This window comes from Desulfovibrio sp., from assembly GCF_041907885.1.
In the GTDB taxonomy this organism is placed as follows: Bacteria; Desulfobacterota; Desulfovibrionia; order Desulfovibrionales; family Desulfovibrionaceae; genus Desulfovibrio.
Genome location: NZ_JAYRGM010000003.1, coordinates 56,360 through 112,437, shown reverse-complemented (window position 1 = coordinate 112,437; position 56,078 = coordinate 56,360). Strand labels below are relative to the sequence as shown.

The window sequence follows — 56,078 nt, the reverse complement described above, 5'->3', positions numbered from 1 at the left end:
AAGAAACAGATTCCCGCGAGTTCATGCATTCGCTCAAGATGGATCTGTTCAAGGACGAGGTGTATATCTACACCCCCGCTGGCGATGTAAAGGAACTGCCAGAGGGCGCAACCCCGCTGGATTTTGCCTTTGTCATCCACACCAAGGTGGGCCAGCATTGCAGCGGCGCAAAAATCAACGGCCGCCTCATGCCCCTTGGCACAGAGCTGAAAAACGGCGACGTGGTCGAAATTCTTACCGATCCTGCGCGCAATCCCAACCGCGACTGGCTTAAGATTGTTAAAACAGCCAAGGCGCGCAGCCGTATCCAGCACTATCTGCGTACCGAAGAACGCGCCCATGCCGTGGCCCTGGGCCGCGACCTGCTTGAAAAGGAAGGCCGCAAGGTCAGCCTTAACGTGGGCAGGGCCACCAAGGATGGCCACCTGGCCATTGTGGCTCAGGATATGAATTTTGACAGCGTGGATGACCTTGTGGCTGCCGTGGGCTATGCCCACACCACGCCGCGCAAGGTGCTCAACAAGCTGTACGCCGTGCTGCATCCAGAGGCCGCCACCGCTGCCGAACCGGCTACGCCCACGGTAAAGGAGAGCAAGGAGGCCGCATCGCGCAAGGGCGAAGGCGTGGGCATCTCTGGCGTGGACGGTGTGCTCATGCGCTTTGCCAAGTGCTGTAACCCTGTGCCGGGTGATCCCATCATCGGCTACATCAGCCGTGGCCTTGGTATCAGCGTACACCGTGCAGACTGCCCCAATGTTGCCAACATGGAGCCCGAGCGGCTTATTTCTGTACACTGGGACGGCATGGAAGAAAAACCCTACGCCGCAGGCATATTCATTATTGCCAAAAACGAGCAGGGCGTGCTGGCCAAGGTTTCTGAGATCGTGGCCCGCAACGGGGTGAATATCATTGGTCTGAACATGGATACTCAGGTGGACGGCCGCGCCAAACTGCGAATTATTGTTGAAGTACGCGATGCCACCCAGCTGTATCAGCTTATCGAAGCCATACGCGTGCTGCCTTCCATTTTTGAGGTTGTGCGCGATACCGAGGCCGACGCCTCGTAGATATGTTGTTGCCACCCACTGCGGCGTAAATGCCGCAACCCGAAAACATTTGGTACAAACCGGCTTGCCTTCAGGGGCGGCCGGTTTTTTTGCGAAATGGCGGATGATTGTTCTGTAAAATCTGGCGGTTATTTTTTTGTGGTGCATGCAGGCATTGGTATACTTGTATTTTAGAAGAGAGTGCATAAGGGAGGCTAAAACTTATTTGTGATATTTTACACAGAACGGGCAGATATAGCAGTAACAGGGGGCAATCTGTAAATTCTAGTATATGTATAACAAAGATAGTTTTATTCGTGATTACTTTGATGAATATCTGTATACAAGGAATATTGTGTATTCTGGATTTATGCAAATATCGCTGTCATTGACAGTAATATTATCTTATAACAAAAGTAAAATGCATTGATTATCAAAAAACTATGTAAGTATCGTGAAGAAAAATAATCAAAATACCCTAAACAAATTTACATCATGTACGTATTATGCAATATGAAGGTTGCAAAAAACGTGCGCATTAACGCATTTTTCCCTTACTAATCCTGAAAGAGGATGAAGTTATGTTGAAAATTTCAACGATGCAGAAGTTGTCTGGCCTGAGTTTGCTTTTGTGCCTTTTTACCGTGATTATCGGAATGTTTGGCGTAAGCAGGCTGAGCAGGCTTGCGGTTGACGTTGAAGACTTGAATGCCATGCACATGAAAGGGCTGAATATTGTTCGAGTTGTCAATATAGAAATTTTGCGGGTTATTCGCGAAGAAAAAAATCTGATTATCAGCACAACTGAAGAAGGTAACCGTATTGCTGTAAACAATTTGCAAAAAGAGTACGTGGCGCTGGACAAGCTTTTAAACGAACTACCGCGCTATTTTATCACAGAGGCTGCGCGGCAGTTGCTCGCCCAGCTCAATAGCCAGCTTGGCGAATGGCGCACCGTACACAACAAGATTGTGGAGCTGGGCAGCTCAACCGACCCGGCAATGAATGAAAAAGCACAGGCCTTGTCATCCACCACAGGGCGGGATTCGGCCAAAAGGCTGGCTGACCTGTTGCAGGAAATTGGCGAGAGAAAAATGGCCTTTGCGCAGGATCTGAGTGATAAAAGTGCAAAGGATTATGATACCGCCAGAATGATCACCATTGCGGGCGTGGTTTTGTCTGTTCTTGTGGGGCTCGGCCTGGGCTTTGTCATTTCGCGCAACATGCTGCGTCAGCTTGGCGACGAACCTTCCGAGCTGGCCGATCTGGCCTTGCGGATAGCTGGTGGAGATCTGGATGCAAGGTTTAACCCTGCGCGGCCAGAGATAGGTGTTTTTGGCGCCATGAAGCAGATGGTGGCAACGCTCAAAGGCAAGATTGCAGAGGCTGACCAAAAAAGCAGCGAGGCCAGGGAAGAATCGGCCCGTGCCCAAAAGGCCACCGCCGAGGCAGAAGAAGCCCGCCGCCAGGCCGAACGCGCCAAGGCCGAGGGCATGCTTCAGGCTGCGCACCAGCTTGAAGGCGTGGTGCAAATTGTCAGCTCTGCATCAGAAGAACTCTCGGCCCAGATAGAACAATCAAGCCGTGGCGCAGATGAGCAGTCTGGCCGGGTGCGCGAAACCGCAACTGCCATGGAGCAAATGAACGCCACCGTGCTTGAGGTGGCCAAAAACGCCCAACAGGCGGCGGATGTTTCAAACAATGCCCGAAAGCAGGCCATTGAAGGTGCGCAGATAGTGAACGATGCCGTAAAAGGCATAACAACGGTACACTCGCAGTCGCTGGCCCTCAAGCAGGATATGGACGCACTTGGCAAACAGGCGGAGAGCATCGGGCAGGTGATGGGTGTTATTGCCGACATTGCCGACCAGACCAACCTGCTTGCGCTCAATGCCGCCATTGAGGCTGCCCGTGCGGGCGATGCTGGCCGTGGTTTTGCCGTGGTGGCCGACGAAGTGCGCAAGCTGGCAGAAAAAACCATGACCGCAACACAGGAAGTGGGCCGCGCAATCAAGGAAATTCAGGAAGGCACACGCAAGAACATTCAAAGCGTCGAGCACACGGGCGAATCCATTGAGGCGGCCACCAGGCTTTCGGTGCAGTCGGGCGAGTCGTTGAAAAATATTCTTGAGTGTGTGCAGCTGGTGAATGATCAGGTGCAGTCCATTGCCACCGCCAGCGAAGAGCAGTCTGCCGCCAGCGAAGAGCAGTCTGCCGCCAGCGAAGAAATCAACCGCTCTGTGGAGCAGGTGGCCACAATTTCGGCCGAAACGGCACAGGCCATGGAGCAGGCCGCCAGAGCCGTTGCTGATCTGGCCGAACAATCGCAGGCGCTTCAGCACCTCATTGGTGACATGAAGAACCAGAGCTGACACAAGCAAGTATGTTCTCTGACAGACAGGCCACCCCTTGGGGTGGCCTTTTTTATTATTCACTTACTATTCAGCCTGTTGCTTGTAGCTTTGCGCGCAAATTCAAATTTGGAGTTGACAATGTTATGATTATAGCTAAAAAAGTTATATGAGTAACAAAAAATGGTTCTTCTTCTCGTTTTCTGTCCCGGCCCGGCTTCAGGGGTTTCGCGTTAAAATTTGGCGCAAACTCAATGCCATGGGCGCTGTGCAAATTAAAAATTCTGTCTATGTGCTGCCCGTCAACGAGCAAATACAAGAGCAGCTTGTGTGGATGGGCAAGGAAACAGACGAGCAGGGTGGGGAATCGCTGGTCATTGCCAACGGTGCTCTGCTGAACATGACAGATTCGCAGATTGCGGCCAGCTTTACCAAGGCGCGTGATGAAGATTTTAGGGATCTCGGCGAGGAGATTCGCGCTGTGCTTGCAGGGGCCGATTCGCAGGAGCGGGTAATAACACTGCGCAAGCTTGAAAAACGCCTGGATACCCTGCGTGCCATCGACTTTTTCCCCAGTGGCAAGGGGGCAAGCCTGCAAAAAATGCTGGATGAAGCGCAACAAGCACCGGTTGAGGGGCATGCTGTTGTGCCGCAGGCAGATGCCGCGCTTTACTGTCAAAAAAACTGGGTAACCCGCGCAAATCCATATGTAGACAGGCTTGCTTCATTCTGGCTGGTAAAGCGGTTTATTGATCCGGCCCCGCGTATTGTGTTTTTGCAAGAGTCGGCGCCTGTTCCTGCCGGGCCGGATATAGTGAGTTTTGATATGGCCAAGGCTGATTTTACGCATGTGGGCGGGCTTATCACCTTTGAGGTGCTTGTCGTTGCCTTTGGACTTGCTGCACAGGTTCCGCAAAGAATGTGCGAGGTCATCAAGGCCATTGACCTTGAAGAGCTGGATGCCGCCCCGGTTGAAACCCACGGCGTCAAACGCATGCTCGACGGGCTGGTTGCAGCCAATACAGATGATTATGCGCGCACAGAGCAGGCTCTTGCGTTTTTTGACACCCTGCTTGCCTCGTACACCCCAACCGCACTTACAGGAGCATAGAATGAAAGACACGGCAATCCATGTTGCGCAGCTTATGGCCGCCTCTGCCCGCACCGCCCCCAAGGCGGGCGGCAAGGATTTTTTGGAAATCGGCGTGATCCACATGGCAGAGGATTTGAAAAATATTGCTCAGACCATGAAGGACTATGCGCCCAGGAGCACCAACGAGGCTTTTTGGCTGCGCGATGCTGCCAATATAGAAAAGTGTCAGGCTTTGGTTCTGGTGGGGTTGAAAAACAGCGCTTGTGGCGGCTATGACTGCGGCGCTTGTGGTTACCCCACCTGCACGGAATTTATGAAAAAACGGCAGCTGGATGAAAAAGAGATGGGCTACTCTGGCCCCTATTGCGCCCTGCGCATGATGGACGTGGGCGCGGCCTTGGTTGCTGCTGCCAAAACTGCCAGCCTGCTCAATCTCGATAACCGCATTCAGCAGCGGGTTGGCGCAGCGGCAAAACATCTGGGCCTTATTGATGCAGAGGTTGTCATGGGCATCCCCGTGGGCTTTTACGGCAAATCCATTTTCTTCGACCGGGCAGCGCCCAAGCATTAGACAATATCAGGGTGTGCCCCTTGCGCCACCCAGCGAGGCATAGATGCGGGATTTCAACAACCTGTGTGCCGTGGGCTTTTTTGCCCGGTTTTCGTATGCCCTGGCCAGAAACCCGGTGCTGCCACTCTTTGCTCTCTTCTTGGGGGCAGGGCCGGAGGCCGTGGGGCTGGCTGTGGGTATTTCCACCGTTACGGGCATATTGTTCAAGCTGCCAGCAGGCGCGCTTTCAGACGTGGTGGGCAGAAGGCGTACCATGCTGGCCGGGCTGGTTGTGTTTGGGCTCATGCCCTTTGCCTACTTTTTCATCGACTCATACCGGGCGCTGATTGTTGTGCGCTTTATGCACGGGCTGGCTACGGCCATCTACGGCCCGGTGGCCATGGCCGTGGTGGCCGAGGTTGCTGGTTCGCGCCGTGGTGAGCTGCTCTCGTGGTTTTCGTCGGTGGGCATCATTGGAACCCTGCTGGGCGCGCCCATTGGCGGGCTGGTGCTCGATGTGAGCGCCAGCGGCGGGCCGGTGCTGTGGCAGTTTCGCATGGTTTTTGCCCTCAGTGCTGTTACGGGCATGGCGGCCCTGCTGTTGGGCCTCAAAACATTGGGGCGTGATGCCCCGCAAGAGATGGAACAGGCGGCGGGCTCTGGCTTGCGGCGTTTTCGTCAGGGTATTGCCGAGGTGCTCTCTGACAGGCGGCTGGTTACAGCCTCTGCCGTTGAGGGCGTGCAGAACATGGGCATGGGCGCGCTGGAGGCATTTTTGCCCATCTATGCAGTGACAGTGGTGGGTTTGTCGGAATTTCAGGCCGGTTTGCTGTGGGGTGTGCAGATTTTTGTGACCATGCTCAGCAAACCCCTGCTGGGCAGGATGTCTGATTCGCGTGGCAGGCGCGGCTTGATTGTGGCCGGGTTGCTGCTGTGCGGCGGGGCGCTCGCCGCAATGCCCTTCATGCACGGATTTTTTGCATTGCTGGCTGCCTGCCTTGTGTTTGGCATGGGCGAGGCACTTGTAACGTCTTCTTCTGCCGCGCTGGTGGCAGATATGTGCCGTGACCGGCGGTTTGGCTCTGCCATGGGCGCGTTTGGAACCATCTTTGATATCGGGCATGCCTCAGGCCCCATTTGCGCTGGTCTGCTCATTGGCTGGGGCGGGTATCAGGTATGCTTCCCCCTGTTGGCAGGCATGGTATTTCTGGCAATTCCCGTATTTTTGCGCAATGTGGCAGAACCCGATTGATCTGCAATCATGAGGATAGTAGGATTTAACAGAGCTCTCTGGTCAATTGCCGTACGGTGGATATCTGGCAGAATTTATCCTGTAACATGCTGATGCAAAGGGAAAATATATGGACGAGAGCGAGGCAAGGCCACAAGTTTCTTTGCGGGAAGCATTCCTTTACTGGTTCAAGCTGGGCTTCATCAATTTTGGCGGCCCGGCAGGGCAGATCGCCATGATGCACAAAAACCTGGTGGATGGCCGGGAATGGATCAGCGAAAAGGTTTTTTTGCGGGCGCTCAACTTTTGCATGCTTTTGCCGGGGCCAGAGGCGCACCAGCTGGCGGTGTACATAGGTTGGCGGCTCAACGGCTATTGGGGCGGAACAATAGCGGGCATCTGCTTTTTGCTGCCCTCGGTGTTTCTGATGCTTTTTCTTTCGTGGCTGGCGGCAGCCAAGGGGCAGGTTCCCCTTGTGGCCGGAATTTTCCACGGCATTGCCGCCGCAGTGGTTGCCATTGTGGTTGAGGCGCTCATACGGCTTTCAAAAAAATCGCTGCGCCATCCGGCCCTGTATGCATTTGCCGGTTGTTCGTTTGTGCTTGGGCAGTTTTGGGGGGTGTCCTTTCCTGTCATTGTTCTGCTGGCTGGGCTGGCCGGGGTGCTTCTTGGCAGGCTGCGTCCAGACATCTTTTGCCAGAAAAAACCGGGAACAAACGAATGCATGCTTGAAGCACCAGAATCATTTAACAACCTGCCGCCGCTGTCGCATCTGTTCAAGGTAGTGGCCATCTTTTTGGTGATCTGGCTGTCTGTTATTGTGCCCGTATTCGCCACGAGGGGCATGGGTGACATGCTATCGCAGATTCCCGTTTTTTTTACCAAGGCCACCTTTGTAACCTTTGGCGGCGCGTATGCCGTTATTGCCTATATTGTTGAGCATGCCGTCAATCTGGGCTGGCTGACAGAAAAAGATATGCTGCTGGGCCTTGGCCTGGCAGAAACAACCCCCGGCCCGCTGATCATGGTGACGCAGTTTGTGGGCTTTATCGCCGCCTGGAACCAGCCGGGAAACCTCACTCCGCTTGCGGCGGGCATAGCGGGCGGGCTGCTCACCACCTTTACCACTTTTTTGCCCAGCTTCATGTTCATATTCGCGGGTGCGCCGTATATTGAGGCCATTACCGCCAACAAAAAGCTCAATGCCGCGCTTACGGGCATATCGGGCGCGGTTGTTGGGGTTATTCTCAAGATCGGTGTGTTCTTTGCCTTGAACACGTTTTTTCCCGCAACGGGGTTTGACGGTTTTGCCGTGGTGGTTGCGCTGGCCTCGCTTGTGGCCTTGGTGCGCTTCAAGCTCTCCATGCATGCTCTGGTGGGCCTGAGCGGGCTGGCCGGTTTGCTGTGGCAAAGGATCTGGTAGAATAACCGTAAGCAGCAAGGGGGATGACATGGGTGCGACAGTAACGGTGCAGGAATTTGTGGCGCTGTTGGCCAACAAATCCGCAACGGTGTGCGATGTGCGCCGCGAGGCAGATTTTCAGGCTGATCCGCGTACCATTGGCGGGGCAGAGTGGCGTAATCCTGAAAATGTCGATGCCTGGGCAGCGCAACTGCCCGGCGACAAGCCCGTGGCCATCTACTGCGTGCGCGGCGGCTCGGTGAGCAAGTCGGTGCAGGCCGCGCTTACAGCCAGGGGTTTTGACGTGCAGTATCTTGAGGGCGGGCTTGCCGCGTGGGATGCCGCCCACAGCTAGCAGAGCCCCGCAATCTCGCACAACGCAAAACGCCGCTTCCGGCTGGCGGAAGCGGCGAAACGCACGCGCCGGGAAGGGAACGGCGCGTATAACGGTATGGAGGGTTAGAAGGTGTACTGGAAGACGACCTGGGCTTTCCAGGCATCCTGCTTTTCAAAGCTGCCGTTGCCCGCGCCGTTGTTGTAACCGGCTTTCTTCCAGGTGCCCTTGTCCATCATGTTGGCAACATAGCCAAGTTCCAGATTCACGCCCAGATTTTCGTAGGCCTGCCAGGTATTCACAATGTTGAATTCCAGCAGACCGTCGTTGGTGGTCAGGTAGGGGCCGTCGCCGCCATAGCCCTGCTGCCACGCAGAGGCAGACGACATGTATTTGACCATGGAGGGAGCATTGGTACCGCCCCAGTAGGCCAGGCGGAAGGTGTGAGTGATGTTTTCCATGAAGCTCATGTCTTTGAGCTGTGCGCCGATGCCCCACGTACCCGCGTAGCTCATGTTCCAGTCGCAACCGTTGGCAACCGGGCTCCACGAGAGATTGCCGTCGCCAATAAACGAGGTAAAGTTGCCCGCACCGGCAATGGAGGGCATACGTTCCGAACCGTTTTTGACATTGCCGTCGTCACCGCTGGCGTACCAGCCAAAGATGCCGGGGGTGGCCCAGTCCAGCTTGTATTCCACAAGGGCCTTGGCCAGCCAGCCCTGACGGCCCGTGCTGGCGCGCACAATTTCTTCACCGCGTTTGAGCACGTCAAAGCGGCCCATAGCTTCGGAATAGCCGTAGTTGATATCAAACTCGATGTTCAGGGGGTCGAAGGCCGTGATGGCCACCGGCAGGCCAGCCCAGAACAGCGAGCCATACTGTTTGCTGGTGGAGGAGTTGGTGAGCGGCGTAATGTTGGCGTTGGCGTAGTTGAACCCGGGGGTAAGGCCGGGCAGGGTAAGGCCCAGTTTGCCGTCGTTGGTTTCCCACGGAGAATTGTTGACCGGGTCTTCAAGACCGCGCAGGGCGTTTTTGCCGCGCATGCCGTACATGGCCCAGGGGGTTGCTTCCACGCCGTCAAAGTGCAGGGGCATGGACAGCATGAACAGGTCAAGGTTATCGAGGTAGTTGGCCTTTTCCGTGCTGGATTTGTTGTTGGCCAAGTCAAAGTAGCCGTTGCCAAAGTTGTCGTTGACCGGGCGCGCCCACATAAAGGAGAGGCCCACGGTATCGTTGAACTTGTAGTTGGCGGTGAGGGCTGCGGCGTCCGCATCCAGCACGGCAGAGCCGCCCGCCACGTTGGGCAGGGTGGTGGTCTGTATGCCCATGCGCAGACGCGCGTCGGTCTGGGGAATCAGCCAGTCGATGTAGGCGTTTTTGACTTCCACAACACGGCCATCGGCACCAAGCGCACCGCCCTCGTCGGCCTTGCCCCATTTCTGGTCGCCAATTTCAAAATATACCGTGCCGGAAAGGGCCTCGGAGGCCACGGCATCCAACTGCAAGCGCACGCGCTGCGAAGCGCCGAACTGGTCGTCGCTGTTGGTTTTGGTCTTGTTGCCGTTGTTGTCCTTGCTGTTTTTGGTGAGGTTGCCGTCGCCCACGCCAAAGCCTACCAGCCATTCGCCCTTGGCCTTGAATTCGATGGCCTTGGCCCCCCCGGCCACACCCATCAGCATGCCCGCTGCCAGCAGAGTGACCATGCACAGTTTTTTAAAGCGGTTCAGGCCATTCCTTTCTTTTGCACTCATTCCTTGCTCCTCCGTAAATGGTTGCGCGCAGGCCGTGGCGGCCACAGCCGACCACGGCGCGCATTATGCGTGTTGCAGATCATGCCGCGCTGGCATCCTGCCGATGCCATGCGGCCACCGTTATGGCGGCTGATCAGTTTTCCGTATGGTGGTGTTTGTTGTGCCCGCACTTGCAGTTGGCGCAGTTGCCCTTGCACACGTGCTTCTTTTTTTGCTCGATGAGCACGCGGTTGCCGGTAACGGCCATGTCAAAGCCGCTCTTGCCCTTGAAGACAATGCGCTCTGTACTGAGCCCGCCCAGCAGCAGTGAAGTTTTAAGCGTGTCGATGGCAGAGGGGTGGGGGTCGGCTACGTGCCGCACATCGATGAAAATTCGTTTGCAGTTGGCCTGATTGCACTGAAGCAGTGCAACAAGAGCATTGGCCTGGGGCGGATCAAAGCGGGATGAAACGGATATGTGCAGGTTGTCGTGGCTGAAACGGTGGGAAAGCCCAGCATGGTCGATAACTACCGGATGTTGATCCATATTTTTTTCTCCGCTTGGCTGAATGTGCATGGCGCACTCTGGCACAGGCAGAGGTATGTGTCAATAAAAATGAAATTACTTTTCAAATTCAATTCTTAACAATTTGAAATTACAACCGAAAAATTTAGAATAGTAGCAATCTACAAGCTCTATCGTAAAACAAAAACAAACAGTGTGGAAAACGGGATGGCGCGCCGTAAAAAAGGCGCGGCGGACGCTTGAGAAAAGCGCCCGCCGCAGTGTGCAGAAGGTATATGGTTTGGCTCTATGCGGCCTTGATGCTGCCGTCTTTGACGTGGAACAGCGCAGCCTGCGGCTCTGCCTTGCGCAGCAGTTCAGCCATGTGGGGCTGGCAGGTAAAGTAGAGCAGCTGGTGAGCCTTGCCCTGGCCGCCGCCGGTCAGTTCCACAAAGGCCCGCGCCGTGCGCTCTGCCCGTTGCGGGTCAAAGTTGACCAGCACTTCATCCATGATGACGGGCAGCGGGGCTGCATGCAGGGCGTGGTTTTTGATGTAGGCAAGGCGCAGGGCCAGATAGGCCTGCTCGCGCGCGCCACGGCTGAGGTTTTCTGGTTGCAGGGGTTCGCCCTGCGCGGGCAGGATGGCAAGGCTGGCATCCTCAAGCGAGGCCGTAATGCCACGCCAGCGCTGGCCTGTAATGCGCGTAAAAATGCTTGAAGCAAGGCGTATGACTTCTGGCTGGCGCTCCTGCTCAAAGGTGCGCTTGGCTGTTTCGAGAATGCTTCGGGCAAGGGATATGCGGCTCCAGGCAAAGGCCATGCGCTCCATGTCTTCCACCAGCGCGGCCTCCTCCTGCAATATCTGCGAGAGCTCATCCGTGCGGGAGAGGGCATCCACCTTGTTGCCCAGATCGGCCACCTTTTTGACGAGGTTTTCTTCCTGCTCCTGTATGGCGGTGAGTTCTTCGCCAATGGCGGCGCTGCGCCGTTCCTGGCTTTCCTGATCCTCGTGCCCAAAGGAATCGATAAATTCCTGCAAGGGGGTTTTGTCTGCCGCCAGCCGCAGGGCGTCCTCCAGATCCTGCCGCCGCAGGGTGAGGGCGCGCAGTTCTTCGTGCAGGGCAGCCTGACGCAAAAATTCCTCCGCATCCTGCGCCCCGGCCATGGCAAGCAGCGAACGCTCGGCCCCGCGTGCGCTTTCAAGGGCTGCCTCTGCGGCGCGGGCTTCGTCCTCCAGTTCCGTTACCTCGTGGTCGAGGCTGCGGCGGCGGCTGTGGGCCTGGGCCATGGCCTCTGCCGCTTCCAGAGCGGCATCGAGGCTGAGCAGCCAGTCGGGCTGGTTGTCTGCATCGAGCAGGGGCGAAAAACCAAGTTCGGCAAGCAGGGTCTGCAAGGGTTCGCGCAGGGCTTCCAGCTCTGCGCGGCTCTGGTTGAGCTGCGACTGGGCGCGTTGCACGGCGGCCTCGGCTGCCAGGCAGTTTTCCATGTATTTGAGGGCTTCGCGTACCGTTTCCGGGGCAAGGTCGCTGCCAAGGCCGAGGCCTTGCAGGCAGGCGGCCCACTGGCTGCGGGCCTCGTTGAATCTTTCCTGCGCCACGCGCAGTTCGGCGCTTGCCTCGGCCTGACGGGTGCGGGCACGGTGCAGCTCGCTCTGCGAATTTTGCAAGGCGGCCTCTGCCTTGATGCGCAGCTCGCGGGCGGCATCGGCCTCGCGGCACGATTCAAGCACCTGACGCACGGCCTCGGCCAGGGTATCGGAATCGGCATTGGCGGGCAGGCGTTCGGCAACGGCAGGCACAAGGCGCATGCGTTCTTCTGTCTGGTGCAGGTCGTCATCAAGGGCGCGCAGCTCCGCTTCCGCAGCGGCAACAGCGCCAAAGGCAAGGCGGGCGGCTTCTGCACGGGCAAAAAAGGCCGAAGCGCCTTCGGGCGAGGGAACGTTGGCCACATGCAGGGCCAGCATGAATTCGTGCCAGCGGCGCCGGGTCTGCTGCACAACGCCTTCTACCTCGGAGCGCACGGCCTGACGCTTGCTCACCTCTGTGCGGGCCAGATCCATGGCGTGCTTGAGCTCGTCCATGTCCTTGCGGGCGCGTTCCTCTTCAAAGCACTGCTCGCGCTCAAGCTCCAGCAGCACTTCCCTGGCCTCAAGGGTCACCATGTCCATGGTCTGCACGCCTGCCGCAGCGCAAAGCTGGCTGGCCTGTACGTCCAGCTCCGCCACATGGGCGGCGCAGGCATCGCGCCTGCCGAGCAGCTGCATCTGTTCCTGCTTGCGGCGCTTGGCCTCCGGGCCGTTGTGCGGCACGCCGCCCGCCAGAAAGCCCACGCCGCAGAGCAGCAGCAGATAGCCGGACCACAGGCTCACGGGCAGCTCAAACCCCGGCGAGAGGGCAATGCTTGTGATGCCCATGCGCCAGTAGGCCAGCAGCATGCCAGCCCCGCCAAGAAAAAACGCAATACCCAGCACCAGCAGGGGAATGTTTTTTACCCGCGAAACAGGGGGCTCGCTGGCGATGCGGGTGTTGAGCTCCTCCAGCCGTTGGCGCTCTGTGTCCAGGGTGGTCGAAAGGGCGCGCAGCTTGCGCAGGGCGAGGGTTTGCCCGTCCAGGTCTTCGCGGCTGGGGCCGCTGGCATGGCGCTGCTCTTCGCGCAGAGCCTCTGTGCGGGCCTTGACCGCAGCCACCTGTTCCTCTGCCTGGCGCACCTCTTGCGCGGCATCGTCGGACTGGTGCATTTTTTCCTGCACCTCTGCGGCGAGGGCCAGGGCTTCCTCCTGCCGGGCAAGCAGGGTGTCGAGCAGCGATTCGGCCTGGGTTGTATCGACCGCGCCGTTGACAACCAGCCGCAGCGGGTTGAAAGCGCGGGAAAATGTTGTTTTTGCCTCCTGCACGGCACGCTGGCGCAGGGGCCGTTGCCGGCGGGCTTCCTCCTGCCGGGCAAGGGCCTGGCGCAGGCTGTCGCGGGCGTCGTCATCGAGAGCGGCGGGCGGGGCGGGCAGCAGATCAAGGGCAGCCGTATTGCTGGACACCTCGCGTTCTGCGCTTTCAACCTCGCGGTTGCTCTGGGTAAGGCTGTCTACGGCGGCCTGATGGGCCGAGGCAGCGGTGCGCATTTCCGTACCCTGATGGTCAAGGCCATGGCAGGTAAAGAGCGAGCGGTCTGTGGCGCGGATGCGGTCACACGTCCAGTCTGGCCCCAGACGCGAAAGCTCAAGGCTCAGGCCTTCCTGGGCGCGCAGCAGGGTTTCCTCCTGCGTGGGCAAGAGTCCAAGCGCCTGACGGAAACCGCTTTTGCGCTCGGACATGCGGCGCAGGGCGGGCAGGGCTTCAAGCATGGGCTGGCTGATTTCAATGGCATCGCGGCGCTGGCGCAGGCGTGTGAGCTTTTCCATGTGCGCCGCCCACTGGCGTTCGCAGCCTTCGCGGGCCTCTTGCGCGCGGGCCAGCCTTTCCTTGCCGTTTTCGGGAAAGGAAGCGCTGACAGGAGTGAGGCGCTCAAGGCGCGTACCGGCCATGCGCCATTCGTTCCACTGCAACCATACGCCAAGGCGGCGCTCAAGCACGCGGCGTTCTTCTTCGAGCTGTACCTTGCGGTGGCGCAGGCTTGTGAGGGCCTGGCGCTTTTCGGCCAGATCCATGGCCATGCTGTCGTAGCCCGCGCATTCCTGTTCAAGCAGGGCCTTGCGCTGGCGCAGATCGGTGAGCTGGCGCAAGGCAGCGTTGAGGGCGGGCTTGCTGCCCCCATTTTTGAAAATCTCTGCGGCTTCCTTGTCCAGCTGCTTGAGCGCCTCGCCGGGAGAGCGCAGCCCCGGCCCAAAGCTTGCGCCGTACAGGGCATTGCGAACGCCCTCGTCGGTGAGGCTGTTGAGGTCTTCAAGTTCTGTGAGGCTGAAGCCGAAAACATTGCGGTACACATCGCGGCTCACGCCAGAGAGCATTTGGCGCAGCATGTCGGGCTCAAGCGGTTTGCCCCCGGCATCCGTGAGGGTGAGCACGCCGCCGTTGCTGCCGGGCCGCCGGGTGAGGCGCAGCGTGCCGGGCCCCTCGGCAAACAGATCCATGCTGCCGCCGGGCTGGCCGCCGCGCAGGGGGCCGGGAATACGTTTGTATTCCTTGTTGCGCGGGTCGGGATAGCCAATGAGCATGGTGCGCAGAAATTCCAGGCAGGTGGATTTGCCCGCTTCGTTTTCACCCAGAAAAATGGAAAGCCCCGGCGAAAGATTTTCAACGCTCACGTCCGAAAAAATGCCAAAACCGTCCATGTGGAAGGACTGGATATACATCAGCGGGCCTCCAGAAGATCGGTACACAGACGTTCGGCCTCTTCCAGCAGGGCCCGCATGCGCTCATCGTCGGGTTGGGTAAGAATATGGCGCAGCTGCCCGTGGTCATAAAGCTGTTTGAGGGCGGGGGCGGCCACCTCGTGCAGGGCTTCGCCGCTTTGCGTCATGCGGTCGGCCAGGCGCAGGGCCTCGCCCAGCAGATCCTCGCGTTGCAGATACTGCGCGCGGTCGATGGCGGGGCTGGTTTCGGCCTGCATGTCCTTGAGCCACACGCTGGGCGTGGCGGTTTGCAGATGGGCCAGCCTTTCGGCCAGGTCTTCCTGATTGACGGTGTCGCGCAGGGCGGCATCAAGGGGGGTGCGCCCGCGCAGAACCACGCGGGTGATCAGGGCATCGCAGCCGGGATCGGTGGATTCGGCGGCCTGCTCCAGCGCGCGGGTGGTGCGGGCTTCCACCTCGTTGAGGTCGGCCACGTTGTCCAGATCAATCTGCACCCTGGCCCACTGCACGGGCCCAAGGCGTATAAATTCCTCGCGGCAGGCAAACGTGCCGTCAGCTTGCGGGCTGGCCGTAACACGCAGGCAGCCACGCGGCCCAGGTTCGTTGATGTGCAGGCCCTGGGCGTTGCCGCTGTAGGCGACAAAGGGGGCTGCGCTCAGCGTTGCGCGTTCGTGAACATGGCCCAGAGCCCAGGCATCGAGCCCGCTGTTTTTGAGGTCGTCCAGCGAGCAGGGGGCGTAGCGGTCGGCCTTGCTCTGCCCTTCAACCGTGCAGTGCAGCACGCCCAGCTGAAAACACTGGTGTTGCTGGCTGCGCCGGAACATGCGGGCAAGATTGCGGCCTTCCTTTATTTTGGCATGGCTGATGCCGTGTACCACCGCCACAACCTGACCGTCTTTTTCAACCGTGTGGCTTTCGGCTTCGGGCCCGAAAATGGTCACATTGTCTGGCCACTGCACTGCCGCAAGGCGCGAGGAGAGCGGGTCGTGGTTGCCGTGGGCCAGAAAAACCCGCACCCCGGCATCGCGCAGGCGCTTGCAGCCGTCGCACAGTTTGAGCTGGGCTTTTACGCTGTGATTTTCTTCGTTGTATACATCGCCCGCAAGAATGAGAAAATCCGGCTTGTCTGATTCACACAGCCGGAAAAGGCGATCCATGGCTTTAAATGTGGCCTCTTGCAGCAGGCGCGCCAGATGTGCCCCCTGTGACGCCGTGCGGGTAAGCCCCTGAAACGGCGTGTCCAGATGCAGATCGGCGGCGTGAATATAGCGGATGCCGTCCATGCGAAAGCCTCGGTTATGGATTGGAGAGAAAATATTGCTTAAATCTAGACTTTTTCAAAATAAATGACAAGCGCAGCGCCCAATTATGGTGTCTTAACTGGATCAGGCCGACCCGTGCTGCAAAGCACAAGGGGCTGACCAGCGTGCGTGTTGGTCAGCCCCTTGTAGTGCAATGGCAGATATATTGGGATGTTGCGCCTATTCCTGTACGGCGGGGTTGCCGTGTACGGGCAGCGAACCGTTGCGGATAAAGTGGTCCACAAGGCCAAAAACCGTTTCGTTGCCGCAGAATTTGCCTGCGGCGATGGCTGCCTTGTAGGCTGGCAGATTGGCCTCGAACCTGTGCAGCAGCTCTGGCTCAAGGGTGTGCATGTCGGCCTGCATGCCGTAGTTCAGGCGTTCGATGTACAGGGCGTTGAAGCGCTGCTCGACCATGGCCGTAAGGGGCAGGGTAAGAATGGGCTTGCCCAGATGCAGGGCCTCGCCCATGAGAGTGTGCCCGCCGCCCTGAACAACGTAGGAGCAGCCTTCGAGCAGGCGCAAAAAGCCTTCTTCGCTCTTGCGCATGAAGACCACGTTGTCTTCCTGCCCTTCGGTGTGGTCGTAGCCAAAAACATAGCAGGTCTTGCGGGTGGCTGCGCGCAAAAAGTCTACCAGTTTGCGGTGGGTGGAATTGCTCTGGTACACAAGCACATGCCCGTCGTCGCGCGGGTTGAGGGCCAGCACGCTGTCGCGCAGAATGGGCGGTGCCACGCGCGCCTTGTACTGGGGCAGTACCGGGGGCGCGTAAAAGGAAATGATGAGGTTCTCGGCCGTGGGGCGAAAAAGATAACGCGGCGTAAGCCCCTGCACAAAGGTATCCCACCACATGTTGGGCGGCAGATTGTGCTGGCAACAGGTGATGATGTGCTGGTGGTCGAGGGTAAGGCAGGGGATATTTGCTTTTTCCGCCGCGCGCGGCACAAAGTATTCGAGGTCTGTCATGCAGACATCGGGCTTGAATTCGTCGATCAGGCGCGAAACCTGGTCGATATAGCGCTGCCTGTGCCACAGCAGGGGCAGTGCGCGGCCAATGGTCGCCGCCATGTCCACCTTGTAGTTTTTGAATACCGTGCCCAGATTGGGCAACCGGCGCACGGGAAATTCCGGCTCAAGAATTTTGGGCGCGTCGTCGTCTGCCACAAAAAGAAATTCGTGCCGTGAAAGGCGACGGGCAATGGTCAGGCCGCGCATGGCGTGCCCGTGGCCTGTGCCGTGAATGCCGTATAGTACGCGCGCCATGGTGCTCCTTTGCGCCTGCCGCAGAATAGGCGGCGGCTTTGCGGCGGCAAGCCTACCAACGCCAGGCGGGAGCGTCAATTACCTGTCTTGACGGCTGCGGGCCTGTTCTCTACCATCGAAGTACATTGTTGGCTGCCAAGGCTGGCGGTGGGCGCAGCTGCGCCAGTGGAGCACACATGCACGAGCCCAGCACTGGGGCGAGCCCGGCGGGGCCGCTCTGCAACGTGACCATTCCTGTTTTTAACCGGCCCGCAGCCACCGAAAGCGCCCTTCGCGCGCTGGCCAGCACCTCGCGCGAGGTTCCTTTTGACATTACTGTGGTGGATAACGGCAGCGAGCCGGAACTGGTGAAAACCCTGCTGCGCCTGCGCGGCGAGGGTCTCATAGACAATCTTTTTCTGCTGCCGCGCAACATGGGCGTGGCCTGCGCTGCCAATGTGGGCTGGGAACTTGTGCCCGCGCCGCTGTACATGAAGCTGGACAACGATACCGCCATGGTGCGGCGGCACTGGCTGCGCGATCTGCTGGCCCTGTGGAGCCACGGGCAGCCGCTCTCAAACCTTGGGGGCGCGTTTAACCGCGAAATGCTCCATAAAACCCCCGGTTGCCAGCAGACACCGCACGGCGAACTGGGTCTGTGTGTGGGTAATCTGCCGGGGCAGGCCGTGCTTGTGCCGCAGGCTGTTTCTGAAAAGCTGGGCTTCTGGAACGAAGAATACGGCCTCTATGGCGGAGAAGACGGCGATTACGGCCTGCGCATGCAGGCTGCGGGCCTGCCGCAGTATTACTACCTGGGGCCGGAATATTTTGAAAATATCAGGGAAGACGACGATGCCCGCCAGACCTACACGGCGCGCGGCATAGACAAACGCAGGCTGCACAGGGAGCTGGTCATCAGGGACAACCTGTGCATGGGCAAGCTGTTCATGAACAAGATTCTTTATCTTTCGGGCCTGCGCTCGCTGGCCCCCATGCGTCGCTATGCCGTGGATGATGTGGACAGCCAGGGCCGTGTGCGGCTGGTGGAGAGGCGGGAATACAAGGAATTTCAGCGCGACCTCGCCCGAGTGGCGGCGGGGCTGAACAATCGCTTCAGGGATTATGTCATGTCCTATCAACTGGATGGGGACACGGCAGAAGCCATGCGGCAGATGCTTGCACGGCATGCCCAGGCGGCAAAAATCAATCAGGGGCTATGATGAACGCACGCAAGATCAGGGAAGACCTGGGCCGGGCCAAGGCCTGCTGCTCGCGTCACGATACGGAAAGAGCGCTTTTTTTGACCATTTCTGCGCTCAAGGAACTGGGCGGCCAGAGCGCTCCGCTGGATCTGCGCGGGGATTTTCGTGCGGCTTTTACCGAGCTTGCCGCCGACCCGGATCTGAAGGCGGCGGGGATGCCGGCTCTGGCCTATGCGCCCGGCGCGGAAAAAGACGTGTTGCAGATGCTTTCGCAGGTGTACCGCTCGCTTAAGGGGCAGGAAAAGGAAGAAGAATATCAGTCTGCCCTGCAACGCAAGCTCAATCTCGACAGATGCTTTAACGACGGAAAAAAGTTCCTGGCCGAGGGCAAGGCCACAGAGGCAGATGCCTGTTTTGTGGAAGCGCTCAAGCACTACAAGGACGAAAAGGCCATTTTTGGCATGATGGCCAGGGCCATGATGGATGCGGGCGAATACGTGCGCGCCATGGGGCACGCCCGCACCGGGCTCAAGGAGCTGCCCGACGATGAGGAGCTTGGGCGCATTCTTGAGGAGTGTGCCCGCCTGCGTCAGTAGGCATTCAGGCGCGTTTTTTGCATCAAATGACGAAAACTTGGCGGCGGCAAAAGCTGCCGCAAGGAGTCGTCATGATCAGGCAGAATCGTGGTAAATCGGTTCCCTATATGGCGCTGAGCGCCGCATTGCTGGGTTGTGCCCTGTTTTTTGCTGTCACGCTTTGGCGGGGTGAAAGCCTTGGTGAAAGCGGAGAGCTTGCCTACACCCCCGGTTTTGATGTACGTGCAGATGTCGTAAGCGCGGTGCGGGTTGTTCCCCTGGCAGGAGCAGCGCTGCGCAGCCCTAGTGTGAATATGGATAAAAATGCAGCAGTTTCACTGGCTTATTAGTAGTTTGGGGCCGCAGATGTTGGCGCGGCCCCTGCTGCAAACTGCTTTTTTTTCTTCACTTATTTCTCCACAAGCGTGATTTGTGTGCTCGTGGATTTTTTTTGTTGGAGAGAAAAATGATCTGCACGCTTTTTAGTCAGCCCTTGAGATGATCCCTACATGCAGGGAGCGTGACTGCCCTGATGCGTAAATTACAACTGTCTGTAATTTATGTAATAACGATTTTAAAACATACCAATTACCATGTTGTATTGACTTTGTTCATTTTTGTGTCTATATATTACAAGCTGCCCGTTCAGAGTGGGCAAAAAAGTCTTGTTGTTCTCACCGCAGTAGTGCCATGCTTAGCTCTTCTTATCTTCAATAATTTCTCAGTGGTGACTTGACCGATCCTGCGTGACCGGCCACAGTGCCACACATTTTTTAAAGGACATGTTTGCATTATGAATTGGGACTGGGACAAACTACAGGAAAAAAGGCAGAAGCAAGGATCTAATCCTCCACCTCGCCCGCCTCAGGACTTTGATTCTGACGATATGGAGCAGGAGGACGAAGCCCCCCGCGCCAAGCGCACCCCGTTCAACAACGGGCGCGGCCCCGGTGGCGGCGGCGAAAATCCTTTTGCCAGGATAGCCCGTATGCGGTTTCCCAATGGCAGGGCCATTTTTGTGGTCATTTTTGCCATTGTGGGCCTGTGGCTTCTCTCTGGCATATATATTGTCAACCCCGACGAGCAGGGCGTTGTGCTGCGTTTTGGCAAGTATGACCGCACAGAAGGCCCCGGCCCCCACTATGCGTGGCCAGCCCCTGTGGAATCGGTGTACAAGCCGCAGGTGACACAGGTTTTGCGTGGCGAGGTGGGCTTCCGCTCTGTGGGGCAGACAGCCACTTTTCAGCAGGGCCAGGTACGCACGGTTCCGGAAGAAGCCTCCATGCTCACGGGTGATGAAAACATCGTCAACGTGCAGTTCAGCGTGCAGTATAAAATCAGTGATCCTGTGGATTACCTGTTTAACGTCACCTCACCGGCCGCCCTTGTGCGCAATGCGGCCGAGGCTGCCATGCGCGAGGTTATCGGCAACAGTCTGATAGATTCGGCCATTACCGACGGCAAGCTGAAAATTCAGGGCGATGCCACCCATCTGCTGCAAACAGTGCTTGACCGCTACGGCGCGGGCATACAGGTACTGGCCGTGCAGTTGCAGGATGTGCATCCGCCGCAGGAAGTGATTGACGCCTTCAAGGATGTGGCCAGCGCCCGTGAGGACAAGAGCCGCATCATCAACGAGGCCGAGGCCTACCGCAACGAGCTGCTGCCCAAGGCCAGGGGCCAGGCTGCCGCCATGGTAAACGAGGCAGAGGCCTACAGTGCCACGCGCATGCGCACGGCCGAGGGTGATGCCTCGCGCTTTGATGCCCTGCGCATAGAACACGACAAGGCCCCCAAGGTGACCGAACAGCGGCTTTATTACGAAGCTGTTGAAGAAATTCTTTCCAACGCGGGCGAGAAGGTGCTTATGGACAATCCGGCAGCCGGACGTGCCTTGCCCTATCTTACCCTGCCTGGTCTCGGCGCTCCCGCATCGCCCAAGACGCTGGAGAAAAAATAATGAGCAGAAATCCATTGTTGCTGACACTGGTGGTTCTTGTGCTCTTGGTTGTTGGTACTCAGGGCTTTTTTACTGTGTATCAAACGCAGAAGGCCCTTGTATTACAGCTGGGCGAACCTCTACCACAGGTTTATGGCCCTGGTTTGCACTTTAAAATCCCATTTATCCAGAACGTGGTCTACTTTGATGCCCGCGTGCTGGACTATGAAGCGCGCTCGCGCGAGGCCTTTACTGTCGACAAAAAGGCCATTGTGCTCGACAACTACGCGCGCTGGAAGATCATTGATCCCTTGCAGTTTTACCGCACCATGCGCTCTATCCCCGGGGCGCAGGCACGACTGGATGACGTTGTCTATTCGCAGCTGCGGGCCCTGGTGGGGGCGTACACCCTTACAGAGGTAGTGTCGTCGCACAGGGCAGCCATTATGAAGGAAGTGACCAACAAGGTTTCCGACCTTATGCATGGCTACGGGGTAGAGGTGTTGGATGTGCGCATCAAGCGCACCGACCTGCCGCCAGAAAACCAGCGCGCGATTTTTGGTCGCATGCGGGCAGAACGCGAGCGGCAGGCCAAACAGTACCGTTCGGAAGGCGAAGAGGAATCGACGCGTATTCGATCTGATGCCGACCGTCAGCGCGCAGTTATCTTGGCAGAGGCGGCGCGCGCTGCGCAGATTGAACGGGGTCAGGGCGATGCCAAGGCGGCAGCGGCGTACGCCCAGGCATACAACAAGGCCCCCCAGTTCTACGCGTACCAGCGCTGGCTCGATGCCATGCGCAAATCTCTAAAAGAAAACAGTCGGATGGTGCTTTCAAACGAAACACCATTGCTTAATCAGCAACGTTGATGCGTGGGTCACATCCACGCTAGGAGTCAAAGACTTATGCCCGGTTTCACAGAGATATACGAACGCATCAAACTGGCCACCAACAGCCGCACTCAAGTTGAGCTGGCCGAAGTGCTGGACATCCGTCAGTCCAGTATCTCTGATGCGAAAAGGCGCAATTCCGTGCCTGGTGACTGGTTCATGAAATTGTTTGAGAAGTTCGGGCTCAACCCCGACTGGCTCAAGCAGGGCGTTGGCCCCATGTACCTTCGCACCGAGCAGGGATACGTGCCCGAAGACGCCCCCGCTGCGCTTGCCGAAACCGCTGCCCACTATGGCGATGCCATGGCCCGTGGCGGCATCCATTCGGTATACGATGCAAAGTGCGTCTACAGCGATGACACTCCTCGGCCCGCACTCGCCCTGGCGGGAAAAATATCACTGCCCCTGTCGCTTACGCGCGATGGCCTTCAGGTTTTGCGCGTGCGCGGTGCCAACATGGCTCCCCTTATTTCTGAGGGTGCGCATGTGGGTGTAGATACAATGGATACCGATGTGGTTTCTGGCCGCGTGTACGCCATCTTTGCCCCCAACGAGGGCGTGGTGCTGCGCAGGGTCTTTTTGAACAGCACCCAGGACGGCTATGTGCTGCGCTCTGAAGCAGCGGCCTTTCCCGAAACCCAGCTGGCGGCAAGCCTGCTGACCAAGCGCATGCTTGGCCGCGTGGCGTGGGTGCTACAGGAAGTATAGGCAATGATGCAACAGTCGGCTTTGGCCGCTCATGCTTTGTGTAAAAAAGTCTGGTCGGTCTGTAGTATCGCGGGGTGTCTGCTGCTGTGCGCCTGTGGCGGCGCACAAACGGCTTCTTCACCCGCACGCGGCGGCGACGGCATTACGTCATACGATTTGCCGTCTTCTCCCGCTGCTGGCGCCCCGTCGTACTCTGCGCCGTACACTGCTCAGCCTGTTTCGCCTCAGGGCTCTCAGGGTTCCGCTACTCCCGGCTATGCCGGGGGTAGCGCTGCCCCTGCTTACGGCCAGCCACAGGCGCAACCGTATGGTTATAGCGCGCCCGCGCAAAATGCCGCGCCCGCTTACGCCCCCCAGTCTGCTCCCGCACAGCCGCAGGCGGCGGGGGTGATTGCGCCCGCATGGCGGCCTCTGGCTGCAAGGCTGGCGGCAGACGGTCTTTCTGGCCCCCGTGTGGACGCACTGCTGGCAACGCTCAATGCAACGCCCACGCAGTCGCCCATGGGCAGAAAAATGCGTGAGCTTTACAACCGCAAGTTTTTCCCCAAGCCTCCTTCAACCACTCCGGCAGCACAGTACTACAAGGGCGTGCTGACCGAGGCCAACGCGCAGTTGTGCCGCGATTTTGTGGCGCAGAACAAGCGCGCCTTTGATCAGGCCAGCGCGCGTTTTGGTGTGCCTTCGTCCATTGCTGTTTCGCTGCTATTTGTGGAAACGCGGCTGGGCAAGGTGTTGGCCGATGTGCCGGAAAACGCTTTTTACACCCTCGCCAGCATGGCGGTGACGCGTCAGCCCTCGGATATCCCCGAATGGTTGCCGCGCATGCCCGGTTATGAGGAACATCTCGACTGGTTTGCCGAAATCATGCCCAAGCGGGCCGACTGGGCCTACAAGGAAGTGAAGGCCCTGATGGAGCACATGCTGCGCGACAATATTGATCCGCACCGTTTGCCCAGCTCCATTTACGGCGCAGTGGGCCTGTGCCAGTTCATGCCTTCCAATATCGCCACCTACGGCGCAGACGGTGACGGCGACGGCAAGGTTGACCTGTTCACCATAGCCGATGCCGTGGCCAGCCTTTCCAACTATCTGGCAAAGCACGGCTGGAAGCCCGGCCAGCCCCGCACGCGCCAGCACGAGCTGCTGATGGCCTATAACCATGCGGCCATTTATGCCAATACCATTCTGGCCCTGTCAGACATGGTAAACGGCGCGCCTTCGCCAGAGGCGGCCAGCAAGCCCGCCACAGCCAAGCCAGCCCCCGCCAAACCCGCCGCCAAGGCAGTGCCGGGCAAGGCAGCCAAGCCTGTTCCCGCAAAAACGGCTCCGGCCAAGGCAGCCAAACCGGCAACCAGCAAAGTTCCCGGCCAATAAGGCGACCAGCACGGCCAGCACCCATTTTTTTGAACAGCTCTTCAAGCCATCCCCTTGCCTCAGGTAGCGGGATGGCTTTGTTTTTGGGCAGCGGGGCATGTTCCTGCCACGGGCTGGCGGGCTATTCTTGCCATCCTGGTATTGCAGTGGCATACTTTGACGATGAACACCACTTCCGCCGCACAGTCTTCCCTGACAGAAGGCAATCGTCCTCTGGCCGATCTGCCCCCATTGCCATCGCTCTGCCGTGCGGGTGCGCAGCGGCCCGTTCCGGGAGATGCCGCCTGCTTTGCCCTGTGGGACAAATACGCCATGCTTCCCAACATACGGCGGCATTCGCTGCTGGTGGCGCATGTGGCTACGGTTCTGGCCCAGCGTGCGGCCGACATGGGCTTTGCCGTGCGCGTGCCAGAGGTGCGGGCAGGCGGGCTGCTGCACGACATAGCCAAAACCTACTGCGTCAAACACGGCGGCAGCCATGCGCAGGTTGGGGCTGCCTGGACAGTGGCCGAAACCGGAAACTATGCCATTGCCCAAGGGGTGATGATGCACGTGTGGTGGCCGTGGGCATTGCCCCAAGGGCCGGATATCTGTTCCCTGCCATTTTTTGTCATCTATGCCGACAAGCGCATACGGCACGACAGCTGCGTTACGCTTGAAGAAAGATACGATGATCTGCTTGAGCGCTATGGCCGCACTGCGGTATCGCGCGAGGGCATTGGCGTGGCCTACAGGCAGGGAAAAAATATTGAAAGCGCCCTTGAGGCGCAGCTGGGATGGACCCTACATGAAAATTCTTTTGATTGCGGGCGGGTGGTCGACTGAGCGCGAAGTTTCGCTCAACGGCGCGCGCGCCATGCAGCAGGCCCTGATTGAACGCGGCCACAGCGTAACTTTTTTTGATCTGCTCTCCGGCTTTGATTGTCTGCTTGAAACCGCAGCCGCGCACGAATTTGCGCTTATAAATCTGCACGGTGCGCCCGGCGAGGATGGCCTGGTGCAGGCCATGCTGGAGCGCGTGGGCTGTCCCTATCAGGGTTCTGGCCCCGCTGGTTCTTTTTTGGCGCTCAACAAAAGCGCTGCCAAGCAGATTTTTCGCCATGCGGGTCTGCCCACGGCAGACTGGGAATTTCTGCCCTGCGCCCCCAAGGCAGACTGGCAGCCCTCCTTGCCGTATCCGCTTTTTGTCAAAAGCAATACGGGCGGTTCCTCACTGCGCATGGGCCGCGCCGCCAACCGTGCGGAACTTGATGCCGTGTTGCAGGGCATTTTTGACGCGGGCGATGAGGTTATCATCGAACCTGTGCTGGCTGGCCGCGAGGTGACATGCGGCATATTGGGCGATACGGCCCTGCCGCCCATTTTGATCGAACCGGTGGCCGGTGACTTTTTTGACTACGAAAGCAAGTACGCCAAGGACGGCGCGCGCGAAATCTGCCCCGCGCCCATCAGCCCGGCCCTCACGGCGCGGGTGCAGGAACTCGCCCTTGCCGCACACCGGGCCCTTGGCCTGCGCGGATACAGCCGGGCCGACTTTATTCTTGGGGCCGATGACAGCCTTGCCATACTTGAGGTCAACACCCTGCCGGGCATGACCGCCACAAGCCTTGTGCCGCGCGAGGCCCGTACCGTGGGCATGGATTTTGGCCAGCTGCTTGAAAAACTCATGGAGCTTGGGCTGGCCGACTCCCGCCGCTGCTGATATCTGCGCTGGCTGTCTGTTTGCCCCGTCGCACACCAGGCAGCCAGCGCGCTTTTTTTTGCCCCAGGGAGCCCCAAACTGCGGCACTCTGGCCGCTTCCATTCCTGTCTGTGCAGCTCGTCCGCAAGGGTAAACGCGCACTCTGGTGATCAATGACACACAGCAAGGCTTTTGCGGGGCATCTGGCGGCCCTGTTCTGTATTCTTGTGTGGGGAACCACATTTATTTCCACAAAGGTGCTGCTGCGGGCATTTTCGCCTGTGGAGATTCTGTTTATCCGTTTTTTGCTGGGCTATATTGCCCTGTGGCTTGCCTGCCCGCGCCTTCTGCGTCTGACAGACCGGCGGCAGGAACTTTTGTTTGCCTGCGCGGGGCTGTGCGGTGTGACACTGTATTTTTTGCTTGAAAACATCGCGCTTACCTACACCTTTGCTTCAAACGTGGGCGTGATTGTGGCGATTTCGCCATTTTTTGCGGGCCTGCTGGCCTTTTGGCTGCTGCGGGCCGAGCGGCCCGGAGTGAACTTTTTTCTGGGTTTTGTGGCGGCCATGCTGGGTATTGGCCTTATCAGCTTCAGCGGCAGCACACAGCTGCGGCTCAACCCTGTGGGCGACGTGCTGGCCATATTGGCGGGCCTTTCGTGGGCAGGGTACTCCATCCTTACCCGCAAGCTTATGGCCTTTGGCTACAACAGCCTGCTGGTTACGCGGCGCTGCTTTTTTTACGGATTGCTGTTTATGCTGCCCGCATTGCCCTTTATGGATGTTGCGTGGAAACCAGAGCGGCTGGCTGATTTTTCCAACGCCGCCAATCTGCTGTTTTTGGGGCTTGGGGCTTCGGCCCTGTGCTTTGTGGCCTGGACATTCGCCATTCAGCGGCTGGGTGCGGTAAAAAGTTGCGTGTATATCTATCTTGTGCCCGTGGTAACGGTAATCACCGCCGTAGTTGTGTTGCACGAGCGCATAACCCTGATGGCTGCCGGAGGCACGGCCCTGACACTGCTGGGACTGGCCATTTCAGAAATGCGCAGCTTCAGCGTGCTTAAAAAGGCAGAGCCCTTGCGCCGGTAAAGCCGCGCACAAGCTGGCCCCGTGATTGTCGGCCAGAATGTTATTTTACGAGTGGGATGCGGTCAGCCGTATTCCACTTTTTTTGTTTCATGCGGGCAAAATATGCGCCAAGTACACCGTGGCTGTGAAAAAAAGACACATTTTCCTTCTTCGAAACGCTGATTTCAGACAGATCAATGCTGAAATTTTTGCTGAATACAGCTGCACAACGTGGGCATGATCGTTGCGAAAGATTAACTGGGGTGTTGCGTAATGGCAAAAACTCGCATATCACCACAGGCCAACGTTTTTTTCAAAGCGATATAGTGCATTGCTGCGATGGCAACGTGTCAGCCTCAAGGCTGGCACGGCCTTGCCGCACTGTTTGTCATCTGGCGTTAGAAGTACTCAACATTCATTCAGCAAAACCAGGGTTCTCATGGAAAGTTTTATTGGCGTTCTGCAACAGATTCAGGAGATTGTCTGGGGTCCCCCAACCATGATCCTTCTTTTGGCTACCGGGCTCTACTATACCTTGCGGCTGGGATTTCTTCAGTTTGTCCACCTTCCCAAGGCCATCCGTTATATCTTTGAAAAAGAAGAAGGTGCGGGAGCAGGGGATGTTTCCGCCTTTGCCTCGCTGTGTACCGCCCTGGCCGCAACCATAGGAACCGGCAGTATTGTTGGGGTGGCAACAGCCCTGCGCGTGGGCGGGCCTGGGGCACTCTTCTGGATGTGGGTTTCGGCTGTGCTTGGCATGGCCACAAAGTATGCGGAAGGCGTGCTGGCCATCAAATACCGTTCTGTGGACGAGAACGGTGAAGTGGCTGGCGGCCCCATGTATTACATTGAGCAGGGCATGGGCATAAAGTGGAAATGGCTTGCCAAGATGTTTGCCTTTTTTGGTGCTGTGACAGCCCTGATGGGCTGCGGCACGTTTCCGCAGGTCAACGCCATTACAGAATCTGTCAGCAATGCCTTTAATGTGCCAATTCCGCTGGTGGGCGCTGTGGTGACAATTGCCACAGCCGCTGTTGTCATTGGCGGCATCAAGTCCATTTCGAGCGTGGCAGAATATATTGTTCCGTTAATGGCGGCGTTTTATGTGGCCGCCTCTGCATATGTGCTGTGCAACCAGTCTGCGGCGCTTCCCGCTGCTCTTGCACTGGTGGTCAAATCTGCCTTTGAGCCCTCGGCAGTGGCTGGCGGTGCAACCGGCGCAGTGATCGTTTCTGTCATGACCGCCATGCGCACCGGCATAGCCAGGGGCGTGTACACCAACGAGGCCGGTCTTGGCAGCGCCCCCATTGTGGTGGCCGCAGCCAAATCTGATTCTGGCGTGCGGCAGGGCCTCATTGCCATGACAGGTGTGTTTTTCACCACCATTGTCATCTGCACCATGACAGGGCTGGTTATCATCACGTCGGGCCTGCTGGAAACGTCTGCACTTGACGGCGGCATCCTCTCCAATGCCGCTTTCAACGCGGGCATGTCTGGCGATATGGGAATGTACGTGGTTTCCATCGGCCTGGTGTTTTTTTCTTTCACCACGATTATCGGCTGGAATTACTACGGCGAGCGTTGTGTTGTGTATCTGACAAACAGCGTTAAACACGTAATGAGCTACAAAATTCTGTATATACTGTGTGTAGCCGTTGCCCCGTACCTGACGATCAGGCCGATCTGGTATATGGCCGATATCACCAATGCTCTCATGGCTTTTCCAAATCTTGTGGCATTGCTTGTGCTGAGCCCCATTGTGGTGGCGGAAACGAAAAAATATTTTCAATAATACAGGCTTACCAGCGATAGCATAAGCGGCAAATATGGCCGGAGAAATCCGGCTGAGCGCTTTATACGTAAAAAGGGGCATTCCTGATCAGGAATGCCCCTTTATCTTTGCTCATACCATGCCGCGCGGCGAGGATACGATCAGATCGCCGCAGCGCCTTATTCGCCTCCTTCACTCCACTGGTAGGGAATGGAAGGGTCGTTGAAGGGCAGTCGTTGCCCTTCGGTGGGGTCGTGGGGAATGTCGGCGCAGTTGCAGATGAGCGCCGGGGCATCACCCATGGCCGTAAAGCCGTACCACACGTTTACAGGAATGCGCAGCAGGCCGTAGTGTTCCGGTCGGCCCAGGGCCAGTTCGCACAGCACGCCGCGCGTTTCTGATTCGGGCCGGTCATCGTACAGGACTATCTTCAGCAGGCCGGAGGGCACGGCAAAGTGCTGTGTCTGCCGGGTGTGGCGCTTCCAGGCCTTGACGTGGCCGGGCAGTACCTCAGAAAAATAGATTTCGCCAAAACCCTTGCTGAAGTCTGGCAACAGGGGCGAACCGGGCCGCAACATGTGCAGCACCGGCCCACCCTCTGTGGGAATGACCTTCAGGGGGTGCAGCAGAGCGCCAACAATACCCACATCCTGTGCAGTCATCTCTGCCGTATTCATTACTTTACCCACACCTGATTGCGCTGTTCGGCGGCGTTGACGTAGGCCGCGATCTGCCCAAGGGTGAAATCGAGCATGTTCTGGGGCTGTTTGCCGCTGTGGCCTTTGTAGAAGCAGTGGTACCACTCTGCGGTGTAGCGGATGGTTTCATCAAAGGTGAGCGTGGCCTTCCAGTTGAGGTGGGCCAGGGCCTTGTCGCAGCAAAGCTTGAGCAGGGTGCATTCCTTCATGCCGGCCTGCCCGTTTTTGTCCATCTCGCTGGTAAAGCCGGGCCAGTGCAGGGCCAGGGCTTCCACCACTTCGGCCACGGTATTGTTCACGTCTGCTGCGGGGCCAAAGTTGTAGGCCTGACTGCGCAGGTTGAAAGGCTCGTTGAGGCCCAGCAAGAGGCGCGCGCCCAGCCACAGATAGCCAGAGAGCGGCTCCAGCACCAGCTGCCAGGGGCGCGTGGCCCACGGGCTGCGTATCTGCACCGGCTGCCCGGCGGCCCACGAGCGCGCGCAGTCGGGCACAATGCGGTCGAGCGCCCAGTCGCCGCCGCCAATCACGTTGCCCGCACGCACAGTGGCGCAGGCAGGGCCTTCTTTGAAAAAGCTTTCAAAGTAGGAATGGGCAATTATTTCTGCGCAGCCCTTGGAGGCAGAGTAGGGATCGTGCCCGCCAAGGTGGTCTGTTTCGCGGTAGCCCCAGACAAGTTCGTCGTTGCGGTAGCACTTGTCAGAGGTGATCATGACCACGGCCTGCACATCGGGGCAGGCGCGCACCGCCTCAAGAACATTGAGGGTTCCCATCATGTTGGCTTCAAAGGTCAGGGCGGGGTCTTCGTAAGACTTGCGCACCAGGGCCTGCGCCGCAAGATGAAAGACCACATCGGGCCGGAACTGGCGCATGGCCTTGACCATGGCCTCGCGGTCGCGGATGTCGCCGCGCACGTCGGCTTCGAGGTGCGCGCCCAGATTCATGGCGTCGTAGTGCGAGGGATTGGTGGGTACGCAGTCTGAAAAACCGCCGACCACAGCGCCCATCTGGGTGAGCCATGCCGCAAGCCATGAGCCCTTGAATCCCGTGTGACCGGTTACAAAGACCCGGCGTCCTTTATATGCGTTGGCAAACATGTTGATTCCTCATTGGGTTTTCGCGCGCAGACCGACGCGGAAAGGTATGTGCAGCCGTTGAAGCGTGCTTCGGCCACGGGGCAAGCCCGCAGCCGAAGCCTTGTAGTATCGTGATGGCAAAAAGCCGGTTAGATCCAGAATGCCTTGCCAGCGTCCCACATCTCGTTGAGCTTGATGGAGTCGCGCAGGGTATCCATGCACTGCCACTGGCCGGGGTGCGGGTACATGGAGAGCTGCCCCTCCGCCGCCAGCCGCTGCATGGGTTCTTTTTCGAGGTCGCAGGCTTCGTCTTCTGTGAGGTAGTCGAGAAATTCGCGTTTGAATACGAAAAATCCGCAGTTGATATATTCGTTCAGCACGGGTTTTTCTTCCCACGAAAGAATCTTGCCGTCTTCATCAGTACGCACCGTGCCAAAGCGCGAGGGCATACGCACGCCCGTAAACGTGCCCATGCTGCCAGACTGCTTGTGGAATGCGATGAGCTTGTTCAGGTCGATATCGGCAACGCCGTCGCCGTAGGTAACCATGAAGCGGTCGGTGTCAATGTGTTTGGCAACGCGCTTGAGGCGGCCACCCTTTTGCGTTTCCTGCCCGGTGTCGCACAGGGTCACGCGCCAGTCCTCAATGGGATTGGGGTAGGTGGTGATGTTGCCGCTTTTGAGATCAACGGTAAAATCCGTATTGCGGATATTGTAGTCGTGAAAATACTGTTTGATGACCTCGCCCTTGTAACCAAGGGGCAGGATGAAATCCTTGAAGCCAAAGCGCGCGTAAATGGACATGATGTGCCAGAGCACGGGCCGACCGCCGATCTCGACCATGGGTTTGGGCTTGACCGAGGTTTCTTCGCGCAGGCGCGTACCCTTGCCGCCGCACATGATGATGACTTTCATTATAAGCCTCCTGCCGCCGCGTTTCATGGGCATATTCCGTTCGCGGCGTGTGGCCCATGTGTAGCAGAAGGGCGCGAGGAAAAAAAGCCCCGCCGGGGCACTTGTTGCGGCAAGGGGGGTACTTTGCATTTGCCGCCGTGGGGCGTAGACTGTGCAGAAGGCATTCAACCCGAACTTTGTGTGCAAGAGAGGTATTTATGAAGTTGTTTCGTCGAGCTTTGCTGTTGCCGCTGGTAGTGTTGCTGGGCGCACTGGTTGCGGCCTGCGTTACTTCTGGCCCGCAGAAGGCCCTGAACGATGTGGCCGATGCCCTGAGCAAAAATGACGGCGGGGCCTTTTTGGCGCAACTGGACATGAAGCCCTTTGCCGCCAACCAGATTAAAAATATGACACGTGAAGATCAGGCGCTCAATGCTCTTGATTCCATGGGGCGCTTGCTTGGCCTGGGCGGTATGGAAGATCTGCTGGGCAGTGTGGTGGACATGCAGGCCCGCTTGCAAAAGCAGTACATGCGCGGCGTGAGCACGGGCGAGCTGGTGGCGCAGTGCGCCAAGGCTGATACCCCTGATTGCCCGTGGGTTCCTGAAAGCCTCAAGAGTGCCAGGATTGTTGAGCTTGGCGACGATGCCACCATTGCCCAGGTTACCACGCCCGCCCGCATGACCAGCTGGCTTGCTTTGCGCAAGACTGGCGAGAAGTGGCTGGTTGTTGGGCAGGCCGTGATGGAGAGCACTGCCAGGGAATATGCGTTGCAGAAGGCTCCGGCTGTGCCAGCCAAGCCTGCGCCCGTATCGCCTACGCCGCGTGAAGCGCCGGAAAAGGCCCCTGTGCCGGGGAACCGTGCCGACAATGAGGGCGTGAGCAAGATTTAGGGGAAGGCAGGAAGAGGAAAGAAGAGGGAAGAAAAAAGCGGGCAAGAGTTTTCGGCGCGGGCAGAGCCTGTCAGCCGCATTTACGCAAACCCGACTTTTCCGCCCTGAATGCGTCAGCGCCGGAATTTTGATGCTCACGTACTTGAGTACGCTGCGCTCAAAATTCCGGCGCTTCCTTTTCAGGCCGAAAAACGCGTATTTTGCAAATTCGCCCAACACCAGCCATCGCCTTCGCTTCGCTCTGGCGAGGTTAAGGAAGGGAACGCAACGACCAGCTTTTGATGGCGAGCCGCGAAAGGCAGAAAGGCAGAAGAAGAAAGGCAGTGGGAAAGGCAAAAGGCATTAAAGACAGTGACAATTACATTGCCCAGCTTTTGATGACGACCTGCGAAAGGTAAAATGGCATATACCCCCAGTGATAGGGGCTTCCCATTCTGTGAAGTCTTTAGGCCGTAATGGGGCTATGAGAGTTGGCTGAAACGGATTTTGTCCAAAGCGGAAGCAGGGTATGGCATTTACGCGTCGCGGAGGGAGATCACCTGAGCGAGCGTAGCGAGAGAGGGAAGCTCCCGCAGCGTAAGACGCGTGCCCACGCCGTTTTGCGGAAGTTGAAAACGTTCTTTGGGGGTGTTTCGGGGGGGATGCAAGGGGGGCCGCGAAGGGGGCGTAGCCCCATAACCGGCCCCACCTTGCCGCGCGCCGCGCAGGCGTCCCAAACTTCGCCGGAGGGCGAAAATCCCGTGCCCGCAGGGCAGAAACTCTAATTAATTCCCGCCGCGCAGCCGCACAAATCCAACCCTACGCCTCCCAGCACCTCACGCGCCATCCCGCGCCAAGCTCCTTCCACTGCGGGGCTTCGCGGCGGCAGATATCTTTTGCCTTGGGGCAGCGCGGGTGAAAACGGCAACCAGCTGGCGGCGCAAGGGGGCTTGGCAGCTCGCCTTCCAGCGCGGCAATGGGTTCGCCCCGGCGGCTGCCCGTGGGCATGGCCGCCATCAGCGCCTGGGTGTAGGGGTGGGCAGCACCCGCAAAAAGGGCATCCGCAGGGGCTTCTTCCACAATCTGGCCAAGATACATCACCATGATGTGGCGGCACAAAAAGCCCACAACGGCAAGGTCGTGCGAAATAAAAAGGTAGGCGGGGCCAAACTGTTCCTGCACCTCGCGCAGCAGATTGAGCGTCTGGGCCTGCACAGAGGCATCGAGGGCCGAAACCGGCTCGTCGCACACAACCACGTCGGGCCGGGTGATGAGTGCCCGCGCCACGGCAATGCGTTGGCGCTGACCGCCAGAAAATTCGTGGGGGTAGCGGTCGCCCATGCCGCCAAGGCCCACGGTGGCCAGCATGGCCTCGGCCTGGGCGCGGCGTTCGGCGCGGCTGACTCCGCGCGCGGCCAAAGGTTCGGCCACAGCGCTGCCCACAGAAAGACGCGGGTTGAGTGACGAAAAAGGATCCTGAAAAATCATCTGGATGCGCCCGGCGGCCCAGCTGTTGGCTCCGGCAGGGGGCAGGGGGCGGCCCTCAAGCAGCACTTGCCCCTGCGAGGGCGCAAGCAGGCCGCAGGCCAGCCGCCCAAGGGTGGATTTGCCGCAGCCCGATTCGCCCACAAGGCCGATGCTGGCCCCTTTGGCAAGGTTCAGGCTGACGTGGTCAACGGCGACAAGCGAGCGCCTGTCGCCGAACAGACCACGGCTGATATCAAATACGCGCGAAACATCCTCCAGTCGCAGCAGGGCGGATTCTGAAATCTGTTCTGGCGCGGGCTGGTTCAGCATGTTTTTTCCGCCACTCCGGCAGAGCTGAAGGTTGCCATATCGTTATAAACAGCTGCGGCGCAGCGCAGCAGATGGTAGGCCACAGCGCCGCCCGTGCCTTCGCCCAGGCGCATGCTCAGGTGCAGCAGTGGGTTGTTGCGCGACTCACCGCCGGTCAGTCTGGACAGTGCGCGCACGTGGCCCGGCTCTGCCGAGGCGTGCGAAAGCACGGCGTAGTCGGCCAGATGGGGGCAGATGTGCAGTGCCGCCACATAGGCCGCGCTGCAAATAAAGCCGTCCACCAGCACGGGCAGGCGGCGCGAGGCTGCGCCCAGCATCAAACCGGCCATGAGAACAATTTCAAAGCCGCCCACGGCTGCCAGCGTGTTGATGGGGTCGCCGTCGCGCAGCATGGGTTCGTTTACTTCAAGCGCCTTGCGCACAATGCCGGTTTTGTGGCGCACCATGTCGCTGTCGGCTCCTGCGCCGGGGCCGGTCATCTGTTCCGGGTCAAAATTGAGCAGGGAGCAGTACAGGGCCGTGCCTGCGGTGCTGTTGGCAATGCCCATTTCGCCCACGCCCAGGCAGCGGTAGCCCTGGTCGGCGAGCTGGTGGGCCAGCTCCACACCCATGCGCAGGCCCTTGAGGCAGGTTTCGCGGCTCATGGCCGGGCCCTGGCTCATGTCGGCAGTGCCGTCGCCCAGGCGGCGTTCAATAAGGATGGGATGCGGCTCGTAGGGGCCGCCGTCGCAGCCAGCGTCCACCACGCGCAGATCCATGCCCGACGTGCTGCACAAAACATTGACACCAGCGCCGTTGTTGAAGAAATTTTGCACCATCTGGCGGGTTACGGCCTTGGGAAAGGGCGAAACACCCTGATCGGCAACGCCGTGGTCGCCCGCAACTGTAAGCATTATGGCCGGGCTGACATTGATGGGCGTTTGCCCGCCGCTGATGGCGTAGAGCTTTTGGGCAAGGTCTTCAAGGCGGCCAAGGCTGCCCTGGGGCTTGGTGAGGTCGTCCAGATGGGCCTGGGCAGCGTCCAGATCTTTTTCAAGCAGGGGCGCAATGTTCAGGCCGGGCAAGATCAGTTCCAGCATATTGGATTGGGTGGTATTCATGCCGTTTGTTTATCCTTAACAGCCCTTGTGCGCAAGGCAGAACGCCCCCTGCGCAACTAATCTGGCGCGGGGTACTTTACGATTCGGGCAGGGTGCTTATGTTATCAGCCAGGTTGCAAGCAAGGATAATTTATGAAAACCATATCCAACCATATACACGGCCATACACACGGAAACAGGCCCTGCCCGCACGGTGGCCCGCACGGTGGCCCGCGCAGAACGCGGGTGGCTGTTGCGGCGGCAGAATACACGTTTGACGCACGCTGGCTGCTTGCGCTGCTGGCAATTGCCCTGTTGCTGTGCCTGCCCGTGCGGGCCAGGGCCATTGCGCCAGACAGCCCGCGTATGACCCCCGTGGTGCGGGCCGTGCAGGCCGTAGCCCCGGCAGTTGTAAACATAACGAGCACGCATATTGTTGAAGGGCAGAGAATCTCGCCCCTTGAGCAGTTTTTTGGCCCAGGGTTTCCGGGCTTTCCCGGTTTTGATGTGCCGGGGGGGCGGCGCGTCAAACAGAAGCGCGTGAGCCTTGGTTCTGGCGTTATTGTTGACGGCGACAAGGGCCTTGTGCTCACCAACGCGCACGTTATTGCCGGTGGTGATGAGGTTATGGTGCATCTGTTGGACGGCAGGGAGTTTGCAGCCACGGTCAAGGGGGCAGACCCGGATTTTGACATCGCCGTATTGCAGATCAGGGGGGCATCCAAGCTGCCCGCCGTGAAGCTGGGCGATTCGGGTGATATCATGCCTGGAGAAACCGTCATCGCCATTGGCAATCCTTTTGGTTTTAATCATACGGTGACAACCGGTGTGGTGTCAGCCCTTGGGCGCACTATCCGTAACAAGGACGGCGCCTTTACCGATCTGGTGCAGACCGATGCCGCCATCAACCCCGGTAACAGCGGCGGGCCGCTGCTGAATATCGAGGGCGTTCTTATCGGCATCAACACGGCGGTGGATGCACGTGCCGAGGGCATTGGATTTGCCATACCCATCAACAAGGCCCGCCGTGTCATGCACGACCTCATGAGCGTGGGCCGCGTTGCACCCTTGTGGCTGGGCCTTGATTTGCAGAATGTGGATAGCCGCACGGCCATGGCCCTGGGGCTGAGGGATGCGGGCGGCGTGCTGGTTACGGCGGTTTTTCCCGGTTCGCCCGCAGCCAGGGCTGGCATTGCGCCCGGTGATATCGTTGAGAGCATCAATGCTTCGCCGGTGCGCGACAGGCGTGATTATCTCGATATTCTGCGCAACCAGACATCTGGTTCGGCCCTGCGGCTGCAAGTGCTGCGCGAGGGCGGCGCTGTGAAGCTGGAGGCAACGCCAGAGCCCTTCAGCGATGCCGATGCGAGCGCATTGATGGAACGCCGCTGGGGATTTGGCGTTGCGCAGACAGCGCAGGGCGTGGTGGTTCGTCAGGCCCGTGCCGGTGGCCCGGCCGAATTTTTGCGTCAGGGCGACCGCATCACATCCGTTGGCTCTGCCGAAATTCGGAGCATGGAAGATTTTTTACAGGCTTTCAGAAAAGAGCGCATGTCTGGGCAGGTACTGCTACAGGTGGTGCGCAACGGCAAGGGATATTACGCGCGGCTGATACCGCAATAAAAGGAATGGCGCGGGTAACATGTTGGCATGGCAATTTATTTTGAAAACTTAAATTTCGTGCGCAGGGGAAAAGCAGTCTGAAACCCTGTAAAGTTTGTCTGGTTGGCAATTTCGGAACCGGCACTTGACAGGGTGGTGGGCTAAAGCTATCCATTGCACAAGCGGAATTTAGCCGCTTGAAAAATCAAGCAAGTCAATGCAAATTTGGAGGACACCATGGGTTATAATGTTAATGTTGACGTCGACAAGTGCGTGGGCTGTGGCGAATGCGTGGACGTGTGCCCCGTTGAAGTTTACGAAATCAAGGACGGCAAGTCCGAAGCCGTGAACGCCGAAGAATGCCTGGGCTGCGAATCCTGTGTGGAAGTTTGCGAAGTCAGCGCCATCACCGTTGAAGAAAACTAGGGATCGCACGGGTGCCCCCGTGGCATCCATGTGCTGACCCGTTCAGAGTTTTCATTGTGCCGCCCGGCGCGCACGCGCCTGGCGGCATTTTCACAGGTACATGCCGTTTTTCCGGCTATTCCTCCCCATGTCTTCCGCACTACCGCAGGATAACCATGATCCCTGATCTGAGCTCTATTTTTACCCGCTATGAAGCATTGCGGGCTGAAGTTGACGACCTTTTTGGCAGGGTACGCGGGGCTTTTCCCCAGTGCGTAGTCTGCAAGGAAGGCTGTAGCGATTGCTGTCACGCACTTTTTGATCTTTCGCTTGTCGAAGCCATGTACATCAACAAGGCTTTTGAATCTGCCTTTGGTCACGGGCCGCAGCGCTCTGCCATTCTTGAGCGCGCCTCTGATCTGGACCGCCGCGCCACGCGCATCAAGCGCGAGCTGTACCGGGCAGAAAAAGACGGCGAAAGCCCGGAAGCCATTATGGAAAAGGCCGCCCAAGTCAAACTGCGCTGCCCCCTTCTGGACGATAACGACCATTGCCTGATGTACCACGCAAGGCCCCTTACCTGCCGTGTTTACGGCGTGCCCACGGCCATTGCCGGGCAGGGGCATGTGTGCGGGTTTTCTGCCTTTGAAAAAGGCCAGCCCTATCCCACTATTCATCTGGACAAGATCCAGAACAGGCTTGAAGACCTGAGCAGGGAAGTGGCAACAACTGTGCAGACCCGCTTCAAGGAACTGCACGACGTGTATGTGCCTTTGTCCATGGCATTGCTGACCCGCTACGATGAGGCCTATCTGGGCATTGGCCCGGCCAAGAAAGAAGAGGCCTGATCGGGCGTGAAAGGAGTTTGAGATGTACGGCAGCATTCCCGCCACCGTCTTTCGCGACGGAACGCCGCAAACACTCACGGATGAGCAGGAAGATCTCAAGCGCGAAATTTATGACCGCATGAATCCGCGCCGTCGCAAATTTGTAGACCGCATCGGTTACGAAAACTGGGATCCTTTTCAGAAGCCCAACGAACCGCTTGATATGCGAACCGATGTGTCCAAGCGCACAACGCAGCAGCTGGTAAATGAATTTCTGAAAGACGCGGGCAAAAAAGGCCCGTATGGCAAGGCCTACAGCAAGGGAGCGACAGAATGCGCCCTTGGTGTGGTCAATAAGGACGAAAAGTACATGGGCATTTTTGATTTTTGCCGATGGTACTATGATCTTTTGAAAAAAGAGGGGCACATAGCATGAAAGCTCGCTACGATGACCTGGATGAATACATTGCCGACCTCAAGGCAGAAATTGCCCAGAACGAACAGTGCGCTACCCACTATTACAATCTTGGGCTGGCCCTGCTGACCAAGCGCGATTTTGTGGCCGCAGAAGAAGCCCTGCTCAACGCCGTGCGCAATTCGCCCCATCTGGCCGAAGCCTACGTGCAGCTGGGCGGCATTTGCCTTGAACGCGGCGACCTCGATGGCTGCCTGCGCTACAACGAAGAAGCCGCCAACTGCCGCGCCAAGTTTCCCGTGCCGTGGGGCAACATTGGTTTTGTTCACTTGCAGCGCGGCGAGCCCGACAAGGCCATTACAGCTCTGAACAAGGCCCTCAAGTGGGATCCCAACTTTGTGCAGGCCAAGAGCGCCCTTTCCACGGCCTATTATATGAAGGGCGACTTTACCGCCTGCGAAACGGTCTGCAAGGAAGTGCTCAAGCTTCAGCCCGGCTTTGCCCCGGCCTGGAATAACCTTGCCCTGGCGCAGTTTGAGATGGGTCAGGTTGCCGATGCCGCAGAATCTGTCAAAAAGGCGCAGGCTCTGGGCTTTGAAGTGCCGGAAGGCTTTATTGAAGAACTCAAGGCCAAGGGCGTTTAACCCGCTTTTTACCTGACGATGTATTTGCAGGGCCGTTGGAGAAATCTGACGGCCCTGTTTTTTGTGGCTGCACGTCTGCCAGCATAAAATATCCCGCAAAACCAGCCCGCAAAAAAAGGCCCGCAGTTATTTGCCGCAGGCCAAGGTGCTTTTTTATACAAATATGTGTACGGTCAGGTTGTGCTGTCTTGTTCCAGCACGCTGCACTGGGCTGCGCCATTGCTTATGCCTGCCAGCGCCACCGTAAATGCAGCAACGTGTTCTTGCGGCAGGCGCAGTTGCAGGCTGGCATCTGCCAGGTATTCTTCATTTTCAAGGCGGGCTTCAAAGGTGGGCAGCATGCGCCGCAGGGCTTCGAGGTGTGCATAGCCAAGGGTCAGTTGCAGGCTGCATTCGGGCACTTGCTGGCGCAGGGGCAGGCTGGCAAGATTTTCGCGCACACTGTCCTGATACGCCCGCACAAGGCCGCCTGTGCCTAGTTTTACGCCGCCAAACCAGCGGCTTACAACCACGCACAGCTCGCCTACGCCGCTGTGCAGCACAATCTGGAGCATGGGCCTGCCAGCCGTGCCGTGCGGCTCGCCATCGTCAGATGACCCGATCTGCGCCGTATCCCCCGGCGCGCCTGCGGCATAGGCCCAGCAGTTGTGTGTGGCATCAGCATGGCGGCGACGAATCTGTTCAACAAAGGCACGCGCCGCTGCCGGGTCTGGCGTGTGGGCGCACTGGGCAAAAAAACGGCTTCGGCGAATGACAATCTCTGTGCAGTGCGGATGCTGCGGCGCAACATCGGGCACGGCATATCGGCTCATTCGTCGTCACCGCATCTTCTGCATACCTCGCGTTGGGCGTCGTTCAGCGGTGGGCAAAATTCGCGTATGCAGTCCTTGGCCATGGGGTAGCGCAGGGTCAGTTCTTCTGGCTGACCAATGCGCAGATCGTCCATGTCAAAACCGGGTGAAACCGTGCAGCCCACAAGCGAAAAGGCCGTGCCTGCGGCAGGGGTTGCGCCGAACCAGCAGCCGCCAGGAACAGTAAACTGCACATGCTGCCCGGCAAGAATATCGTGCCCCAGCGTGACCTCACGCGGGTGGCCGTGCGTGTCTATGCAGGCAAGGCGCAGGGGCCCGCCCAGATAAAAGTGCCACAGTTCGTCCTGGCGAATGCGGTGCAGGCGCGAAAATTGCCCCTGCTCAAGCAAAAAAAGAATGGCAGTAGAGACAGGGCGCGGGCCCACAAACCCGCAGGGCATTTCTTCTGCCGAAAGAATCTGCGGGGCTTCATAGGTGCGATAAAAGAACCCCCCTTCGGGGTGGGGACGCATGCCGAAATGGGATATGATTTCTTGGGCGTTCATAAGTACCTTTTAGCTTGTCATCCGTTTCTGCGCAACGGGGACAGGGGGGGAGGGCATGCTGATAAATTTTATTTTTTTGAAAAAAAGCTTTACAAGGCCCGCTGAATTCTTTAATCAGGAACTGTTCCTGATAAAAATAACTTCCTAACCACGGAGATTAAAAAATGAGCACCACCCACGAAAACCTCATGTCTGCTTTTGCTGGTGAATCCCAGGCCAACCGCAAGTACCTCGCCTTTGCAGCTGCTGCCGACAAGGAAGGCCTGCATCAGGTAGCCAAACTCTTTCGTGCCGCCGCTGCCGCTGAAACCGTGCATGCACATGCCCATCTGAAGAACGCTGGCAAGATCGGCGATACCGTTGCCAACCTCAAGGCCGCCATTGAGGGCGAAACCTACGAATTCACCAACATGTACCCCGCAATGATCAAGCAGGCCGAAGCCGACGGTCAGGCTGCGGTTGCCAAGTATTTTGACTTTGCCAATCAGGTGGAAGAAATTCACGCCAACCTGTACAAAAAGGCGCTGGAAAACCCCGCTGGCCTGCCCGATACCGATTATTATGTGTGCAAGGTGTGCGGCTACACCCACGAAGGCCCCTGTGACGCCTGCCCCGTGTGCGGCGGCGGCGCGGCTGCCTTTTTCAAAGTCGAAGCGTAATTTCTGATAACTGATCGGCCTGGTTTCAGGCTGGTCGGGCAGCTGTGCAGGGCTGTTGCAGCCACAATCTGGCTGTAACAGGCAGTGCGGGCCATATGCGCCGGGGAGAACTGACGATACTGTCGAAGGTTTTACCCGGCGCATGGTTTTTGGTGCAGGCAGCAGTGCGGGCGGGCGGGGCAACCCCTTGTGAAACTGCCGCCCACAATGGCCTGCCAGTACGCAAATTGCGCCTTTTGGCGTTGCAATTTGACCTGAAAAGGGTCACTATCCGGCTGGTGCGCGGCCCCTGCTTTGGTTGGTGCTGCTGTACCCCCTGCGTTGCGGCTTTTCGGGCTTGCAGCGCTGTCTTTGTCCATTACGTCTGTGTGGAGATCGTTGATATGCGTCTTCTTGTCCGTCTCAGTGTCCTTGTGCTTCTGCTTGCCGTGGGCGGTATGGTTACCTTGCCGGGCGCGCCCCAGTGCGCCGAAAAAAAGGAAACGTCCAAGGAAGCCCCCAATAAGTTTGATGCGCTCAAGCGCTTCAGCCAGGTTCTGGATCTGGTTGAGCGGTATTATGTGCGCGATGTGACACAGGGCGACCTTATCAACGGCGCGGTAAAGGGCATGCTTCAGGGCCTTGACCCGCATTCCAACTTTATGAATGCCGACGAATTCAAAGAAATGCAGGAAACCACATCTGGCGAATTCTTTGGCATCGGCATAGAAATTTCTATGGAAAACGGGCAGGTTACCGTTGTAACGCCCATTGAAGATACCCCTGCTTACCGCGCCGGTCTCAAGTCGGGCGATATCATTCTGTCCATCAACGGACAGCCCGCCCAGGAACTTTCGTTGCAGGAAGTGGTTTCGCGCATTCGTGGCCCCAAGGGCTCGGATGTGGAACTGGCCATCTTGCACAGCGATGCCAAAACGCCCCAGACCGTGCGTATTGTGCGCGATGCCATTCCGCTGATCAGCGTAAAGTCCAAAAAGCTGGAAGACGGTTTTTACTGGATCCGCCTTACACGTTTCTCTGAGCGCACCACCGAAGAACTGAAGGACGCCCTCAAGGCCGCAGAAAAAGAAGCCAAGAATTCTGGCGGCATCAAGGGCATTGTGCTTGATCTGCGCAACAACCCCGGCGGTCTGCTTGATCAGGCCGTGAGCGTGTCTGATACCTTCCTCGACAAGGGCGTGATCGTTTCCATCAAGGGGCGGCGCGACAACACCGACCGCGTGTACGAAGCCAAAAAGCAGGGCGACGACATCCACGCGCCCATGGTGGTGCTGATCAACGCCGGTTCGGCCTCTGCCTCTGAAATTGTGGCTGGCGCTCTGCGCGACCAGAAGCGCGCCCTCACTGTGGGTGAACGCTCGTTTGGCAAGGGATCGGTGCAGAATATCATTCCGCTTTCCGATGGCTCTGGCCTCAAGCTCACGGTGGCCCTGTACTACACGCCCAGCGGCAGCTCCATTCAGGCCGAGGGTATTGTGCCCGATGTGGAAGTGCCCTTTGAAGCGCCCCGCACCGACGACAAGGACAACGCCCGCCTGATGGTGCGTGAGCAGGATCTGAACCGTCACCTTGAAAACGGCAAGGACAAAAAGTCGTCCAAGGCCAAGAGCGGCAAGGAAGATGCCGCCGAACAGCTCTCGCGCGACAATCAGCTGCGCATGGCCCTGCAAATGGTCAAGAGCCTTCCCAAGATGCGGGAAATACGTAACTAACCCCATTCGCCGCACGGCGAGCGGGCAGGTATAACCAGGGTGTTGCCATTGCGCGACACAAAGTCTTCTGACAGCCTTTCGGCCAGACCCTCGCGGCCTGCCGAAAGGCTGTCTGCGTCTGCAAGGCTGGCCGTAGGCGGTGTGCTTTGGCTGCTGCTCAGTCTGGGTTTTTCATGCTGGGTGCAGTGGCACTTGCAAGATGTGCCGCCAGGGCGGTTGCCTGCAAATGTTGCCGCCAGTTCTGCCGCATCTGGCAGGGCCGCGCCGCACCCTTCTCCCCTTGGATTTGCCGCCTCTCACCGGGAGTGGCAGAATTTTAACAAAAGCCTGGCGCTGGAACTGCTGGATGCCCTGCTGGCTCAAGCCCTGCCCCAGGCCTTGCCGCAAGCCCGTTGGCAGCGAAAAGTGCTGCCGCAAAATGACGGAACAGACGCTGCGCCGGGGGGCGGGGCTGCCGCCATTTCCCCCCTGGCCGATGCTTCTACCTCCCCTTCATCCCGCACTTTTGCCGCGTCTGCCGCGCCTGTTCGCCCTGCGGCAAGCCCTTCTGCACTGGCCCCGGCTATAGCATCCACGCTGTCTGACACGGGTGATGCCGTGCGCCTCATTACTGTCAGCGGTTCCTGCGCTCCCCTGCGGCTGGGGCTGGCCCTGCTTGAAGGTCTGAAAATCCGCGACCAGGCCCTTCGGGCTGCGGGCGCGCGCGTCCTTGTGCGCTGGTCCTCCCAGGGAACCCTTGAAGTTTTACTCAATGATCTGGTATACTATGTTGTTAGCTTTACAGGATACCAGGGTCAGCTGGCAGATTTGGCCCAGCCTTTGCCCCCGGCTGCGCTTGCCATTGTGCTGGACGATATGGGCCAAAGGGTTGATGTCGCAGAAGAAGCCGCAGCCTTGCCCTTTGCCGTGACATTTTCCATTTGGCCCAGGGCTCCGCACGCGCACGAAGTTGCAGAAGTTGCGGCAGACAGACGGCTGGATTGCCTTTTGCACCAGCCCATGGAACCCCTGCCAAAGGCTGACCACCGGCGGCCCGATCCCGGCCCTGGCGCGTTGCTCACAAATATGAGCGCAAAGGAAATACGGGCCGTTATGGATGAAAATCTGCGGGCGCTGCCCACGGTCATTGGCCTGAATAACCATATGGGATCAGCCTTTACGGGCAATATTTCGCTGTGCAGAACTCTGGCTGGTATGCTTGTTGGCCACGGGCTTGCCGTGCTCGACAGTGTGACGCGGCCAGATCCGCAACTGATGCCTGCCGCCGTAGAGGCGGGGCTGGTTGGCCTTGCACGCGATGTTTTTCTGGATACACGCCGCGATACTGCGGCCATCCTTGTGGCGCTGGACGCGGCGGCAGCCCGCGCCCGCACCAAGGGTATGGCCGTGGCCATTGGTCATCCCCATCCTGAAACCCTGCGCGCCCTGCGCCAGTGGCAGGACAGGGAAGGCGTTGCTGTTGTGCCCCTGCGGCGCATCATCTGGAAGCTGGCACTGGACAAAGCCGCTGGTGCGGCAGATATTCACTCACTCAACACGAACATGGAACAGGAGTAAGCATGCAATCCACTTTCGCCATTATCAAGCCTGACGCAGTTTCGCGCAATCTGACCGGGGAAATTCTGGCTGCCATGGAAGCTTCCGGCCTCAAAATCGTGGCGCTCAAGCGCTTGCACCTTTCCAAGGCGCAGGCTGCCGGCTTTTACGCTGTTCACAAGGAACGCCCTTTTTTTGACAGCCTGACCGAATACATGTCCTCCGGCCCCGTGGTTTGCGTTGTTCTGCGCGGCGAAGACGCTGTTCCGCGCTGGCGTGCCCTTATGGGGGCCACCAATCCGGCTCAGGCCGAACCCGGAACCATGCGTCACAAGTATGGCCAAAGCCTGGAAGCCAATGCTGTTCACGGCTCGGACGCCGCTGAAACTGCGGCTTTTGAAATAGGCTACTTCTTCAGCGGCCTCGAAATTACGGAGTAATATTATGGCGCTCACTATCGGCTGCGTCGGTTGCGGCAACATGGGCGGGGCCATCATGGCCGGTCTTGCCCGTACAGGTGGTTACAGTCTGTGTGGATACAACAGAACCGCTGCGCGCATGCGCCCTCTTGAAGAGTTTGGCGTCAGCGTGTTGCAAAGCCCCCTGGCCGTGGCGCAGGCCGCCGATGTGCTGGTATTGGGCGTTAAGCCGTATCAGGCAGCTGAAGTGCTGGAGCAGATGCGCCCGGGGCTGACGGCTGATAAGACCGTGGTTTCAGTTGCTGCCGGTGTGAGCCGCCAGCGGCTGAGCCAGGCCGTGGAGGGCCGTTGCCCTGTGGTGCGCTGCATGCCCAACACTCCAGCCCTGGTGGGCAAGGGTGTTTTTGCCCTGTGTTTTGAAGACCCCGATCTGCCCGCTGCCCGCAAGGCAGACGTGCTGGCGCTTTTCAACGCCCTGGGCGTGTGCGTGGAGCTGCCGGAAAGCAAGTTTACGGCGTTCTCTGCCCTTATTGGCGCTGGCCCGGCCTATGTGTTTGCCATGATGCAGGGGCTGGTGCAGGCAGGGGTTACCCTGGGATTTCAGCACCGCGAATCGCGCGATATGGTAGCCGCCCTTTTTGGCGGCTGTGCCACCATGGTCGAGCAAAGCACCTCGCCGCTCATGCAGTTGCGCGATGATGTGTGTTCGCCTGGCGGGCTGACCATCGCTGGCGTGAATGTGCTCGACCGCGAGGGGCTCATCGGGCTGCTGGTGGATTCAGTACTGGCAGCCAATGCCAGGGGCAAGGAAATGGAGAGCTGAAATATGCGCTAAAGGTCTTTTTGGCCTTTTGCAAAAAACCCCCGGTTGCCTATAACAACCGGGGGTTTTAGCTTCATATGGCAGAAAATCAGTGGTCAAGCCGGATATCCAGCGTGTGTCCGTCCTTGGAAAGTGTAAACTTGGGCTGCACCTTGCCCGAAAGGTCAATGACGATGCGGGTCTTGTCGCCATCCTTGCCCAGGCGCACATTGGTAACAGCAGGATTTTTGGGCACGCCGGGGGCCTTGACCTGCCACTTGCCGTCAAGGTCGATAACCAGACGTTCCGGGCCGCTGAGCTGCATGTTTTTGTAGACAATGGGCGCAGCACCCACCAAACGCACCGTTGCGCCCTTGTCGCGTGCAAGAACCACAAATTTGGTAATGGTTTTGTGCTGTGGCGCGGCCTTGGCGGTCTTTTCCTTGGCGGGTTCGGCCGCTGCGGTGGTTTTTTCTGTCACCGGGGTGACGGGCTTGGGCTGCACCACCGGCTTGGCCACCGCAGGCTGTGGATCAGAAGAGGCAAGGCTGCTCACAGGTGCGGTTTTGTCGTCCGGCTTCAGGCTGGGTATGGGGGCGCGGGCCGGGGCTTCGCTGCTGGCATTGCGGTCGGGAATTCCGGCCTGCGACTGCGGGGGCAGATAGGGTTGTGGCTGCGTACCGGCGGCCTGGCTGTTTGCGGCAAGGGGATTCCCCGGCGCAACGGGCGGGGCAGCGTCCGGCGGGGTAACTGGTGCAATGATGCCTGCGGGCGTTGCGGGTTCGGGCTTGCGGAGGCGTTCATTAAGCATGATGAGCGCCATGCCCAGAACGCAAACAGCCACAAGAAGAATCATAATAACTTTGTTCATGCCAAAAGGCTCCTGCCAAAGACTTGGGTTGAAACTGCCGCTCGGCTCTAACGTGCGGCCCTGGCCGCGCTACGTGCCTGCTTGAGCTCGCGGATATGTTCCAGCAGCTTGAAGTAGAGAGGCTCTTCGCTCGACACGCTCAAGGCAGTGGCAATATGGGCTGCGGCCTCGTCATACATGCCAAGCGAACACAAAATGCGCGCCAGGTTGAAGTGGGCGTGATCATCTTCGGGGGCCAGCTCCACGGCCTTGCGCGTAAACAGCAGGGCAAGGTTGGGCTGGGAATTTTGACGCAGACGCACGCCAAAATCGCGAAACATGTGCTTGTGGGAGGGCGTGATGCCTTCGTTGGTTTGCGCCAGCTGCTCCAGGGCAAGCAGGGCGGCCTTGCGTTCGCGGGGGCGCTTGAGGCGCAGCAGGGTTTGCCGAAAAGTCTCCCGCAGTTTGGTCTCTACCACCTTGGCCTTGCGGGCAGCCTCAAGATCATAGGCTTTTTTGGGAGCAGCAGGAGCAGCCGGGGCAGTCTGCGTGGCCGGGGGCTGGCCTTCTTCGTAGCGCACGGCGGTAACGCCGGTTGCGGTGCGGGTGGCAAAGGGCAGGGGGGGCTGCTCGGCCTTGCCCGTGATCACCTGAACAGAATCGGGCAGCTTGCTCTTGGCCTTGGCCATTTCAAGCGGGGCAAAACCAGGGTTTGCAGCGGGGGCATCTGCTGCCTTGCCAACGGGCTTTGGGGCGGCAGGGGCAGTATTTTGGGGCTGGGGCGTGACCGATCTGGCCTCAAAATGGCTTAAGTCCGGCGTAACCACGGGCATAGCCAGAATGTTGGGCTCTGCCTTGAATTCGCGGGTAAATGATTTGGCGCTTACGCGCTCCACCTCGGCGACAGGCTGGAACGCGGCGTTGAGCTCTTGCACGGCATAGGCTCCGTCGGGAAGTTCCCAGACGAAGAAGTGCGTTTTGCTTCGGCTAGCTGTCCAGTCGGCAGAGAAGGAGAAGACGCCAGAAAATTTTGAGCGACGCATGTGCAAAATGTACATTATTTGCGTCGAATAGCAAGATTCGCTTCTGGCCTTTACGGAACCGGGTCTTTGGGCTAGCATGACCCCATGCACGAAATGTCCATAGCACAAAGCCTGTTGCAGATGGCAGAGGATGAAATAGCCCGCCAGGGATGCACCCGCATAGAGGTTGTAAACGTAATTTACGGCTCTCTTTCTGGCGTTGTGCCCGAATCGCTGCAATTCTGTTTTGAAACCATGGTGTACGGAACCGCGCACGAGGGCGCGCGCCTGGAGCTCACCGAGCTTCCACTGCGCCTGCGCTGTACGGCCTGCGGCAAGGTTTTTGGCGGCGAGGGGCAAGATGCCCTGTGGCTGCCCTGCCCCGGTTGCGGCGAGCAGTTTGGGCATGTGGTTGAGCAGGGCAGGGAGCTCTACCTCAACCGCCTGGAAGCCAGCTAGCCCTTTGAAGCCCCTGATTCGCGGGGGCCGCAGGTTGCTCTTGCAATACCTCTTCGCCTTTATCTTTTTGTTTCTGGCTCATGACCACGCCGTACAGGCGGCAAGCAAGGAGAAATGAATGCAAATTCCTGTGGTTCGTAATGTATTGGAAGCAAACGAAAAAATGGCCGTTCATGTGCGGCGGTTGCTTGCTGAAAAAGGTATATTGGCCCTGAATCTCATCAGTTCGCCCGGCGCTGGCAAAACCACGCTGCTCGAACGCACCCTCAGCGATCTGGCTGGCGAATTTCGCATGGCCGTGGTGGAAGGCGATCTGCAAACAGACAACGATGCCCGCCGCGTAGCCGCCACTGGCGCACAGGCCGTGCAGATCAATACCGACGGCGGCTGCCACCTCGACAGCAACATGATTCTTACCTCGCTGGAAAGCCTCGACCTTACCGGCGTGGATATTCTTTTTATCGAAAACGTGGGCAACCTTGTGTGCCCCGTTGAATTCGACTGCGGCGAAGACGCCAAGGTAGCCCTGTTGAGCGTGGCCGAGGGTGACGACAAGCCGGAAAAATACCCCCTGCTTTTCAATCTTGCCAAGGCTATGTTGCTTAACAAGACAGACCTGCTGCCCTATGTGGATTTTGACATGGCCCGCGCCCGCAACTTTGCCACCAAGCTCAATAAAGAGCTTGATATCTTTGAAGTGTCCTGCCGCAAGGGCGATGGCCTTGAGGGCTGGTACAACTGGCTGCGCAGCATGCGCGCCGCCAAGAAGGAAGGGCGGCTGGCCTAGCCCGCCCCCGGTAACAGATGAAATGAAAAGGCATCTCCGGCCAAAACCGGGGATGCCTTTTGCATGTCAGTACCACATGTCAGTGCCACATGTCTGGCCGTATGTCTGGGGCACATGTATGGGCCAGGCGCGCTGTGGGCAGGCCGCTAGCGTGATTCTTCACTCTCGCGGTAGGCGGCCACATCCACCACAAGATTTTTTGAGGCAGGCCGCAGGGTAATGGTAAACAGCTGCACATCACCGCTCGGCGCGTCGGCATCGGCCAGCTTGGGCAGTATGTCTGTGGGGGCCAGCATGATGGTGGCCTCACCCTTGCCCGCTGTCAGAAAATACCCAAGCACCTGATGCAGCATGTCCTTCTGCTTGGCCAGATCCATGGAGGGCATTTGGGTAAAATTGATGTCCAGGCCGGGCAGTTCGGCCTGCCAGGGGCTGTACTTCTGGTCATACAGGGACTGCATGAGTTTTTCGAGGGTTTCGGGGTCGAGTTTGCGGCGCAGTTCCATGTGGTCAAGCACCTGGGTAGCCTTGCTGCCGGGTTTGCCCTCGGATTGGGCCGGTTCCAGCCGCGCGGCCCATACCATGCCCGCAAAGCCAAGGCTGGCAAGCACGGCATCGTTGTCGTCGCGCTGTTGGGTTGCGCTCAGCACGGCGCACACGTCCTTCATGGGCATGCCAGGACGAAAACGGTCAAGGGTACACACAGGGCCAGCATCGGGCCCAGGCAGCAGGCTTTGCACTTCGCCCGCAATGCGCTGGGGCTCGGCCTTGGGGGCGGCGAGCTCAAGCGTGGGCTTGTCGCCCATGCGCAGGGTCATTTTTTGCGCCTTGTTCAGGGGCACATCCTTGAAAAGCCATAGGGCAAGGCCTGTATCCACGCGCAGATTTGTGAGTGCGCCGGGGTTTTCAATGTCATCCTTGCCACCGGGGGGCATGTCGAGCCGCACAAAGTGTACGTTTTTGCCCGTCTGAAAGCCCATGCTCAACACGTCTTCGCCCGTGGCGTTGACTATGGACAAAATTTGCGGTTCGGGGCCGGGTTTGGCAATGTGCGCTGCAAATACGGCGGCATCGCCCATAAACCCAGCCAACACAAGACAGATGGCCGCATATATGCGAAGAAACCATAAGGCCTTGGTCATGGCATTACTCCATATTTTTTGCTTGCGACCATACTAGCAGAGCGCGGGGCTGCCCCGCAAGCGGCCAGACGACCCATTGCGGGTGCAGATGGCCAGATGGTAAATCGCAGAGGGCCACTTTACGGCTGCCGCTTGCGTTGATATGGTTGCCACCGCCAACGACCTTGCAGCCTGCCTTGCGCATTTTACGCACCAAACCCCACCATCAGGAGATTCCATGCCTCCCCAGAGCCGCCAGAATTCATCGGATCAGGCAACTGAAAAAAAATGTCTGTGCCTGCGCCCGTCATCCCTGCTGGCGGCGGTTTTTCTGGTAGTGGCGGCAGTGGTGCTGGCATACCTTGGCGGGGTTATGAGCGGCAGGGCCTACTGGAAGGCTCATCCGCAGCCGGTGGCAGCCAGGCAGGCCGCACCGGCCAGCGGTGCAGTTTCGCCCGCTACGTCCACAGACGATGAAGGCCCCATCCCCGGCGGTACAGCCGGTAATGTCAACGAGGCAGCAGAGCCCAAACAGAAGGTTCTGGCCGCAGAAGAGCTGCGCTTTTCGCGCGTGCTGCGTAACGATGCGGCCACGGGCGATGCTCCGCTCAAACCTCTGCCGCCCATGACGCCCGTGCAGCCAAAGCCCGCAGGCGTTGTGCAGGCTGGCGTGCCCCAGGGTGCGGCGGCTCAGGCAGCGCAGGGGCAAGGCGCGGCGCAGCCCGCAGGAATCGTCAAGGCCCCGCCGGTATCGGGGCTCTACGACTATGTGTTCCAGGTCGGGGCTTTCAAGGATGCTGACTCCGTGGATTCCTTGCGCCAAAGGCTTGAGGGGCGCGGCATGCGCACCAAGATGGAGCGCTCTGGCAAGCTTCATGTGGTACTTGTGCTGCTGCGCGGTGACGAGGCCAGAGCCGCCGAGGTGGTGCGTGCCACGGAATCCATGGGATTGGGCAAGCCCATTCAGCGCAGCCGCAAGCCTGTGTTGCAGCAGTAATCCAGAATTATGGGGCCGCAGGCATGAAACGCGGCTCAATACTGCCGCGCACCGTATGACGCACGGGCAGCATGGCCGGGTTTGAGCCGCCACGCAACGCCCCCAGCAGTTCCTCGGCCCTGTCTACCTCACCGCTGCACAGCACCGCCATGTACAGACCCGCCTGTGGGTCGGCCCCCACAATACCGGCAGATTCCACGCCCAGAGCATCCTTGCCCCTGAAAACATACTGGCTGTCAGCCCGCCGCACAGGTTCGCGCATACCCGCCGCCGCGCGCAGCAGGGCAGCCACGTCGGCAGCGTCTGGCGGGCCTGCGGTTTTGCCCACCAGAATGCGCGCGTGTACGGCTTCATCCGGCCCACTCAGCGTCAGAATCCATGTTCCGGCCATGTCTGCCGGGGCCTCTGCCTGCCAGCCCTGCGGCAAATCCAGCAAAAACCAGCCATAGTCCTGGGCCTGCGCCTTTTGCGGTGCGAGGCCCAGAACCATGAACAGGGGTATGATCAGGCCCGCAAGCACCATTCTGGCTGCGCGGCATGTGTTGCAAAAAAGCATGTTTGTCCCTTGCGCGCAGATGCGCCTAGTCGTTCAGTTCCACACGGGGCGGCTGCCAGGTTCCCTTGCCCAGCGGCAGCACCGAGAGGCCTTCCGTTTCAGGCCAATACAGCCGCATCACAAGAAAGATGGGGCCGTCGGGTGCGGGCAGCCAGTTGCTTTCCAGGTTTTTGCCGGGCGAATCGCGCTGGATCAGAATGGTGAGCGAACCGTCCGGGTTTTTCTTCATGTCTGGCAGCATGGGCGAATTGATCAGGTAGCGGTCGATGGGGTTCTTGATGAGCAGCTGGGTTTTGCCGTCATACATGGTCACAGACCAGAAGGCCCTGGCCGGGGGATACTGTCCTGCGGGAATGGTGATGCGGTACTTGTGCTTGCTGCCGTCAAGGGGGTCGCCGCTGGCCGAGGTTCTGGTCATGGGGTACACGGCTTCTGCCGCATCGTTGCCGTAAATGCCCGCCTTGGCTCCGCCAGCCCGCAGCAGCCAGTTGCCGTTGAAGAAATCGCGGTTGCCAAAGGGCGAGCTCATCTTCCAGCCGTTGACACGTATGCCGGGGCCGTTGATCGAGGCGTCCACCATGCCCGCGCCCTTTTTCATGCCGCGCAGCAGCGCCTCCTGACAATCCTTGGGCAGGGCGGCGAAGTCAAAATGCTTGCCTGCGACCACGCCAATGCTGGCGAGCTGCGCGCGGATGGCGGTTTCTTCCGGCGCGGCGGGGGCAAATTGCAGGGCAAAGGCCAGATAGTCAAAGAATTCTGGCTTCATGTAATCCTGCCCAATGTTCGGAAAGGGCGGCATGGGCAGTGCCGGGGGCGGGGTTTGCCCCAGGTAGGCCGAGAGCGTCTGCACGGCATAGCCCTTCTGAAACTTGAGCACGTTGTCGATATCCGCAGGGTTGAAAAGCTGGGTGCGGAACAGGGCCAGGGCGTACTGCGCGTTGGAGCGAAAAACCTGCATGCCCGCTGGCGCAGCGCCTTGCCATTCCGGGGGCACAACCATGTAGCTTCCGCCCTTGATGCCCGTGGTTCTGCTGCCGATGTAGCCAAAATTGTAGGTATTGGCATCCACAAGCTGCACACTGAAGTAGCGGCCGTCAGTTACCGGCGGCACGCTGATCACCACCGGTTCGGCGCGAAGGTCAAGACAGGCAAAGGAATAGGGTGTATCGCTGTTGGGCGTGATGACAACAGTATCCTTATACGTAAAAACACGCGCCCCGTTGCGCAGCTGGTTGAACGGAGCCTTGTACTGCGGCGAAGCGGTGTCTACGGAATATTGGTAGGTGATGTCATAGTGCATCACTATGGGCAGGCCGTACACATAGCCCTGCGCGGCAATGTTTTCAAACGTTGCGGCATCGGGAAGGGTCTGCACTGCGGCGGCTCCGTGTGCTGGCAAACCCAGCGCTGCAAGCAGATAAATGGCCGCCGTCAGACACGCCGCCCGAAATTTAGGCAAATGGTCTGTCATGTTGCTCTCCACGGGTTTGGATATGAATATGCGTTATTGCCTACCACATTTGCGTGCACCACAAGACCGGGGAAATCAACTGTTGCTTTAAGTGTGCGGCGTGGCATGGACAAGGCGCACGGCACTGGCTATTCTGGCTCGTAGCGGGGCGTATGCCCCCTGCTGAAAACTGTGAGGTGCGGCAACCGTTTGAGGCGGTTGCGCAGGGAGGAATATGGCTGTCCCCCGTAAGGTGCTTGGTATTGGCGCGGCCCTGGCCGTGCTGGTGGCGGTGGCTCTTTTGTGGCAGTGGTGGCTTGGGCACAGCGGCGACCGCCTTGTGCTCTACGGCAATGTGGATATCCGCCAGGTGGATCTTGGCTTTCGCGTCAGCGGGCGCATTGCAAAGGTGCTGGTGGACGAAGGCGATGGCGTGGCCCCTGGTCAGCCGCTTGCCCTGCTGGACAACGATCTGCTGACCCAGCAGCGCGATCAGGCTGCCGCAGAGCTTGAAAAACAGCGGGCCTCGCTTGTGCGGCTTGAGCGCGGCTACCGGGTGGAGGAAATCGCCCAGGCGCGCGCGGCGGTGAGCGGCGCGGCCGCGCTGGCCGAAAATGCGCAGATTAACCTTAACCGCGTGGCTGCCATGCGCGCCACCAACGCCATTTCGCAAAAAGACATGGACAATGCCCGCGCCCAGTACCGCGAGGCCAGCGCAAAACTGCATTCCAGTCAGGACCAGCTCGACATGCTGCTTGCCGGTTACCGCGAAGAAGAAGTGCTGGCGCAAAAAGCCGCCGTGGCCGCCGCAGAAGCTGCCTTCAACCACGCAGAGATACAGCTGCACGACGCCACTCTTGTGGCCCCGCAAAAGGGCGTGGTACTCACCCGTGCGCGCGAGGCCGGAGCCATCGTGCAGGGCGGGCAGACCGTGTACACGCTCACGCTTACCGATCCCCTGTGGCTGCGGGCCTATGTGGACGAGCCCAACCTTGGGCGCGTCAAACCCGGCATGCAGGTCAAAATACAGGTGGATGCCGCGCCGGGCAAAAGTTTTTCGGGCACTGTGGGTTTTATTTCGCCCACGGCAGAATTTACGCCCAAAACCGTTGAAACGCGCGAGGTACGCACGGCTCTGGTCTACCGGCTGCGCGTGCAGGCAGAAGACCCGGATAACGTCATGCGGCAGGGCATGCCAGTGACCATTATCCTGCAGGATGCCCCCGCGCCATGAGTTCGTGCGCTGATGAGGGGCAGGCGGTCTGTCTTGAGGGGCTGGTCATGCGTTTTGGCAAGGGGCGCGAGGCCGTAACCGCTCTTGACGGCGTGAACGCGGTTATTCCCGCTGGGCGCATTACCGGGCTGGTGGGGCCGGATGCGGCGGGCAAAACCACACTCATGCGCATCATGGCCGGTCTTATGCCGCCCGGCGAGGGGCGGGTCAGTCTTTTTGGCTACAGCCCGGCAGAGCTCATGCGCAGCCAGCCCAACAGCATCGGCTACATGCCGCAGCGTTTTGGCCTGTACGAGGATATTTCTGTCATGGCCAACATGCGCCTGCACGCCAGCCTGCGTGGGCTGGAGGGGGCAGAGCGCGACAGCGTGTTTGAAAAACTGCTGGGGTTCACCAATCTTGCGCCTTTTACCGAGCGCCTTGCGGGCAGGCTCTCCGGCGGCATGAAGCAAAAGCTGGGCATTGCCTGCGCCCTGCTGGGGTCGCCGCGCCTGCTGCTGCTTGACGAGCCCGGTGTGGGGGTTGACCCGCAATCGCGCCGCGAGCTCTGGCGCATGGTGCAGGACTTGAGCCAGGACGGCATGACTGTTGTGTGGTCTACCGCCTATCTGGACGAGGCCGAGCGCTGCCCCGGTGTAATCATGCTCGATTGTGGCCGGGTGCTGTTTGCCGGGCCGCCGCAAGAGCTCACCAACCGGGTCGAAGGGCGGGTTTTTTTGCTGCGTGCCGATGCGGGCACGCACAAGAGGGAGCTGGCCCTCTGGACCATGCGCCCCGGCATTGAGGATGCCCTCATCCAGGGCAGCCGCATACGGCTGGTGCTGGCGGCAGACGCCCCCGAATCCCTGCGGCGCGAGGTGCAGGAAAAGGGCGGCGAACCCGTGGCGCCAAGGCTGGAGGATGCCTATATGAGCGCCGTGGGCGGCATCAACCAGAGCCCCTCGCCCTACGGCAAGCTGCACGTGGCGCACAATGGCGGGGCTGGGGATAACGCTGCGGCCGTGACAGCGGCAATACCTTCTGCGGCCATGTCCTCTGCGGTCATGCCCCCTGCGGCAAAGCCTGCAAGCGTTTCCGGGTCTGCCTATCCCATTTCGGCCCGCAATCTCACCAAGCAGTTTGGCGCTTTTGTGGCAGCGCGTGATATTTCTTTTGACGTGCGCCCCGGTGAAATTTTTGGTCTTCTCGGCCCCAACGGTGCGGGCAAATCCACCACATTCCGCATGTTGTGCGGGCTTTCGCGGCCAACTGCGGGCAGCTGCGCCGTGGACGGCGTTGATCTTTTGCGTGCGGGCAGCGAGGCCCGGTCGCGTCTGGGGTACATGGCCCAGAAGTTTTCTTTGTACCCGGATATTCCCGTGCGCGAAAACATCACCATTTTTGCCGAGCTGTACGGCCTGAGCAAGGAGCACCGCGATGTGCTGTTGCCGGGGCTGGCCGAAGCCCTTGAATTGCAGCCCTATCTGCGCAGCCGCACGGGATCGTTGCCCCTTGGGCAAAAGCAGCGCCTGGCCCTTTTGTGCGCCACCCTGCACGAGCCGCCCGTGCTGTTTCTTGACGAGCCCACCTCTGGCGTGGACGCCCGCACCCGCCGTGATTTCTGGAAGCATATTTCGGCCATGACCACCGCCGGGGCGGCTGTGCTGGTGACAACCCACTTCATGGAAGAGGCGGAATATTGCGACCGCATCGCCCTGATCTATCGCGGAGCCATGATCAGCATGGGCACGCCCGACGAGCTCAAGGCCTCATGCACAGAAGTGGCCGATCCCACGCTGGAAGAGGCCTTTATCGCCAGCATTGAAAAGTACGACAGGGAGCATCCGCAGTAGGCGGCAACGTTTTTTCTGTTTCGCAACATACAACCGGCAGCGCCATGCAACGCAGTATCTGGATACGACAGCTATTTGCCCTGGTCGGCAAAGAATTTCAGCAGATCGTGCGCGATCCCTCGTCCTACCTTGTGGCCGGGGTGTTGCCCTTTATCTTTCTGCTGCTCTTTGGCTACGGCATTACCCTTGATGCGGGCGTGCTGCGGCTGGCCGTGCTGGACCAGAGCGGCGGGCGCAACGCCCTGAGCCTTGCAGCCGATTTTGCCCATTCGCCCTGGTTTGCCACGCGGCCAGTGGGCACGATGGCCGAGGCCGGGCGCATGATGCGTGAATCTGCGGTGCAGGGGATTCTGGTGATCCAGCAGGATTTTGACGAGCAGCTGGCGCGCGGCAGCGCCGGGGCTGTGCAGATTCTGGTGGACGGATCGGAGCCCAACACGGCCCAGTATATCCAGAATTACAGCCAGGGGCTGATAATGGCCTGGCAGCGCACGACTCTGCCTGGGGGCGCGGCGGCAGCCCTGCCCATCAATATTCAGTCGCGTTTCTGGTATAACCCGGCGGCCAAGAGCGTGCAGTTTCTTGTGCCGGGGGCCATCACCGTTATCATGACACTTATCGGAACCCTGCTTACCTCGCTGGTATTTGCCCGCGAATGGGAACGCGGAACCATGGAGGCCATGTTTGCCACGCCGGTAAG

52 protein-coding genes (2 of these 52 running past the window's edge) are annotated in these 56,078 nt (G+C 58.9%); 35 read left to right on the top strand and 17 right to left on the bottom strand.

All coding sequences use genetic code 11. The annotated features are described in order from the left end of the window. From ACE3NW_RS03195 to ACE3NW_RS03165, 7 genes are all read left to right on the top strand, one after another. A protein-coding gene (locus ACE3NW_RS03195) for a bifunctional (p)ppGpp synthetase/guanosine-3',5'-bis(diphosphate) 3'-pyrophosphohydrolase (RefSeq protein WP_374280289.1) crosses the window boundary here: on the top strand, positions 1-1,067 show its final stretch. Its footprint begins 1,099 nt before the window's first position; 1,067 of the gene's 2,166 nt are visible here — the last part of the coding sequence; its start codon lies beyond the left edge, outside the window; it ends in the stop codon at positions 1,065-1,067. 560 nt (positions 1,068-1,627) lie between these two features. Beyond that, a complete protein-coding gene (locus ACE3NW_RS03190) occupies positions 1,628-3,418 on the top strand; it encodes a methyl-accepting chemotaxis protein (protein ID WP_374280287.1) in 1,791 nt (596 codons plus the stop codon). 148 nt (positions 3,419-3,566) lie between these two features. Continuing rightward, positions 3,567-4,508 (top strand): chromate resistance protein ChrB domain-containing protein, encoded by a 942-nt coding sequence (locus tag ACE3NW_RS03185; RefSeq protein WP_374280285.1) that lies wholly within the window; start codon positions 3,567-3,569, stop codon positions 4,506-4,508. 1 nt (position 4,509) lies between these two features. After that, complete coding sequence (locus ACE3NW_RS03180) at positions 4,510-5,061, top strand: DUF2148 domain-containing protein (protein ID WP_374280283.1); 552 nt, start codon at positions 4,510-4,512, stop codon at positions 5,059-5,061. A 43-nt stretch (positions 5,062-5,104) separates the two neighbouring features. After that, positions 5,105-6,292, top strand: a complete 1,188-nt coding sequence (locus tag ACE3NW_RS03175) for an MFS transporter (RefSeq protein WP_374280281.1) — start codon at positions 5,105-5,107, stop codon at positions 6,290-6,292. 109 nt (positions 6,293-6,401) lie between these two features. After that, positions 6,402-7,694 carry a chromate efflux transporter gene (chrA, locus tag ACE3NW_RS03170; protein WP_374280278.1) on the top strand — a complete coding sequence of 431 codons (1,293 nt, stop codon included), beginning with the start codon at positions 6,402-6,404 and terminating at the stop codon, positions 7,692-7,694. 28 nt (positions 7,695-7,722) lie between these two features. Next, positions 7,723-8,028: a rhodanese-like domain-containing protein gene (locus ACE3NW_RS03165; RefSeq protein WP_374280276.1), complete on the top strand. Its 306-nt coding sequence runs from the start codon at positions 7,723-7,725 to the stop codon at positions 8,026-8,028. A gap of 104 nt (positions 8,029-8,132) precedes the next feature. Here ACE3NW_RS03165 and ACE3NW_RS03160 read toward each other — a convergent pair whose 3' ends face one another. The 5 genes from ACE3NW_RS03160 to ACE3NW_RS03140 all read right to left on the bottom strand — a co-directional run bounded on the left by ACE3NW_RS03160 (position 8,133) and on the right by ACE3NW_RS03140 (position 17,091). Beyond that, the gene (locus ACE3NW_RS03160) at positions 8,133-9,758 is read right to left on the bottom strand and encodes an outer membrane homotrimeric porin (protein WP_374280274.1); all 1,626 of its coding nucleotides are present in this window, start codon (positions 9,756-9,758) and stop codon (positions 8,133-8,135) included. Positions 9,759-9,891: 133 nt separating this feature from the next. Beyond that, a complete protein-coding gene (locus ACE3NW_RS03155) occupies positions 9,892-10,284 on the bottom strand; it encodes a squalene cyclase (RefSeq protein ID WP_374280272.1) in 393 nt (130 codons plus the stop codon). 265 nt (positions 10,285-10,549) lie between these two features. Further along, positions 10,550-14,527, bottom strand: a complete 3,978-nt coding sequence (locus ACE3NW_RS03150; RefSeq protein ID WP_374280270.1) for an AAA family ATPase — start codon at positions 14,525-14,527, stop codon at positions 10,550-10,552. Beyond that, complete coding sequence (locus ACE3NW_RS03145) at positions 14,527-15,810, bottom strand: exonuclease SbcCD subunit D (RefSeq protein WP_374280268.1); 1,284 nt, start codon at positions 15,808-15,810, stop codon at positions 14,527-14,529. Before ACE3NW_RS03145 ends, ACE3NW_RS03150 begins: the two co-directional genes overlap by 1 nt. A gap of 198 nt (positions 15,811-16,008) precedes the next feature. Beyond that, positions 16,009-17,091: a glycosyltransferase family protein gene (locus ACE3NW_RS03140; RefSeq protein WP_374280266.1), complete on the bottom strand. Its 1,083-nt coding sequence runs from the start codon at positions 17,089-17,091 to the stop codon at positions 16,009-16,011. Between the two features lie 176 nt (positions 17,092-17,267). On the opposite strand from ACE3NW_RS03140, the gene ACE3NW_RS03135 reads away from it, so the two are divergent. The 11 genes from ACE3NW_RS03135 to ACE3NW_RS03085 all read left to right on the top strand — a co-directional run bounded on the left by ACE3NW_RS03135 (position 17,268) and on the right by ACE3NW_RS03085 (position 28,301). Then, positions 17,268-18,290 (top strand): glycosyltransferase, encoded by a 1,023-nt coding sequence (locus ACE3NW_RS03135; protein WP_374280264.1) that lies wholly within the window; start codon positions 17,268-17,270, stop codon positions 18,288-18,290. Continuing rightward, positions 18,290-18,868, top strand: a complete 579-nt coding sequence (locus ACE3NW_RS03130) for a hypothetical protein (RefSeq protein ID WP_374280262.1) — start codon at positions 18,290-18,292, stop codon at positions 18,866-18,868. Before ACE3NW_RS03135 ends, ACE3NW_RS03130 begins: the two co-directional genes overlap by 1 nt. Positions 18,869-18,939: 71 nt before the next feature. After that, positions 18,940-19,197: a hypothetical protein gene (locus tag ACE3NW_RS03125; RefSeq protein WP_374280260.1), complete on the top strand. Its 258-nt coding sequence runs from the start codon at positions 18,940-18,942 to the stop codon at positions 19,195-19,197. 443 nt (positions 19,198-19,640) lie between these two features. Continuing rightward, positions 19,641-20,807 carry an FtsH protease activity modulator HflK gene (hflK, locus tag ACE3NW_RS03120; protein WP_374280258.1) on the top strand — a complete coding sequence of 389 codons (1,167 nt, stop codon included), beginning with the start codon at positions 19,641-19,643 and terminating at the stop codon, positions 20,805-20,807. Continuing rightward, positions 20,807-21,655, top strand: a complete 849-nt coding sequence (gene hflC, locus ACE3NW_RS03115; RefSeq protein WP_374280256.1) for a protease modulator HflC — start codon at positions 20,807-20,809, stop codon at positions 21,653-21,655. Before hflK ends, hflC begins: the two co-directional genes overlap by 1 nt. 36 nt (positions 21,656-21,691) lie before the next feature. Continuing rightward, a complete protein-coding gene (locus ACE3NW_RS03110; RefSeq protein ID WP_374280254.1) occupies positions 21,692-22,384 on the top strand; it encodes a helix-turn-helix domain-containing protein in 693 nt (230 codons plus the stop codon). 3 nt (positions 22,385-22,387) lie between these two features. Next, positions 22,388-23,758: a lytic murein transglycosylase gene (locus tag ACE3NW_RS03105; RefSeq protein ID WP_374280252.1), complete on the top strand. Its 1,371-nt coding sequence runs from the start codon at positions 22,388-22,390 to the stop codon at positions 23,756-23,758. Positions 23,759-23,920: 162 nt separating this feature from the next. After that, positions 23,921-24,583, top strand: coding sequence for an HDIG domain-containing metalloprotein (locus ACE3NW_RS03100; RefSeq protein WP_374280250.1), 663 nt, complete (start codon positions 23,921-23,923; stop codon positions 24,581-24,583). Further along, positions 24,546-25,460: a D-alanine--D-alanine ligase gene (locus tag ACE3NW_RS03095; RefSeq protein WP_374280248.1), complete on the top strand. Its 915-nt coding sequence runs from the start codon at positions 24,546-24,548 to the stop codon at positions 25,458-25,460. Before ACE3NW_RS03100 ends, ACE3NW_RS03095 begins: the two co-directional genes overlap by 38 nt. 152 nt (positions 25,461-25,612) lie before the next feature. Then, on the top strand, positions 25,613-26,530 hold the full coding sequence (locus ACE3NW_RS03090; RefSeq protein WP_374280246.1) for a DMT family transporter: 918 nt from the start codon (positions 25,613-25,615) through the stop codon (positions 26,528-26,530). 418 nt (positions 26,531-26,948) lie between these two features. After that, complete coding sequence (locus ACE3NW_RS03085; protein ID WP_374280244.1) at positions 26,949-28,301, top strand: alanine/glycine:cation symporter family protein; 1,353 nt, start codon at positions 26,949-26,951, stop codon at positions 28,299-28,301. A 158-nt stretch (positions 28,302-28,459) separates the two neighbouring features. On the opposite strand, the gene ACE3NW_RS03080 is transcribed toward ACE3NW_RS03085, so the two are convergent. From ACE3NW_RS03080 to rfbF, 3 genes are all read right to left on the bottom strand, one after another. Then, the gene (locus ACE3NW_RS03080) at positions 28,460-28,957 is read right to left on the bottom strand and encodes a dTDP-4-dehydrorhamnose 3,5-epimerase (RefSeq protein ID WP_374280242.1); all 498 of its coding nucleotides are present in this window, start codon (positions 28,955-28,957) and stop codon (positions 28,460-28,462) included. Continuing rightward, complete coding sequence (gene rfbG / locus ACE3NW_RS03075) at positions 28,957-30,072, bottom strand: CDP-glucose 4,6-dehydratase (RefSeq protein ID WP_374280240.1); 1,116 nt, start codon at positions 30,070-30,072, stop codon at positions 28,957-28,959. The genes ACE3NW_RS03080 and rfbG overlap by 1 nt, the downstream gene beginning before the upstream one ends. Before the next feature lie 128 nt (positions 30,073-30,200). Then, the gene (gene rfbF / locus ACE3NW_RS03070) at positions 30,201-30,965 is read right to left on the bottom strand and encodes a glucose-1-phosphate cytidylyltransferase (RefSeq protein WP_374280238.1); all 765 of its coding nucleotides are present in this window, start codon (positions 30,963-30,965) and stop codon (positions 30,201-30,203) included. A gap of 197 nt (positions 30,966-31,162) precedes the next feature. Between rfbF and ACE3NW_RS03065 the strand changes: the two genes are divergently transcribed. Beyond that, positions 31,163-31,837, top strand: coding sequence for a hypothetical protein (locus ACE3NW_RS03065; protein WP_374280236.1), 675 nt, complete (start codon positions 31,163-31,165; stop codon positions 31,835-31,837). Between the two features lie 798 nt (positions 31,838-32,635). On the opposite strand, the gene ACE3NW_RS03060 is transcribed toward ACE3NW_RS03065, so the two are convergent. Both ACE3NW_RS03060 and cobT read right to left on the bottom strand, forming a co-directional pair. Next, positions 32,636-33,613 (bottom strand): ABC transporter ATP-binding protein, encoded by a 978-nt coding sequence (locus ACE3NW_RS03060; RefSeq protein ID WP_374280234.1) that lies wholly within the window; start codon positions 33,611-33,613, stop codon positions 32,636-32,638. Then, complete coding sequence (gene cobT / locus ACE3NW_RS03055) at positions 33,607-34,713, bottom strand: nicotinate-nucleotide--dimethylbenzimidazole phosphoribosyltransferase (RefSeq protein ID WP_374280232.1); 1,107 nt, start codon at positions 34,711-34,713, stop codon at positions 33,607-33,609. The genes ACE3NW_RS03060 and cobT overlap by 7 nt, the downstream gene beginning before the upstream one ends. A gap of 132 nt (positions 34,714-34,845) precedes the next feature. On the opposite strand from cobT, the gene ACE3NW_RS03050 reads away from it, so the two are divergent. The 5 genes from ACE3NW_RS03050 (at position 34,846) to ACE3NW_RS03030 (ending at position 38,585) form a co-directional block, all read left to right on the top strand. Next, positions 34,846-36,315, top strand: coding sequence for a trypsin-like peptidase domain-containing protein (locus tag ACE3NW_RS03050; protein WP_374280230.1), 1,470 nt, complete (start codon positions 34,846-34,848; stop codon positions 36,313-36,315). 216 nt (positions 36,316-36,531) lie between these two features. Continuing rightward, positions 36,532-36,720, top strand: coding sequence for a ferredoxin (locus ACE3NW_RS03045; protein WP_022658065.1), 189 nt, complete (start codon positions 36,532-36,534; stop codon positions 36,718-36,720). A gap of 155 nt (positions 36,721-36,875) precedes the next feature. Then, positions 36,876-37,547, top strand: coding sequence for a YkgJ family cysteine cluster protein (locus ACE3NW_RS03040; protein ID WP_374280228.1), 672 nt, complete (start codon positions 36,876-36,878; stop codon positions 37,545-37,547). A 22-nt stretch (positions 37,548-37,569) separates the two neighbouring features. Continuing rightward, positions 37,570-37,962, top strand: coding sequence for a hypothetical protein (locus tag ACE3NW_RS03035; protein WP_374280226.1), 393 nt, complete (start codon positions 37,570-37,572; stop codon positions 37,960-37,962). Further along, a complete protein-coding gene (locus tag ACE3NW_RS03030) occupies positions 37,959-38,585 on the top strand; it encodes a tetratricopeptide repeat protein (RefSeq protein ID WP_374280224.1) in 627 nt (208 codons plus the stop codon). Before ACE3NW_RS03035 ends, ACE3NW_RS03030 begins: the two co-directional genes overlap by 4 nt. A gap of 173 nt (positions 38,586-38,758) precedes the next feature. Here ACE3NW_RS03030 and ACE3NW_RS03025 read toward each other — a convergent pair whose 3' ends face one another. Next, positions 38,759-39,397, bottom strand: a complete 639-nt coding sequence (locus ACE3NW_RS03025; protein WP_374280222.1) for a YigZ family protein — start codon at positions 39,395-39,397, stop codon at positions 38,759-38,761. Then, complete coding sequence (locus ACE3NW_RS03020) at positions 39,394-39,942, bottom strand: cupin domain-containing protein (RefSeq protein WP_374280220.1); 549 nt, start codon at positions 39,940-39,942, stop codon at positions 39,394-39,396. The genes ACE3NW_RS03025 and ACE3NW_RS03020 overlap by 4 nt, the downstream gene beginning before the upstream one ends. Positions 39,943-40,106: 164 nt before the next feature. On the opposite strand from ACE3NW_RS03020, the gene ACE3NW_RS03015 reads away from it, so the two are divergent. The 5 genes from ACE3NW_RS03015 (at position 40,107) to proC (ending at position 45,091) form a co-directional block, all read left to right on the top strand. Beyond that, complete coding sequence (locus ACE3NW_RS03015; protein ID WP_374280218.1) at positions 40,107-40,601, top strand: rubrerythrin family protein; 495 nt, start codon at positions 40,107-40,109, stop codon at positions 40,599-40,601. 383 nt (positions 40,602-40,984) lie between these two features. Continuing rightward, positions 40,985-42,313, top strand: a complete 1,329-nt coding sequence (locus ACE3NW_RS03010; RefSeq protein ID WP_374280216.1) for a S41 family peptidase — start codon at positions 40,985-40,987, stop codon at positions 42,311-42,313. A gap of 48 nt (positions 42,314-42,361) precedes the next feature. Continuing rightward, complete coding sequence (locus ACE3NW_RS03005) at positions 42,362-43,870, top strand: divergent polysaccharide deacetylase family protein (RefSeq protein ID WP_374280214.1); 1,509 nt, start codon at positions 42,362-42,364, stop codon at positions 43,868-43,870. A gap of 2 nt (positions 43,871-43,872) precedes the next feature. Further along, a complete protein-coding gene (gene ndk, locus ACE3NW_RS03000; RefSeq protein ID WP_291331238.1) occupies positions 43,873-44,289 on the top strand; it encodes a nucleoside-diphosphate kinase in 417 nt (138 codons plus the stop codon). A 4-nt stretch (positions 44,290-44,293) separates the two neighbouring features. Further along, positions 44,294-45,091, top strand: coding sequence for a pyrroline-5-carboxylate reductase (gene proC / locus ACE3NW_RS02995; RefSeq protein WP_374280211.1), 798 nt, complete (start codon positions 44,294-44,296; stop codon positions 45,089-45,091). A gap of 88 nt (positions 45,092-45,179) precedes the next feature. On the opposite strand, the gene ACE3NW_RS02990 is transcribed toward proC, so the two are convergent. Beyond that, positions 45,180-45,941, bottom strand: coding sequence for an AMIN domain-containing protein (locus tag ACE3NW_RS02990; protein ID WP_374280209.1), 762 nt, complete (start codon positions 45,939-45,941; stop codon positions 45,180-45,182). 47 nt (positions 45,942-45,988) lie between these two features. After that, a complete protein-coding gene (locus tag ACE3NW_RS02985; RefSeq protein ID WP_374280207.1) occupies positions 45,989-46,963 on the bottom strand; it encodes a tetratricopeptide repeat protein in 975 nt (324 codons plus the stop codon). A gap of 84 nt (positions 46,964-47,047) precedes the next feature. Between ACE3NW_RS02985 and ACE3NW_RS02980 the strand changes: the two genes are divergently transcribed. Together ACE3NW_RS02980 and hypB are read left to right on the top strand one after the other, a co-directional pair. Next, the gene (locus ACE3NW_RS02980) at positions 47,048-47,401 is read left to right on the top strand and encodes a hydrogenase maturation nickel metallochaperone HypA (RefSeq protein ID WP_374280206.1); all 354 of its coding nucleotides are present in this window, start codon (positions 47,048-47,050) and stop codon (positions 47,399-47,401) included. A gap of 118 nt (positions 47,402-47,519) precedes the next feature. Continuing rightward, on the top strand, positions 47,520-48,188 hold the full coding sequence (gene hypB, locus ACE3NW_RS02975; protein ID WP_374280204.1) for a hydrogenase nickel incorporation protein HypB: 669 nt from the start codon (positions 47,520-47,522) through the stop codon (positions 48,186-48,188). Positions 48,189-48,334: 146 nt separating this feature from the next. On the opposite strand, the gene ACE3NW_RS02970 is transcribed toward hypB, so the two are convergent. Next, entirely contained in the window at positions 48,335-49,330 is a 996-nt protein-coding gene (locus ACE3NW_RS02970; RefSeq protein WP_374280202.1) for a peptidoglycan glycosyltransferase, read from the bottom strand. 217 nt (positions 49,331-49,547) lie between these two features. Here ACE3NW_RS02970 and ACE3NW_RS02965 point away from each other — a divergent pair, with 217 nt between their 5' ends. Then, entirely contained in the window at positions 49,548-50,306 is a 759-nt protein-coding gene (locus ACE3NW_RS02965; protein ID WP_374280200.1) for an SPOR domain-containing protein, read from the top strand. Positions 50,307-50,313: 7 nt separating this feature from the next. On the opposite strand, the gene ACE3NW_RS02960 is transcribed toward ACE3NW_RS02965, so the two are convergent. Together ACE3NW_RS02960 and ACE3NW_RS02955 are read right to left on the bottom strand one after the other, a co-directional pair. Continuing rightward, the gene (locus ACE3NW_RS02960; protein ID WP_374280198.1) at positions 50,314-50,862 is read right to left on the bottom strand and encodes a hypothetical protein; all 549 of its coding nucleotides are present in this window, start codon (positions 50,860-50,862) and stop codon (positions 50,314-50,316) included. 25 nt (positions 50,863-50,887) lie between these two features. Then, on the bottom strand, positions 50,888-52,333 hold the full coding sequence (locus tag ACE3NW_RS02955; protein ID WP_374280196.1) for a DUF1254 domain-containing protein: 1,446 nt from the start codon (positions 52,331-52,333) through the stop codon (positions 50,888-50,890). Between the two features lie 214 nt (positions 52,334-52,547). Here ACE3NW_RS02955 and hlyD point away from each other — a divergent pair, with 214 nt between their 5' ends. The 3 genes in view from hlyD to ACE3NW_RS02940 are tightly spaced (at most 44 nt apart) and all read left to right on the top strand, a layout consistent with a single transcriptional unit that may run on beyond the window. After that, positions 52,548-53,546: a secretion protein HlyD gene (gene hlyD / locus ACE3NW_RS02950; RefSeq protein ID WP_374280194.1), complete on the top strand. Its 999-nt coding sequence runs from the start codon at positions 52,548-52,550 to the stop codon at positions 53,544-53,546. Next, positions 53,543-55,378: an ATP-binding cassette domain-containing protein gene (locus ACE3NW_RS02945; RefSeq protein ID WP_374280192.1), complete on the top strand. Its 1,836-nt coding sequence runs from the start codon at positions 53,543-53,545 to the stop codon at positions 55,376-55,378. The genes hlyD and ACE3NW_RS02945 overlap by 4 nt, the downstream gene beginning before the upstream one ends. Before the next feature lie 44 nt (positions 55,379-55,422). Then, on the top strand, positions 55,423-56,078 hold the 5' portion of the coding sequence (locus ACE3NW_RS02940) for an ABC transporter permease (protein WP_374280190.1). Its footprint extends 472 nt past the window's final position; only the first 656 of its 1,128 coding nucleotides appear in the window; the start codon lies at positions 55,423-55,425; its stop codon lies beyond the right edge, outside the window.

Bases quoted from the DNA above. Each gene is read 5' to 3' on its own strand.
- hypB (WP_374280204.1), top strand. From the start codon at position 47,520: ATGCAAATTCCTGTGGTTCGTAATGTATTGGAAGCAAACGAAAAAATG.
- ACE3NW_RS02955 (WP_374280196.1), bottom strand. From the start codon at position 52,333: ATGACAGACCATTTGCCTAAATTTCGGGCGGCGTGTCTGACGGCGGCC.
- hflK (WP_374280258.1), top strand. From the start codon at position 19,641: ATGAATTGGGACTGGGACAAACTACAGGAAAAAAGGCAGAAGCAAGGA.
- ACE3NW_RS02965 (WP_374280200.1), top strand. From the start codon at position 49,548: ATGCCTCCCCAGAGCCGCCAGAATTCATCGGATCAGGCAACTGAAAAA.
- ACE3NW_RS03095 (WP_374280248.1), top strand. From the start codon at position 24,546: ATGAAAATTCTTTTGATTGCGGGCGGGTGGTCGACTGAGCGCGAAGTT.
- ACE3NW_RS03040 (WP_374280228.1), top strand. From the start codon at position 36,876: ATGATCCCTGATCTGAGCTCTATTTTTACCCGCTATGAAGCATTGCGG.
- ACE3NW_RS03150 (WP_374280270.1), bottom strand. From the start codon at position 14,527: ATGTATATCCAGTCCTTCCACATGGACGGTTTTGGCATTTTTTCGGAC.
- ACE3NW_RS03105 (WP_374280252.1), top strand. From the start codon at position 22,388: ATGATGCAACAGTCGGCTTTGGCCGCTCATGCTTTGTGTAAAAAAGTC.
- ACE3NW_RS03100 (WP_374280250.1), top strand. From the start codon at position 23,921: ATGAACACCACTTCCGCCGCACAGTCTTCCCTGACAGAAGGCAATCGT.
- ACE3NW_RS03025 (WP_374280222.1), bottom strand. From the start codon at position 39,397: ATGAGCCGATATGCCGTGCCCGATGTTGCGCCGCAGCATCCGCACTGC.
- hflC (WP_374280256.1), top strand. From the start codon at position 20,807: ATGAGCAGAAATCCATTGTTGCTGACACTGGTGGTTCTTGTGCTCTTG.
- ACE3NW_RS03135 (WP_374280264.1), top strand. From the start codon at position 17,268: ATGCACGAGCCCAGCACTGGGGCGAGCCCGGCGGGGCCGCTCTGCAAC.
- ACE3NW_RS02960 (WP_374280198.1), bottom strand. From the start codon at position 50,862: ATGCTTTTTTGCAACACATGCCGCGCAGCCAGAATGGTGCTTGCGGGC.
- ACE3NW_RS03010 (WP_374280216.1), top strand. From the start codon at position 40,985: ATGCGTCTTCTTGTCCGTCTCAGTGTCCTTGTGCTTCTGCTTGCCGTG.
- cobT (WP_374280232.1), bottom strand. From the start codon at position 34,713: ATGAATACCACCCAATCCAATATGCTGGAACTGATCTTGCCCGGCCTG.
- ACE3NW_RS03090 (WP_374280246.1), top strand. From the start codon at position 25,613: ATGACACACAGCAAGGCTTTTGCGGGGCATCTGGCGGCCCTGTTCTGT.
- ACE3NW_RS03160 (WP_374280274.1), bottom strand. From the start codon at position 9,758: ATGAGTGCAAAAGAAAGGAATGGCCTGAACCGCTTTAAAAAACTGTGC.
- chrA (WP_374280278.1), top strand. From the start codon at position 6,402: ATGGACGAGAGCGAGGCAAGGCCACAAGTTTCTTTGCGGGAAGCATTC.
- ACE3NW_RS03020 (WP_374280220.1), bottom strand. From the start codon at position 39,942: ATGAACGCCCAAGAAATCATATCCCATTTCGGCATGCGTCCCCACCCC.
- ACE3NW_RS03155 (WP_374280272.1), bottom strand. From the start codon at position 10,284: ATGGATCAACATCCGGTAGTTATCGACCATGCTGGGCTTTCCCACCGT.
- ACE3NW_RS03035 (WP_374280226.1), top strand. From the start codon at position 37,570: ATGTACGGCAGCATTCCCGCCACCGTCTTTCGCGACGGAACGCCGCAA.
- ndk (WP_291331238.1), top strand. From the start codon at position 43,873: ATGCAATCCACTTTCGCCATTATCAAGCCTGACGCAGTTTCGCGCAAT.
- ACE3NW_RS02970 (WP_374280202.1), bottom strand. From the start codon at position 49,330: ATGACCAAGGCCTTATGGTTTCTTCGCATATATGCGGCCATCTGTCTT.
- ACE3NW_RS03180 (WP_374280283.1), top strand. From the start codon at position 4,510: ATGAAAGACACGGCAATCCATGTTGCGCAGCTTATGGCCGCCTCTGCC.
- hlyD (WP_374280194.1), top strand. From the start codon at position 52,548: ATGGCTGTCCCCCGTAAGGTGCTTGGTATTGGCGCGGCCCTGGCCGTG.
- ACE3NW_RS03080 (WP_374280242.1), bottom strand. From the start codon at position 28,957: ATGAATACGGCAGAGATGACTGCACAGGATGTGGGTATTGTTGGCGCT.
- ACE3NW_RS03050 (WP_374280230.1), top strand. From the start codon at position 34,846: ATGAAAACCATATCCAACCATATACACGGCCATACACACGGAAACAGG.
- ACE3NW_RS02980 (WP_374280206.1), top strand. From the start codon at position 47,048: ATGCACGAAATGTCCATAGCACAAAGCCTGTTGCAGATGGCAGAGGAT.
- ACE3NW_RS03065 (WP_374280236.1), top strand. From the start codon at position 31,163: ATGAAGTTGTTTCGTCGAGCTTTGCTGTTGCCGCTGGTAGTGTTGCTG.
- ACE3NW_RS03110 (WP_374280254.1), top strand. From the start codon at position 21,692: ATGCCCGGTTTCACAGAGATATACGAACGCATCAAACTGGCCACCAAC.
- ACE3NW_RS03060 (WP_374280234.1), bottom strand. From the start codon at position 33,613: ATGCTGAACCAGCCCGCGCCAGAACAGATTTCAGAATCCGCCCTGCTG.
- ACE3NW_RS03030 (WP_374280224.1), top strand. From the start codon at position 37,959: ATGAAAGCTCGCTACGATGACCTGGATGAATACATTGCCGACCTCAAG.
- ACE3NW_RS03130 (WP_374280262.1), top strand. From the start codon at position 18,290: ATGAACGCACGCAAGATCAGGGAAGACCTGGGCCGGGCCAAGGCCTGC.
- ACE3NW_RS03185 (WP_374280285.1), top strand. From the start codon at position 3,567: ATGAGTAACAAAAAATGGTTCTTCTTCTCGTTTTCTGTCCCGGCCCGG.
- ACE3NW_RS02990 (WP_374280209.1), bottom strand. From the start codon at position 45,941: ATGAACAAAGTTATTATGATTCTTCTTGTGGCTGTTTGCGTTCTGGGC.
- rfbF (WP_374280238.1), bottom strand. From the start codon at position 30,965: ATGAAAGTCATCATCATGTGCGGCGGCAAGGGTACGCGCCTGCGCGAA.
- ACE3NW_RS03125 (WP_374280260.1), top strand. From the start codon at position 18,940: ATGATCAGGCAGAATCGTGGTAAATCGGTTCCCTATATGGCGCTGAGC.
- proC (WP_374280211.1), top strand. From the start codon at position 44,294: ATGGCGCTCACTATCGGCTGCGTCGGTTGCGGCAACATGGGCGGGGCC.
- ACE3NW_RS03190 (WP_374280287.1), top strand. From the start codon at position 1,628: ATGTTGAAAATTTCAACGATGCAGAAGTTGTCTGGCCTGAGTTTGCTT.
- ACE3NW_RS03140 (WP_374280266.1), bottom strand. From the start codon at position 17,091: ATGGCGCGCGTACTATACGGCATTCACGGCACAGGCCACGGGCACGCC.
- ACE3NW_RS03015 (WP_374280218.1), top strand. From the start codon at position 40,107: ATGAGCACCACCCACGAAAACCTCATGTCTGCTTTTGCTGGTGAATCC.
- ACE3NW_RS02985 (WP_374280207.1), bottom strand. From the start codon at position 46,963: ATGCGTCGCTCAAAATTTTCTGGCGTCTTCTCCTTCTCTGCCGACTGG.
- rfbG (WP_374280240.1), bottom strand. From the start codon at position 30,072: ATGTTTGCCAACGCATATAAAGGACGCCGGGTCTTTGTAACCGGTCAC.
- ACE3NW_RS03045 (WP_022658065.1), top strand. From the start codon at position 36,532: ATGGGTTATAATGTTAATGTTGACGTCGACAAGTGCGTGGGCTGTGGC.
- ACE3NW_RS03165 (WP_374280276.1), top strand. From the start codon at position 7,723: ATGGGTGCGACAGTAACGGTGCAGGAATTTGTGGCGCTGTTGGCCAAC.
- ACE3NW_RS03145 (WP_374280268.1), bottom strand. From the start codon at position 15,810: ATGGACGGCATCCGCTATATTCACGCCGCCGATCTGCATCTGGACACG.
- ACE3NW_RS03175 (WP_374280281.1), top strand. From the start codon at position 5,105: ATGCGGGATTTCAACAACCTGTGTGCCGTGGGCTTTTTTGCCCGGTTT.
- ACE3NW_RS03085 (WP_374280244.1), top strand. From the start codon at position 26,949: ATGGAAAGTTTTATTGGCGTTCTGCAACAGATTCAGGAGATTGTCTGG.
- ACE3NW_RS02945 (WP_374280192.1), top strand. From the start codon at position 53,543: ATGAGTTCGTGCGCTGATGAGGGGCAGGCGGTCTGTCTTGAGGGGCTG.